54 protein-coding genes (1 of these 54 cut by a window edge) are annotated in these 57,295 nt (G+C 57.9%); 25 read left to right on the forward strand and 29 right to left on the reverse strand.

Features of this window, described 5'->3' with window-relative positions; all coding sequences use genetic code 11:
- Positions 1–101 precede the first annotated feature (101 nt).
- From G9X48_RS01795 to G9X48_RS01805, 3 genes are all read left to right on the forward strand, one after another.
- Positions 102–464, forward strand: a complete 363-nt coding sequence (locus G9X48_RS01795; protein ID WP_243760746.1) for a hypothetical protein — start codon at positions 102–104, stop codon at positions 462–464.
- A gap of 91 nt (positions 465–555) precedes the next feature.
- On the forward strand, positions 556–777 hold the full coding sequence (locus G9X48_RS01800) for a DUF2188 domain-containing protein (RefSeq protein ID WP_097640733.1): 222 nt from the start codon (positions 556–558) through the stop codon (positions 775–777).
- A 325-nt stretch (positions 778–1,102) separates the two neighbouring features.
- Positions 1,103–2,215, forward strand: coding sequence for a PQQ-dependent sugar dehydrogenase (locus tag G9X48_RS01805; RefSeq protein ID WP_097640734.1), 1,113 nt, complete (start codon positions 1,103–1,105; stop codon positions 2,213–2,215).
- On the opposite strand, the gene G9X48_RS01810 is transcribed toward G9X48_RS01805, so the two are convergent.
- Positions 2,216–2,842, reverse strand: a complete 627-nt coding sequence (locus tag G9X48_RS01810) for a glutathione S-transferase family protein (RefSeq protein ID WP_097640735.1) — start codon at positions 2,840–2,842, stop codon at positions 2,216–2,218.
- Positions 2,843–3,088: 246 nt separating this feature from the next.
- Between G9X48_RS01810 and dacC the strand changes: the two genes are divergently transcribed.
- Positions 3,089–4,300, forward strand: a complete 1,212-nt coding sequence (gene dacC, locus G9X48_RS01815) for a serine-type D-Ala-D-Ala carboxypeptidase (protein ID WP_004388116.1) — start codon at positions 3,089–3,091, stop codon at positions 4,298–4,300.
- A gap of 27 nt (positions 4,301–4,327) precedes the next feature.
- On the opposite strand, the gene deoR is transcribed toward dacC, so the two are convergent.
- From deoR to G9X48_RS01830, 3 genes are all read right to left on the reverse strand, one after another.
- Positions 4,328–5,092 carry a DNA-binding transcriptional repressor DeoR gene (gene deoR, locus G9X48_RS01820; RefSeq protein WP_038881122.1) on the reverse strand — a complete coding sequence of 255 codons (765 nt, stop codon included), beginning with the start codon at positions 5,090–5,092 and terminating at the stop codon, positions 4,328–4,330.
- Positions 5,093–5,171: 79 nt separating this feature from the next.
- Positions 5,172–5,765, reverse strand: coding sequence for an undecaprenyl-diphosphate phosphatase (ybjG, locus tag G9X48_RS01825; protein ID WP_097640736.1), 594 nt, complete (start codon positions 5,763–5,765; stop codon positions 5,172–5,174).
- Complete coding sequence (locus G9X48_RS01830; protein ID WP_097640737.1) at positions 5,762–6,502, reverse strand: phosphatase PAP2 family protein; 741 nt, start codon at positions 6,500–6,502, stop codon at positions 5,762–5,764. Before G9X48_RS01830 ends, ybjG begins: the two co-directional genes overlap by 4 nt.
- A 166-nt stretch (positions 6,503–6,668) precedes the next feature.
- Between G9X48_RS01830 and G9X48_RS01835 the strand changes: the two genes are divergently transcribed.
- Complete coding sequence (locus G9X48_RS01835) at positions 6,669–7,901, forward strand: MFS transporter (protein ID WP_097640738.1); 1,233 nt, start codon at positions 6,669–6,671, stop codon at positions 7,899–7,901.
- A 33-nt stretch (positions 7,902–7,934) separates the two neighbouring features.
- Here G9X48_RS01835 and G9X48_RS01840 read toward each other — a convergent pair whose 3' ends face one another.
- On the reverse strand, positions 7,935–8,747 hold the full coding sequence (locus G9X48_RS01840) for a Cof-type HAD-IIB family hydrolase (protein ID WP_080320480.1): 813 nt from the start codon (positions 8,745–8,747) through the stop codon (positions 7,935–7,937).
- A 180-nt stretch (positions 8,748–8,927) separates the two neighbouring features.
- Here G9X48_RS01840 and G9X48_RS21580 point away from each other — a divergent pair, with 180 nt between their 5' ends.
- Positions 8,928–10,379, forward strand: coding sequence for a flagellin (locus tag G9X48_RS21580; RefSeq protein WP_054624849.1), 1,452 nt, complete (start codon positions 8,928–8,930; stop codon positions 10,377–10,379).
- Here G9X48_RS21580 and G9X48_RS01850 read toward each other — a convergent pair.
- Entirely contained in the window at positions 10,372–11,598 is a 1,227-nt protein-coding gene (locus G9X48_RS01850) for an MFS transporter (RefSeq protein WP_105629513.1), read from the reverse strand. The two genes, G9X48_RS21580 and G9X48_RS01850, sit on opposite strands and share 8 nt — an antisense overlap.
- Positions 11,599–11,701: 103 nt before the next feature.
- Between G9X48_RS01850 and G9X48_RS01855 the strand changes: the two genes are divergently transcribed.
- Entirely contained in the window at positions 11,702–12,247 is a 546-nt protein-coding gene (locus tag G9X48_RS01855) for a TetR family transcriptional regulator (RefSeq protein WP_004385784.1), read from the forward strand.
- Positions 12,248–12,363: 116 nt separating this feature from the next.
- On the opposite strand, the gene G9X48_RS01860 is transcribed toward G9X48_RS01855, so the two are convergent.
- Both G9X48_RS01860 and G9X48_RS01870 read right to left on the reverse strand, forming a co-directional pair.
- Positions 12,364–13,092 (reverse strand): DUF6216 family protein, encoded by a 729-nt coding sequence (locus tag G9X48_RS01860; protein ID WP_097640739.1) that lies wholly within the window; start codon positions 13,090–13,092, stop codon positions 12,364–12,366.
- Positions 13,093–13,742: 650 nt separating this feature from the next.
- The gene (locus G9X48_RS01870; protein ID WP_004385782.1) at positions 13,743–15,425 is read right to left on the reverse strand and encodes an aspartate:alanine antiporter; all 1,683 of its coding nucleotides are present in this window, start codon (positions 15,423–15,425) and stop codon (positions 13,743–13,745) included.
- 292 nt (positions 15,426–15,717) lie between these two features.
- On the opposite strand from G9X48_RS01870, the gene ybjM reads away from it, so the two are divergent.
- The 10 genes from ybjM to rlmC all read left to right on the forward strand — a co-directional run bounded on the left by ybjM (position 15,718) and on the right by rlmC (position 24,794).
- Positions 15,718–16,095 carry an inner membrane protein YbjM gene (gene ybjM / locus G9X48_RS01875; protein WP_029464064.1) on the forward strand — a complete coding sequence of 126 codons (378 nt, stop codon included), beginning with the start codon at positions 15,718–15,720 and terminating at the stop codon, positions 16,093–16,095.
- A gap of 129 nt (positions 16,096–16,224) precedes the next feature.
- Positions 16,225–16,947: an oxygen-insensitive NADPH nitroreductase gene (gene nfsA / locus G9X48_RS01880; RefSeq protein WP_007848889.1), complete on the forward strand. Its 723-nt coding sequence runs from the start codon at positions 16,225–16,227 to the stop codon at positions 16,945–16,947.
- A gap of 77 nt (positions 16,948–17,024) precedes the next feature.
- On the forward strand, positions 17,025–17,927 hold the full coding sequence (rimK, locus tag G9X48_RS01885) for a 30S ribosomal protein S6--L-glutamate ligase (protein ID WP_007901351.1): 903 nt from the start codon (positions 17,025–17,027) through the stop codon (positions 17,925–17,927).
- Between the two features lie 80 nt (positions 17,928–18,007).
- On the forward strand, positions 18,008–18,487 hold the full coding sequence (locus G9X48_RS01890) for a YbjN domain-containing protein (RefSeq protein WP_004385778.1): 480 nt from the start codon (positions 18,008–18,010) through the stop codon (positions 18,485–18,487).
- Positions 18,488–18,845: 358 nt separating this feature from the next.
- A complete protein-coding gene (potF, locus tag G9X48_RS01895) occupies positions 18,846–19,958 on the forward strand; it encodes a spermidine/putrescine ABC transporter substrate-binding protein PotF (RefSeq protein WP_007707336.1) in 1,113 nt (370 codons plus the stop codon).
- Positions 19,959–20,097: 139 nt separating this feature from the next.
- On the forward strand, positions 20,098–21,231 hold the full coding sequence (gene potG / locus G9X48_RS01900) for a putrescine ABC transporter ATP-binding subunit PotG (RefSeq protein ID WP_097640740.1): 1,134 nt from the start codon (positions 20,098–20,100) through the stop codon (positions 21,229–21,231).
- A 10-nt stretch (positions 21,232–21,241) separates the two neighbouring features.
- Complete coding sequence (gene potH / locus G9X48_RS01905; RefSeq protein WP_012125240.1) at positions 21,242–22,201, forward strand: putrescine ABC transporter permease PotH; 960 nt, start codon at positions 21,242–21,244, stop codon at positions 22,199–22,201.
- Positions 22,198–23,043 (forward strand): putrescine ABC transporter permease PotI, encoded by an 846-nt coding sequence (gene potI / locus G9X48_RS01910; protein ID WP_014729236.1) that lies wholly within the window; start codon positions 22,198–22,200, stop codon positions 23,041–23,043. Before potH ends, potI begins: the two co-directional genes overlap by 4 nt.
- 136 nt (positions 23,044–23,179) lie before the next feature.
- Positions 23,180–23,614: a YbjO family protein gene (locus tag G9X48_RS01915; protein WP_023899071.1), complete on the forward strand. Its 435-nt coding sequence runs from the start codon at positions 23,180–23,182 to the stop codon at positions 23,612–23,614.
- A 52-nt stretch (positions 23,615–23,666) separates the two neighbouring features.
- A complete protein-coding gene (rlmC, locus tag G9X48_RS01920) occupies positions 23,667–24,794 on the forward strand; it encodes a 23S rRNA (uracil(747)-C(5))-methyltransferase RlmC (protein WP_097640741.1) in 1,128 nt (375 codons plus the stop codon).
- Positions 24,795–24,878: 84 nt separating this feature from the next.
- Here the strand turns inward: rlmC and G9X48_RS01925 are convergent, their stop codons facing one another.
- The 3 genes from G9X48_RS01925 to G9X48_RS01935 are packed head-to-tail and all read right to left on the reverse strand — an operon-like array spanning position 24,879 to position 29,204.
- A complete protein-coding gene (locus G9X48_RS01925) occupies positions 24,879–26,066 on the reverse strand; it encodes a glycoside hydrolase family 88 protein (RefSeq protein ID WP_097640742.1) in 1,188 nt (395 codons plus the stop codon).
- 16 nt (positions 26,067–26,082) lie between these two features.
- Positions 26,083–27,342 carry an oligosaccharide MFS transporter gene (locus G9X48_RS01930; RefSeq protein WP_007848905.1) on the reverse strand — a complete coding sequence of 420 codons (1,260 nt, stop codon included), beginning with the start codon at positions 27,340–27,342 and terminating at the stop codon, positions 26,083–26,085.
- Between the two features lie 17 nt (positions 27,343–27,359).
- Positions 27,360–29,204: a DUF2264 domain-containing protein gene (locus G9X48_RS01935; RefSeq protein WP_097640743.1), complete on the reverse strand. Its 1,845-nt coding sequence runs from the start codon at positions 29,202–29,204 to the stop codon at positions 27,360–27,362.
- A 191-nt stretch (positions 29,205–29,395) separates the two neighbouring features.
- Between G9X48_RS01935 and G9X48_RS01940 the strand changes: the two genes are divergently transcribed.
- Positions 29,396–30,268, forward strand: coding sequence for a helix-turn-helix domain-containing protein (locus tag G9X48_RS01940; RefSeq protein WP_097640744.1), 873 nt, complete (start codon positions 29,396–29,398; stop codon positions 30,266–30,268).
- 16 nt (positions 30,269–30,284) lie between these two features.
- On the opposite strand, the gene artJ is transcribed toward G9X48_RS01940, so the two are convergent.
- From artJ to G9X48_RS01970, 6 genes are all read right to left on the reverse strand, one after another.
- On the reverse strand, positions 30,285–31,016 hold the full coding sequence (artJ, locus tag G9X48_RS01945) for an arginine ABC transporter substrate-binding protein ArtJ (RefSeq protein ID WP_012125236.1): 732 nt from the start codon (positions 31,014–31,016) through the stop codon (positions 30,285–30,287).
- 311 nt (positions 31,017–31,327) lie between these two features.
- On the reverse strand, positions 31,328–31,996 hold the full coding sequence (gene artM, locus G9X48_RS01950) for an arginine ABC transporter permease ArtM (RefSeq protein WP_097581994.1): 669 nt from the start codon (positions 31,994–31,996) through the stop codon (positions 31,328–31,330).
- Positions 31,996–32,712, reverse strand: coding sequence for an arginine ABC transporter permease ArtQ (gene artQ, locus G9X48_RS01955; RefSeq protein ID WP_097640745.1), 717 nt, complete (start codon positions 32,710–32,712; stop codon positions 31,996–31,998). The genes artM and artQ overlap by 1 nt, the downstream gene beginning before the upstream one ends.
- 8 nt (positions 32,713–32,720) lie before the next feature.
- Positions 32,721–33,452 carry an arginine ABC transporter substrate-binding protein ArtI gene (artI, locus tag G9X48_RS01960; RefSeq protein ID WP_004388043.1) on the reverse strand — a complete coding sequence of 244 codons (732 nt, stop codon included), beginning with the start codon at positions 33,450–33,452 and terminating at the stop codon, positions 32,721–32,723.
- 20 nt (positions 33,453–33,472) lie between these two features.
- The gene (artP, locus tag G9X48_RS01965) at positions 33,473–34,201 is read right to left on the reverse strand and encodes an arginine ABC transporter ATP-binding protein ArtP (protein WP_004388042.1); all 729 of its coding nucleotides are present in this window, start codon (positions 34,199–34,201) and stop codon (positions 33,473–33,475) included.
- Positions 34,202–34,403: 202 nt separating this feature from the next.
- Complete coding sequence (locus G9X48_RS01970) at positions 34,404–34,931, reverse strand: lipoprotein (protein WP_007848919.1); 528 nt, start codon at positions 34,929–34,931, stop codon at positions 34,404–34,406.
- Positions 34,932–35,059: 128 nt separating this feature from the next.
- Here G9X48_RS01970 and G9X48_RS01975 point away from each other — a divergent pair, with 128 nt between their 5' ends.
- Complete coding sequence (locus tag G9X48_RS01975; RefSeq protein WP_004386731.1) at positions 35,060–35,383, forward strand: heavy metal-binding domain-containing protein; 324 nt, start codon at positions 35,060–35,062, stop codon at positions 35,381–35,383.
- Positions 35,380–36,210 (forward strand): N-acetylmuramoyl-L-alanine amidase, encoded by an 831-nt coding sequence (locus tag G9X48_RS01980; RefSeq protein ID WP_063264844.1) that lies wholly within the window; start codon positions 35,380–35,382, stop codon positions 36,208–36,210. The genes G9X48_RS01975 and G9X48_RS01980 overlap by 4 nt, the downstream gene beginning before the upstream one ends.
- 61 nt (positions 36,211–36,271) lie before the next feature.
- Here G9X48_RS01980 and G9X48_RS01985 read toward each other — a convergent pair whose 3' ends face one another.
- The 6 genes from G9X48_RS01985 to G9X48_RS02010 form a co-directional block, all read right to left on the reverse strand.
- Positions 36,272–37,288, reverse strand: coding sequence for an NAD(P)-dependent oxidoreductase (locus G9X48_RS01985; protein ID WP_007782450.1), 1,017 nt, complete (start codon positions 37,286–37,288; stop codon positions 36,272–36,274).
- Between the two features lie 129 nt (positions 37,289–37,417).
- Complete coding sequence (gene ltaE, locus G9X48_RS01990; RefSeq protein WP_038881092.1) at positions 37,418–38,425, reverse strand: low-specificity L-threonine aldolase; 1,008 nt, start codon at positions 38,423–38,425, stop codon at positions 37,418–37,420.
- A gap of 34 nt (positions 38,426–38,459) precedes the next feature.
- Positions 38,460–40,178, reverse strand: coding sequence for a ubiquinone-dependent pyruvate dehydrogenase (gene poxB / locus G9X48_RS01995; RefSeq protein ID WP_097640746.1), 1,719 nt, complete (start codon positions 40,176–40,178; stop codon positions 38,460–38,462).
- 350 nt (positions 40,179–40,528) lie between these two features.
- Complete coding sequence (gene hcr, locus G9X48_RS02000; protein ID WP_014729227.1) at positions 40,529–41,497, reverse strand: NADH oxidoreductase; 969 nt, start codon at positions 41,495–41,497, stop codon at positions 40,529–40,531.
- 10 nt (positions 41,498–41,507) lie between these two features.
- Positions 41,508–43,160: a hydroxylamine reductase gene (gene hcp, locus G9X48_RS02005; protein ID WP_097640747.1), complete on the reverse strand. Its 1,653-nt coding sequence runs from the start codon at positions 43,158–43,160 to the stop codon at positions 41,508–41,510.
- 140 nt (positions 43,161–43,300) lie between these two features.
- Positions 43,301–44,200, reverse strand: a complete 900-nt coding sequence (locus G9X48_RS02010) for a lysine exporter LysO family protein (protein WP_004387940.1) — start codon at positions 44,198–44,200, stop codon at positions 43,301–43,303.
- Between the two features lie 273 nt (positions 44,201–44,473).
- Here G9X48_RS02010 and G9X48_RS02015 point away from each other — a divergent pair, with 273 nt between their 5' ends.
- Positions 44,474–46,132 (forward strand): ATP-dependent endonuclease, encoded by a 1,659-nt coding sequence (locus G9X48_RS02015; protein WP_063264841.1) that lies wholly within the window; start codon positions 44,474–44,476, stop codon positions 46,130–46,132.
- Positions 46,133–46,291: 159 nt separating this feature from the next.
- Here G9X48_RS02015 and G9X48_RS02020 read toward each other — a convergent pair whose 3' ends face one another.
- A complete protein-coding gene (locus G9X48_RS02020) occupies positions 46,292–47,245 on the reverse strand; it encodes a VirK/YbjX family protein (RefSeq protein ID WP_029038922.1) in 954 nt (317 codons plus the stop codon).
- A gap of 160 nt (positions 47,246–47,405) precedes the next feature.
- On the opposite strand from G9X48_RS02020, the gene macA reads away from it, so the two are divergent.
- Positions 47,406–48,518, forward strand: coding sequence for a macrolide transporter subunit MacA (macA, locus tag G9X48_RS02025; protein ID WP_166499912.1), 1,113 nt, complete (start codon positions 47,406–47,408; stop codon positions 48,516–48,518).
- On the forward strand, positions 48,515–50,458 hold the full coding sequence (gene macB, locus G9X48_RS02030; protein ID WP_097640749.1) for a macrolide ABC transporter ATP-binding protein/permease MacB: 1,944 nt from the start codon (positions 48,515–48,517) through the stop codon (positions 50,456–50,458). Before macA ends, macB begins: the two co-directional genes overlap by 4 nt.
- Before the next feature lie 64 nt (positions 50,459–50,522).
- Here macB and cspD read toward each other — a convergent pair whose 3' ends face one another.
- Entirely contained in the window at positions 50,523–50,753 is a 231-nt protein-coding gene (gene cspD / locus G9X48_RS02035; protein WP_004387937.1) for a cold shock-like protein CspD, read from the reverse strand.
- 325 nt (positions 50,754–51,078) lie between these two features.
- On the opposite strand from cspD, the gene clpS reads away from it, so the two are divergent.
- Both clpS and clpA read left to right on the forward strand, forming a co-directional pair.
- Positions 51,079–51,399 carry an ATP-dependent Clp protease adapter ClpS gene (clpS, locus tag G9X48_RS02040; RefSeq protein ID WP_004387936.1) on the forward strand — a complete coding sequence of 107 codons (321 nt, stop codon included), beginning with the start codon at positions 51,079–51,081 and terminating at the stop codon, positions 51,397–51,399.
- 28 nt (positions 51,400–51,427) lie between these two features.
- Positions 51,428–53,701 (forward strand): ATP-dependent Clp protease ATP-binding subunit ClpA, encoded by a 2,274-nt coding sequence (gene clpA, locus G9X48_RS02045; RefSeq protein WP_004387935.1) that lies wholly within the window; start codon positions 51,428–51,430, stop codon positions 53,699–53,701.
- Positions 53,702–53,868: 167 nt separating this feature from the next.
- Here the strand turns inward: clpA and infA are convergent, their stop codons facing one another.
- The 4 genes from infA to cydD form a co-directional block, all read right to left on the reverse strand.
- Positions 53,869–54,087 carry a translation initiation factor IF-1 gene (infA, locus tag G9X48_RS02050; RefSeq protein WP_001040187.1) on the reverse strand — a complete coding sequence of 73 codons (219 nt, stop codon included), beginning with the start codon at positions 54,085–54,087 and terminating at the stop codon, positions 53,869–53,871.
- Between the two features lie 275 nt (positions 54,088–54,362).
- Complete coding sequence (aat, locus tag G9X48_RS02055; protein WP_004387934.1) at positions 54,363–55,067, reverse strand: leucyl/phenylalanyl-tRNA--protein transferase; 705 nt, start codon at positions 55,065–55,067, stop codon at positions 54,363–54,365.
- 37 nt (positions 55,068–55,104) lie between these two features.
- Positions 55,105–56,838, reverse strand: a complete 1,734-nt coding sequence (gene cydC / locus G9X48_RS02060) for a cysteine/glutathione ABC transporter ATP-binding protein/permease CydC (RefSeq protein WP_097640750.1) — start codon at positions 56,836–56,838, stop codon at positions 55,105–55,107.
- A protein-coding gene (gene cydD / locus G9X48_RS02065) for a cysteine/glutathione ABC transporter permease/ATP-binding protein CydD (RefSeq protein WP_097640751.1) crosses the window boundary here: on the reverse strand, positions 56,839–57,295 show its 3' end. 1,310 nt of this gene lie beyond the right edge of the window; only the last 457 of its 1,767 coding nucleotides appear in the window; its start codon lies off the right edge, out of view; it ends in the stop codon at positions 56,839–56,841.

Raw genomic sequence — 57,295 nt, forward strand, 5'->3', positions numbered from 1 at the left:
CGCGATCAACAACCTGTTTGACCGCTTCAGTTTTAAACTCTTCGGGATAACGCTTACCGCTCATGGGCACCTCTCTTTAAGCCATCTTAAATGACTCTGAGGTGTCTGTTAAACCCGTGGCGATTCATTATGACGTTGCCTATGGTAATCCACCATTTGGGAAGATCAACACATCAGAAGCATACACAGGCCGTTATAAGGGTAGTGAGTTTGAATACAAAGTGATTGAACATGCAAGTACCTTATCTTCATATGGCGTATGGATAGTACCGCAGGGTTCAGCAGGGTTTAAGTACTCTGGACATAGGTACTATGACGCTTCAGTACAAACAGCTAAGTACCAGAAGTTTGTTAATGATACGGGGTACTCATTTCAACCTGGGGTAGGGATTGATACCAGTATCTACAAAGATGAATGGAATGGCACGAATGTGATTTGCGAGGTGGTGACGGTTGATTATTAAAAATGTGATTTTAAGCAAGCGTAACGCAACATATAGTGCCTATACTTGCTTATTGCACCACATGGTGTATTTCACGCAGCAGGTAACTTGTATGGGTAAGAACCAACACGTAGTAACGCATTCTGATGGATGGGCTGTAAAAGGTGAAGGTAATGAACGAGCAACTTCTGTACATTCAACGCAAGCTGAAGCTATAGAAGCTGCTCGTGAGATTGCTCGACATCAACAAAGTGAATTGTTAATTCATGGACGTGATGGGCAGATTCGTTCTCGTGACTCATATGGCAACGATCCATATCCGCCTAAGGGATAAATTTTAGGAAAACAAAAGAGGCCAATGGCCTCTTTTTTTTGTCTTTTCAATAGATAACGTTGAATGAATATTTATCAGGCAGATCTTATTTCTTGATTCTTAGGGCAGCCCAGCGAAACGAAGCCGATCTTTGGCTGCTGCATTACATTGCTCATAGGTCAAAAATTCATCATTTATGGAGTTATCAGGGCGGGGATTTTACAGAGGTTGGTGGGAAATTTGTACTGGTATCTTGCGCCCGCGCGATGTTAAAGATTTTGTAAAAGTCCGCCGGGCCGTTCTGCGGCTGGCTACCCTTAATCGGGACTGCCATAAGGAGAACGCCATGCCGCTACGCTCGCCCCGTTTACTCGCTCTGCTGCTCGTTGTGAGCGCCTCCGCCGCCGCGCTGCCTGCAAAGGTGGATGTGCTTGCCGATAATCTCGAAAACCCGTGGTCGCTGGCGTTTCTGCCGGATAACCAGGGCATGCTGATAACGCTTCGCGGCGGCGAGCTGAAACGCTGGCAGTCGGGCAAAGGGCTTTCCGCCGCCATTACCGGCGTGCCGACGGTCTGGCATCAGGGGCAGGGCGGCCTGCTGGATGTAGTGCTGGCGCCCGATTTTAACGAGAGCCGCCGCGTCTGGCTGAGTTACGCCGAAGGCGGCAGCGACGGTAAAGCGGGCACCGCGGTGGGCTATGGGCGGCTTAGCGACGATATGCAGCGGCTGGAGAATTTTAAGGTGGTGTTCCGCCAGCAGCCGAAGCTCTCGGTCGGCAACCATTTTGGCGGGCGTATGGCGTTTGACGGCAAAGGCCATCTGTTCATCGCGCTTGGTGAGAACAACCAGCGCCCGACGGCGCAGGATCTCGATAAGCTTCAGGGCAAAGTGGTGCGTCTTACGGAAAATGGCGACGTGCCGAAAGATAACCCGTTTGTCGGCAAACAGGGCGTGCGCCCGGAGATCTGGTCTTACGGCATTCGCAACCCGCAGGGGCTGGCGCTCAACCCGTGGAGCCAGACGATATGGCTTAACGAGCACGGCCCGAAAGGCGGTGATGAAATTAATATTCCCGAAGCGGGCAAAAATTACGGCTGGCCGCTTGCCACCTGGGGCATCAATTACAGCGGCGAGCCTATTCCGGAGGCCAAAGGCGGCGAAGCGCCGGGCACCGAACAGCCGCTGTTCTACTGGAAAGTCTCGCCCGCGGTGAGCGGCATGGCGTTTTATAACGCCGACAAATTTCCGCAATGGAAAAATAAGCTGTTTATCGGCGCGCTCAAGGAGCAGAACCTGATCCAGCTATCGGTGAACGGCAATAAGGTGACAGAAGATGGCCGACTGCTGGAGAAAGAGAATAAGCGTATTCGCGACGTGCGCGTCGGGCCGGACGGCTTTCTGTATGTGCTGACCGACGAAACCGACGGCCAGCTGCTGAAAGTCAGCCCGGCGTCGTGATCAGCTCACCGGGATCATGACGATATTGCGAAACGCAGGGCGCTCGGTGAGCTGCTGATACCAGCGCTCCAGGTGCGGGCGCGGCGTCCACTCGATGCCGACGTTAAAGAGGTTATAGATGTGCGGCGCAGGGGCCATATCGGCGATGCCGAACGCGTCGCCGGAGAGCCACGGGGTTTTCGCCAGTTCGGCGTCAAGAATCCCAAACAGCGCGTCGCACTGCTTTTTGCTCTCTTCAATCAGCGCCGGGTCGCGCTGTTCGGGCGGCGTGCGCACCAGGCTGAAGACGACGCCGCGGTGCGGGGCAGGCAGCGTGCTGATGGCCCAGTCCATCCACTTTTCGCCGCGGGCGCGCTCAACGGGGCTTTCCAGCCACAGACGGCCCTGGCCATACTGCGCTGCCAGATAACGCACAATGGCGTTCGATTCCCACAGCACCAGACCGGTTTCATCGTCGCGCAGGCACGGCACCAGCCCGTTCGGGTTCATCTCCAGATAATCCGCGTCGTGGTTAACGCCATATTTGCCGCCCGCCGGAATGCGGTTATACGGCAGCTCCAGCTCTTCCAGACACCACAGCACCTTCTTCACGTTAGTGGAATTTTCTCGACCCCATACGGTAATCATATCTTGCTCCTTTGCAGATGAACGATGCCGCGGCGACGGCGCGCCACGAAGATATTCCATGGTGGAATAATCCCCACGCTTTCGCAACTCCCTGAAAATGCCGTGTCACTTTGTGACCGGAAAGTGAAACTTTAAAAACTTTACCCCCGCGCTGTTTCATTGATGGCGTTTGTGCGTTATTACTCATCTTTTCACCGATACGGTTGATTTGTAGTAGTTTCTGGAATGGATATTCAGGTGGCTCTTATGACCTCATTCTCACGCTCCGGCGCTCGTCGCGTGCTGGCTCTCTCAGGCGCGTTTCTATTGATTTCTCTCTCCACCGCCCACGCGGCCGACCCGATTGCGCCCGCCGCGCCAGAGGTCGACGCCCGCGCCTGGATCCTGATGGACTATCACAGCGGCAAAGTGCTGGCAGAAGGCAACGCGGATGAAAAACTCGATCCGGCAAGCCTCACCAAACTGATGACCAGCTATGTGGTCGGCCAGGCGCTCAAGGCGGGGAAAATTCATCTCGATGATAAAGTGACCGTCGGCAAAGACGCCTGGGCGACCGGCAACCCGGCGCTGCGCGGCTCGTCGCTGATGTTCTTAAAACCCGGCGATCAGGTGTCGGTGGCCGATCTCAACAAAGGCGTGATTATTCAGTCCGGCAATGACGCCAGTATTGCCATCGCCGATTATGTGGCGGGCAGCCAGGACGCGTTTGTCAGCCTGATGAACGGCTACGCCAAACGCCTGGGGCTGACTAACACGACCTTTAAAACGGTCCACGGTCTTGATGCGCCGGGGCAGTTCAGCACCGCGCGCGATATGGCGCTGCTCGGCAAGGCGCTGATCCACGACGTGCCGGATGAATACGCCATCCATAAAGAGAAAGAGTTTACGTTCAACAAAATTCGCCAGCCGAACCGCAACCGCCTGTTGTGGAGCAGCAGCATGAACGTCGACGGGATGAAAACCGGCACCACGGCGGGCGCGGGCTATAACCTGGTCGCCTCGGCGACGCAGGGCGATATGCGCCTGATCTCGGTTGTTCTGGGCGCGAAAACCGACGGCATTCGCTTTCGTGAATCGGAAAAACTGCTGACCTGGGGCTTCCGCTTCTTTGAAACCGTCACGCCGATTAAGCCGGATGCCGCGTTCGTTAACCAGCGCGTCTGGTTTGGCGACAGCAGCGAAGTGAAACTCGGCGCGGGCGAGGCGGGTTCAGTGACGATCCCCAAAGGCCAGCTGAAAAACCTCAAAGCCACCTATACGCTCAATTCGCCGCAGCTTACCGCGCCGCTGAAACAGGGCCAGGTGGTGGGCACTATCGATTTTCAGCTTAACGGCAAGAGCATCGAGCAGCGCCCGCTGGTGGTCATGGAAGCGGTAAATGAAGGCGGCTTCTTCAGCCGGATGTGGGATTTCGTGCTGATGAAATTCCATCAGTGGTTCGGGAGCTGGTTCTCGTAACAATGCGCTCCCGGCTTACGGGAGCGTTTACCACATCACGCTGACGTTTGCCGCCTGCGCCCAGGCGATAAACGCGTCGTCGGGCATCCGGTCGGTCGTGATGGTATCAAACGCCTCAAGCGGCCCCATACAGGCGGGCCGCACCTGTCCAAATTTGCTGTGGTCCGCCACGATCACGTGACGCTGGGCCATCTCCAGCGCCCAGTGTTTCACCGGCAGTTCGTCGAGATTAAAACAGGTCGCGCCATACTGGGGATGCACGCCCGCTGCCGAAAAAAACGCGATATCGGGGCAGAGATTGCGCAGCGTCTCCTGGAAATTGAGCGGCTTGAAAATCGCGTTGCTGGCGTGGAATTCGCCGCCGCAGAGAATAACGCGGCAGTGCGGTTTCTCCTGGAGCGCCAGAAAGGTGTTGAGGGAATAGCAGATGCCGGTAAAAGGCAGGGCGTCATCCAGCGCGTCGATGACCCACGGCGTGGTGGTGCCGCAGTCGAAAAAGAGCGTCTGGTGCGGGCGGGCAAGCGACGCCGCGAGCGCGGCCGCGTGACGTTTCTCCTCCACCAGCCGGGTCTGTTCATCGCTTAACAGGTAGCGGCTTACCGCCACGCCGCGCGGCTCCAGCACAATGTAGCCGCCAAGCAGCGTGACCGGCGCGTCATTACCCTGCAGGTCGCGGCGAATCGTCATCTCCGAGACGCCAAGCAGCGCCGCCGCCTCTTTGAGATGCATTTTATCCTGTCGCTTTAGTGCCTGTAGCAGTTGCGCCAGTCGCTCATCACGCCGCGTTTCCATAGTTCCTCTTGCTCAACCCGGCACCACGCCCGTCGCGCGGTGCCTGAAAAGTCGTGCAATCTTACCTGTGGACCTGCGGTTAGTCACGCACCCAGCCTTTACGGATGGGCAGCGCGAAGCAGAGACGATAGAGCTGGCGCAGCGTGCGGTAGAGCGGTTCGCCAAGCGGTGCCCAGAGGATCTGCGCGCTCAGGCAGGCGAGCATCGCCACCAGCAGACCGCCCGCCATATCGAGCGGCCAGTGGACGCCGAGATAGACGCGCGACCAGGCAATCGCGAAGGCGACGGCCATTAACAGCGCGCCAGACCAGACGCGGTGCCAGAAGAGAAACGCCAGCGCGAAGGTGAAAATCACGGTGCCGTGATCGCTGGGATAGGAGTCGTCAGGCGCGTGCGGCAGGAACTGATGACCCAGGCCGACCACAAACGGGCGCGGATGCGGAAACAAATGACCCGCAAGCCAGGAGACGGCGAGGCTGATGAGCAGCGCCAGCGCGAACTTCACCACCAGCCTGCGCTCGGTCGGACGCCAGAGCCACAGTACCACCGGCAGCAGCGGCACAATCGAGATGAGATCGCGCGCGATAAAGGTCGCCAGCGCGATAAGCCAGCCCGGCGACGCGGGCGTCGCGTTAATTTGCAAAAACAGAAATTGATTCAACGCTTCCATCATAGGGTTGCGGGTTCCTTATTCATCAATGTGGTGGTCACGCCCCACGTCACCACCTGCGTGAGCCACACCCACCAGCCTGCCCACAGGTTATGGGTGAAGAAATGCGCGCCACGCATCACCTGGCCGAAGCCCATCGCGAACCCGAGCGCAATGCCCGCCGCCAGCGCCAGCCGGGCGTATCCCGGATGCTCACGCTTAAGGCCGAACCAGAGGCCCATCACCATAAAGCCGCTGGAGGCGTGCCCGCCAGGGAAACACCGACCAGGGCCGCTGCCGTCCGGTACCGCGCCAAAAAGCGGATAGGAGAGCGCCTTTCCGCCATACTCAACAAGATCCCACGGACAGCTGTGATGGCTGGTGGCCTTCAGGATGCCGACGACGGCAGCGCCAAGACCCATCAGCACCGCGACCATCATCCAGCGCGGATGGCGACGAATCACGCCATACAGCAGGCTCCCGACGGCGACCGCGATGGCGCAATATTTGGCGAGCCGGTGGTTGAGCAGATCAAGCCAGTGGTTGTCCTGCCAGGGAAAATTCCCTGCCGCGGCGTCAAACCACATCTGCGTCAGCCAGCGGTCCAGCGTTTCGGTGCGTGAAAGCCAGGTGAACAGCACGCCCAGCGCCGTTAACAGCGCAAGCTGACCAACATAAAAGCGCACGGGCAGGGAATAAAGGGAGATTGTCTTATTTATCCGGGGCCTGGCGGGCCAGAAAAGCGGAGATAAAGTACGCATCGCGGCGTTATCCGGAAGCTGAAAAGGGCCAGCATAAAGCGGCTAACTTAAGAAAACCTTAAACAACCGGGCGAAAGGCGCGCCACGCCCGGTTGTCGCACATAATTCACTATCGCGCGGCGCGGCAATTCATTACACTTTGCGCGATTTTATTGATGGATGACTCATGCAAACTCACGCAAACCGAACCGGACGTCTCGGACGCCAGGCGCTGCTGTTCCCGCTCTGCCTGGTGCTCTACGAATTCTCGACTTATATCGGCAACGACATGATCCAGCCGGGCATGCTCGCGGTCGTCGAACAGTATCAGGCGGGCGTCGAATGGGTGCCCACTTCCATGACCGCCTATCTCGCGGGCGGCATGTTTTTACAGTGGCTGCTCGGCCCGCTCTCTGACCGTATCGGCAGACGCCCGGTGATGCTGGCGGGCGTGGCGTGGTTTATCGTCACCTGCCTCGCCACGCTGCTCGCTCAGAACATTGAACAGTTCACCGTGCTGCGCTTTTTGCAGGGGATCAGCCTGTGCTTTATCGGCGCGGTGGGCTATGCCGCGATTCAGGAGTCGTTTGAAGAGGCGGTGTGTATCAAAATCACCGCGTTAATGGCGAACGTCGCGCTTATCGCGCCGCTGCTGGGGCCACTCGTCGGGGCCGCATGGGTACACGCCGCGCCCTGGGAGATGATGTTTGTACTCTTCGCCGCGCTGGCGGCCATCTCGTTCTTTGGCCTGTGGCGCGCCATGCCGGAAACGGCCACGCGGCTTGGCGAGAAGCTGTCGCTGCGTGAACTGGGCCGCGACTATAAAGCGGTGCTGAAAAACCTGCGTTTTGTGTCCGGGGCGCTGGCGATAGGTTTTGTCAGCCTGCCGCTGCTGGCGTGGATTGCGCAGTCGCCGGTCATTATCATCAGCGGCGAGCAGATGAGCACCTATGAATATGGCCTGTTGCAGGTGCCGATTTTCGGCGCGCTGATCATCGGCAATCTGGTGCTGGCGAAGCTCACCGCGCGGCGTTCCGTGCGCTCGCTGATTGTGATGGGCGGCTGGCCGATGATGTTCGGGCTGGCGCTGGCGGCGCTCGCCACGGTGATTTCATCGCACGCGTACCTCTGGATGACGGCGGGGCTCAGCATCTACGCTTTCGGCATCGGCATTGCTAACGCGGGCCTGGTGCGCCTGACGCTCTTTGCCAGCGACATCAGCAAAGGCACCGTCTCGGCGGCGATGGGCATGTTGCAGATGACCATTTTCACGGTGGGTATCGAAATCAGTAAACACGCCTGGCTTGGCGGCGGCAACGCGCTGTTTAACCTGTTTAACTTCGCAAGCGGCCTGCTGTGGCTGGGCCTGATGGTGATTTTCCTGAAGGACAAAACCGTCGGCACCCGCCCGGAAGCGTAACGCAAAACGCGACGGCCCGCCTGGGCCGTCGTCTCAGGCGAACGGCGCTTCGCCGTTCAGCACCTTGTCGATAACATCCAGTACACCATCCTGATTATTGGCTGGCGCACGATAGCGCGCGACCTTGTGAATCGCCTCCGGCGCGTTGTCCATCGCGAACCCAAACCCCGCGTGGCGCAGCATCTCGACGTCATTGCCGCCGTCGCCAAACGCCACGACCTCGCTATCCGCAATGCCCCAGCGCTGTTGCAGCATCTGAATGCCGTTGGCTTTGTGAAGCCCCGGAATGATGAGATCGATAGAGCCGTGGCCGCTGGAGACCGGCACCACGATGCCTTCAAACGCCTCGGTCAGTTCGTCCATTCTTTTTAGCAACTGGATATCCGGCAGGTTGAGCGCGAATTTAAAGAAAATGTCCCGCGCGTCGTGCAGGTCGTCGACAAAATCCAGGCGGTGATAGTAGCGCGCCGCCATGTTTTTGAAGCGCTCATCGTAGCGCTTAAGCGTGTAGCCGCTGTTTTTTCCGCAGGCGATAATCTCTAAATCGTCGAGCGTCATCAGGTGGTCAATGACGTGACGATACTCGTCATCGCTCAACTCGCCGTTAAAGACATCTTCGCCTTCGCATACCACCCACGCGCCGTTTTCCGCCACGAAGGCGATGTCGTCGGCGATGTCCGGAAAAAACGACGTCAGTTGATAGTATTGGTTGCCGCTCGCCACCACAAAACGGATGCCGCGCGCTTTCATTTCGGCGTACTGCTTAAGAAAACGCTCGCGGTGATAGGTTTTGTCGTCGCGTAAAAACGTGCCGTCCATATCCACGGCGATTAACTTAACTGTCATAAACGCTCCTTAAGGATTTACCAGGCCGGACGCGGTAAAAGTGCGGATAATGGCCTGTTAACATAAGCTGTGGTTATTAAAAGGATTTTCACTTAATTCAAATTTACACCTAAAGCTAAACTGCCTGGGGGCCGATAGTAGCCTTGTTAACGACTCTCCGATGTGCGAAACGGCAACCCTATGGCGACTATCTTCAACAACCTGATGTCCGGCAATGTCCTGACGCAGCAGAAAAAAACGGCCGCTAGCTTAAGCCAGTCCATCGAGCGGCTCTCATCCGGCATGCGCATTAACAGCGCGAAGGATGACGCCGCCGGGCAGGCTATTGCCAACCGTATGTCTGCCACGCTCAGGGCGAATGACGTGGCCTCGCGCAGCATGAACGACGGGATAAGCCTCTCGCAGACGGCCGAGGGCGCGCTTTCTGAAGTCACCGATCTGCTGACGCGCGCAAAATCGCTGGCGGTGCAGTCCGCCACCGGCACGCTGGATGCAAGCGATCGCGCGGCGATCTCCGCTGAATTCAGCGAGATCAAAGCGCAGATAGACGCCATTTCCACAGGGACAACGATTTTCGGCAAATATCCGCTGGCGCCCGCGGCATCCCCGCCACCACCCGCGTCGCAGCTCGGTAATATTCCGTCTATCAACCAGCGCTTTCCGGTGCCGGGCCAGCAATACACCTTTACTTCCGGGCTGGTGCCGCTGGCCTATATTCCCGCTGGCGCAACTGACATTACGCTGACGATTAACTCGGGCTGGATGGATGACGATATCCAGCTGTTCAGCCGTGATGGCAGCCATCTCGTCGGTACGCCGGTGAATGGCCCCACGCGCGACTTCACCTGGACGAATAACGGCGTGAACAGCACCGCGACGGCGAATACCAAAATCATCTCCACCGATAACGGTTTTTTGCCGGGTGCCAGCTACAGCGACGCGAACCTGACGCAGGGGCCGCCCACTTACAACGTGAACGGCGGCGCGGTGAAGCAGTACAATGGCATGACCATCACCTACAGTGGTGACGGCGACCGCTACGAGACGCCCGCGACAGGATGGGCCAACAACGGCACGGTGTCGCCGGGTGATTATCTGGAGCGGTTGTCCATTGATAAGGTGACGGAAGATGTGATCATCATGGTGGTGGGCAACGGCTCGTTTTACGGCCAGATGACCTGGACCAAACTGCCGAAACCAACCGATCCGCCGGATAACGGGCCGGTCAGCACCGATACGGATATCGTGATGAGCGCCGACTACGGCGAGGCGGTGCAGTATAAAACCATTCCCGGCACGCCTTCGGACACCAAAACGCTCGGCCTTGATACCGCGCGGCTTGATAATCAGCAGAGCGCGTCGCAGGCGATAGACGCCATCGATCATGCGATCGATACCGTAAGCGCGTATCGCGGCACTTACGGGAGTCTGGTGAATACGTTCGATTCGGCGAAGGCCGGGCTGGCGCAGGATACCGCCGCCACGACCGCCGCGCGCAGCCGCATCGAAGACGCGGATTTCGCGCAGGAGGCGAGCAACCTCAGCCGGACGCAGATCCTGCAACAGGCCGGGGACGCCGTGCTGGCGCAGGCGAACCAGCAGGCGCAGAACGTGCTCTCGCTTCTTAAATAACGTCACGCGCCTGCCCGGAGGCTGACTCATCCGGTGTCGCAGGTTTCGCCACCGCACGCGCCACCACCGCCGCCAGCGCCACCAGCGTTAATACCACCAGCATCGCGCTGCGTAATCCGTAATGTTCCCCCAGGAAGCCGAGTAACGGCGGGCCCACCAGGAAGGCGACATAGCCTGCCGTTGCCACCACGCTCACGCGCACCGGCGCATCCGGCCCGGTATCGCTCGCCGCCGAAATGGTCAGCGGGAAGCCGAGCGACGCGCCCAGACCCCACAGCAGCACCGACACGCTCGCGATAATCGGGTTATCAACAAAGATAATCAGCCCGATGCCGAGTGCGCCCATCATGGCGCTGGCGCGCACCACATTCACGCGACTGTAGCGGTCGATAAACCAGCCGCCAAAGAAGCGCCCAAGCGTCATGCCGAGCGTGAAACCGGCGTAGATCAGCGAGCCGGAAGTGGGGCTAAAACCGTGACCATCCACCATCAATAACGGCAGCCAGTCGTTGGCGGAGCCTTCGGCAAACGCCATCGCCAGGACAATCAAGCCAATCAGCAGCAACTGGGTATCTTTCCAGAACGGGATATGACCGGCAGGGCGCTGCTGGCGCGCCTCTTTCGCCTCTTTACCGACGCCGTAGGGAATAGCCTGCAGCCCGATAATAATCGGGATAATGGTGACCAGCGTGGCGATGGTCAAATGCAGATCGGCGCGAAAATGGAACGCCGTCAGGCTCAGGCCGATGCCTGCGCCAATCAGCGTGCCGAGGCTGTAAAAGCCGTGCATCATCGGCAGCACGGTTTTGTTCTGTAGCTGCTCGACCGTCGCGCCTTCCACATTGAGCGCCACTTCGGCGGAGCCCATCCCCGCGCCCAGCACCGCCAGCCCGCAGGCAAACAGCAGCGGCGAGGCGAGCCACAGCGCGAGCGCCATCAGCAACATGCCGATAACCCCAAGCGCCATGCCGTTGCGGATAACCGTATGCGTGCCGAGGCGCTTCACCAGCCAGCCGGAGCAGAGAATGCCGCTCATGGAGCCAACCGAAAGCCCGAACAGCACAATGCCCATCCCGGCGGTGGAGACCGCCAGCACGTCACGAATGGACGGCGTGCGGGTCGCCCAGGAGGCCATCAGCAATCCTGGCAGAAAGAAAAACAGAAACAGCGCCCACGTCCGGTGACGCAGCGCGGAAGAGTGATTCACGTCGGATGACATAGCCCATTCGCCTGGAGTGAAAAAGAAACCTTTAAAACGTAGCAAGGTTGTGTACATTTGTACACATACAGAAAATGCTTTTCCGGTTGAGAATTCGACACCCATGGCGACACGACAAAACGACCCGCAGCGCCGCGAGCGCATTCTGGAAGCGACGCTCGCCTGCATCGCCACGCACGGCTTTCATCATATTACGCACCGCAAAATCGCCCTTGAGGCAGGCGTGCCGCTGGGCTCCGTCACCTACTATTTCACTTCGCTGGAGGCATTGCTGGCCGAGGCGTTTACGCGTTTCGCCGAGAGCATGTCGCGCCAGTACCAGGCACTGATGGCACAGGCGCAGAGCCGCGAGGAAGCCTGCGAGGCATTAACGGCGCTGATTTGTGGCGCGCAGGTGACGACGCCTGAAAATATGGAGCTGATGTACCAGCTCTACGCCTACGCGAGCCGCCAGCCGCAACTTAAAATCATCATGCAGGACTGGATGCGCCGCAGCCAGCAGACGCTCGAAACCTGGTTCGACCCAGCGACCGCCCGCGCGCTTGATGCGTTTGTCGAAGGGATGACGCTGCACTACGTCGTTGACCGCGAGCCGCTGAAGGAGGCGGAGATCCGGGTAATAGTGTTGAGACTCGCCGGAGTCGATTAAATCCGCTTCAAAAATTAAGTGACTCAAAAGGGAAGGTTTTATGTGCCTTTACATAATAACATTTTGGTTAACAAACAGACGAAAATAGAAATGGGACGTTATTGATCGGCTTGTCACTATACATAGCTCAGCGCTTTATCATGCTCGCCGACAATATATTTTCTTAACTTTTTTGTGAAGTGGACATGTAGTATGGTGCCTAAGGTTATCCATAGCAAAATAAGCTCAGTGAGAGGCAGCATGACATATACAAATGTTTTTTCCTTCGGATAAACTTTTATCGAATTAGTCAGGTAACGCTGGCCTTCTTGCGTAAGAAAGAGATCGCAAATCCCTTTCTTTACTTCTGGTGATGGTAAGATACTTTGAGTGGCAACTCGGGTAATGTTCGAGGTACATTCGGCTTTACGCATATTCCACTTGCTTCTGGCAATAATGTTTGCCTGCCAGGCTGAATCGCGAGAAATATAAAAATATTCTCCGGTAGGCTTCCAGATAAGAAGGGCGTGCTCACCGGGAGTCTTAGCAGTGCGGATAACTACCGGAGCAGAAAAGCAAAAGGAACCGATAAAGAATAAAGCAAAGACACAAGGTAGGAACTTATCAAGTCTTTTGGTTTCAGGTATCTTTTTTGTCGAAAGTGGGATCATAAAAAAACGTAATAAGGAAGAAGGTATACCTGCATTTTCGAAAGTTTTAGCTTCTCCTTCACGCGGTTTTACAAGCTTGCTTTTTATATTAATTAGGAGTTTAAATACTGTCCCGATGGCTGTTACCAGCGTGATAATTGTCGCAACCGGCGCATTGGTAAACTCTGTGCTTATCATCGCTGTAATCGAATGCATTTTTCTGAATCCTGTGCGTGCTTGCTGTTTTTTATTATCTTATTTTGAACAGATATGACATGATTTGCAATAGTTGTGAAGAGTACATTGGCGTTATTATTTGTATGTTGGGCTATAACTTGATGAGATTATGATATATGTGAAATTATACCAGAAAACGAGTGCATGCCTTTGTGGCATAATGATGAAGCGATGTCTTTTCTTCGTCATCGAATTAATACAGAGTGAAAGAAGAGAAAATAAAATCTGCTAATTATGTGCCTGCCCACTTAAAAAGTAGGAATGAATTAATATCGCTAAAGGAGTTGATGTCGGGGCAAGCTGCAGCTGGTCAGCAACCGCTTTGGTAACCTTTGGTCTCAGGATAGGGAGAATGGGATGCATGACAAGGTTGTCGGCATGTGTGCTGCCTTACATCCAGTTAGCCCGTTGATAGAACCAAAGTGTGGCTGGAGTCTGGGATGGGGCTTCGTAAAACTCAAATACCGCGCTGTCAGGAATTTCACCCAACAAAAAACCCATCAACCTTGAACCAAGATGGCGGGGTTGATGGGCTCCACAAAATGGGGACATCAAAGAAAAGCAGTGGCACTAATTGAGACTGATGCTTTTTCGAAAAGTTCGCGCCATCTGCAAAATTTCTCGTTTTTTTATGTGCCGGGCCAGATGATGACGATAAGCGTACCGGCAAGCGTCAGCAGCACGTTGGCTATCGCATAGGTGCCCGCGTAGCCGAGCGCCGGGATATTGCTGCGCGCGGTATCGCTGATGATCTCCATCGCAGGTGCGCAGGTGCGTGCGCCCATCATCGCGCCAAACAGCAGCGCGCGGTTCATGCGCAGCACATACGCGCCGAACAGGAAGCAAATCACCACCGGCAGCAGGCTCACTATCAAACCCGCAAACAGCATCTGGCCGCCCACAGCGCCGAGGCCGTGGCCGATGCCGCTGCCCGCGCTCAGGCCCACGCCCGCCATAAACACCATCAGGCCAAACTCTTTCACCATCATCAGCGCGCCCTGCGGGATATAGCCGAACGTCGGGTGGTTGGCGCGCAGGAAGCCGAGCATGATCCCGGCGAACAGCAGACCGGCGGCGTTACCGATACCGAAGCTGAACGAGCTGAACTGGAAAGTGATCATCCCGATCATCAGGCCGACAATAAAGAAGGCGCAGAAGGCGAGAAGGTCCGTTACCTGGCTGTGGATGGAGATAAACCCGATACGGTCGGCGATGGTTTTCACGCGTCGTGCGTCGCCGCTCACCTGTAAGACGTCGCCTTTGTTAAGGACGATGTTGTCGTCAATCGGCATCTCAATCTGGCTGCGGATGACGCGGTTTAAGAAGCAGCCGTGGTCGGTGAGCTTGAGCTGGCCGAGACGGCGGCCCACCACGTTGTGGTTTTTGACCACGATTTCTTCAGTGACGATGCGCATGTCGAGCAGATCGCGGTCGAACACCTCTTTACCGTTGCGAAAGCTCGGGTCGAGGCGCGCGTGGGCATCCGGGTAGCCTACCAGCGCAATCTCATCGCCCATCTGCAAGACCGCGTCGCCGTCCGGGCTCGCGAGAATGCCGTTGCGGCGAATACGCTCGATGTAACAGCCGGTCTGACGGTAAATGCCGAGTTCACGCAAATTTTTGCCATCGGCCCAGGCGACCAGCTCCGGCCCCACGCGATAGGCGCGGATAACCGGCAGATAGACTTTGCGGTTGGCGTCGGTGTCGAGACCGCGCTCGCGCGCAATCTGCTGGGCGCTGGTTTGCAGATCCTGGTGCTGGAGTTTCGGCAGGTAGCGCGCCCCGAAAATCAGGCTTACCAGCCCGATAAGGTACGTCAGCGCATAGCCGAGGCTCAGGTGATCCAGCGCCTGGGCAAGCTGTGCGCCTTCCATACCAGCGTGGCGTAATGTGTCGCCCGCGCCCACCAGCACGGGGGTGGAGGTCATTGAACCCGCCAGCATCCCGGCGGTCAGGCCGATATCCCAGCCGAACGCGCGGCCAAGCCCGAGCGCAATGAGCAGAGCGCTGCCGACCATGACCAGCGCCAGCATCAGATAATTCTTACCGTCGCGAAAGAAAATAGAAAAAAAGTTAGGGCCGGCTTCGACACCGACGCAAAAAATAAACAGCATAAAGCCGAGGTTAAGCGCGTCGGTGTTAATCGAAAAATGCTGCTGGCCTAATAATAATGAAACGACTAAAACGCCAATGGAATTACCCAGTTGCACAGAACCCAGGCGTAATTTACCAAGACACAGGCCGAGCGCCAGCACCACAAATAATAACAGGATGTAATTCCCGTTTAACAAATCTGCGACGTTTATATTCACGGAGGCTAACTTCTTGTTTACCAGTAAGTTGTTGAAAAGGAGAGGCTTCTGGGCTAGGATTTTGCTTATGTTTTACCGGAAGTGCGCTTTTTCCGGAGCCATTATTTCGTCTGCATAAGCTTTTAGCCGCCGCTAGTTTAATCGTTATGAATAGTATCGGCCAGCAAGAATATTCTATTACCCGCAGTTAATTATGAGGCACGGACTGCCGCCATGCTTTATCTGACTAAACATCCGCACCGGCGGAGAGGAGATCAGGTTGATACAGGCACTATCAGGGGGATATTTGTTGATGCGACGTCATAGCCGGGCTGCGACCGCCTGCTGTTTTATTCTGTTTCTGGCGTTATTCATGGCACAAAAAATGGTACCGGGTACGTTCGCGCCAGGTGCCGGATCGATGGATCTGGGGATTTTATCTTTTATGCTGCCTGGCGCTGTGGCGGGTGTTTGCGCCAGACGGGGCCGTGAACTTAAGCCGCTGGCAGGCGCGCTTATCGCCGCGCCGCTCTGCCTGGTGCTTTTGCATCTGTGGGGCGGGGAAGCGCGCTCCTTCTGGCAGGAGCTGGCGTGGATTTTCAGCGCGCTGTTCTGGTGCTCTATCGGCTCGCTCTGCTGGTTGTTCCTGCTTACGCTGCGCCATCGCGGGGATAGCAGACGCCGGCTGTAACGGCCGGTTTCATTTTCGTTTCTTAACGCAACGTTCCGTTAACCGCCATCTGGCGCATTACGATTATACTGATGTGTTTTGGGCAAGCTTTCGCTTGCTTTTCAACACACCAGGAATAAGGAAAACGTGATGACGCCAACGATTGAGCTGCTTTGCTCGCACCGTTCCATTCGCCATTATACCGATGAGCCCATCAGCGACGCCCAGCGTGAAGCGATTATCCACGCGGCGCAGTCCGCCTCAAGCTCCAGTTTCCTGCAGTGCAGCTCCATTATTCGTGTAACCGACCGCGCGATGCGTGAGCAACTGGTGACGCTGACCGGCGGCCAGCCGCACGTCGCGAAAGCCGCCGAGTTCTGGGTTTTCTGCGCCGATTTCAACCGTCATCTGCAAATCTGCCCGGATGCGCAACTGGGGCTGGCTGAACAGCTTTTGCTCGGCGTGGTAGATACCGCGATGCTTGGACAAAACGCGCTGGTCGCGGCGGAATCGCTTGGTCTCGGCGGGGTTTACATCGGCGGTATTCGTAACAGCATTGAAGCGGTCACAGAACTGTTAGGCCTGCCGAAACATGTGCTGCCGCTGTTTGGCCTGTGCCTCGGCTGGCCGGCGGACAATCCGCAGGTGAAACCGCGTATGCCTGCGGGCCTGATGGTGCACGAAAACCGCTACCAGCCGGTCGACCGTGAACTGCTTGCTGAATATGACGAAGAGATAGCCGACTACTATCTGCATCGCGACAGCAACGCCCGCCGCGACACCTGGAGCGATCAGATCCGCCGCACCATCATTAAAGAGAACCGTCCGTTTATTCTCGACTATCTGCACAAGCAGGGCTGGGCGACACGCTAAGCCTTTTTACACTCCCCCGCCCGCGCGGGGGCGTGTATGATAGGCCGGTTTTCACGACGTGTTCAGAGAGGTGCAGGGTGAAAATCGCCATTTTGTCCCGGGACGGTACGCTCTATTCTTGTAAACGCCTGCGCGAAGCCGCCACGCGGCGCGGCCATCAGGTGGAAATTCTCGATCCGCTTTCCTGTTATATGACCATCAACCCTGCGGCGTCCTGCGTGCATTATAAAGGCCGTCAGCTGCCGCATTTCGATGCGGTGATCCCGCGCATTGGCTCTGCCATCACCTTTTACGGCACCGCCGCGCTGCGCCAGTTCGAAATGCTTGGCAGTTATCCGCTGAATGAATCGGTCGCCATTACCCGCGCGCGCGATAAGCTGCGCTCGCTGCAGCTGCTGGCGCGTCAGGGCATCGATTTGCCCATCACCGGCATTGCCCATTCGCCGGACGACACCAGCGATCTTATCGATATGGTGGGCGGCGCGCCGCTGGTGGTGAAACTGGTGGAAGGCACGCAAGGCATCGGCGTGGTGCTGGCCGAAACCCGCCAGGCGGCCGAAAGCGTGATTGACGCCTTTCGCGGGCTCAACGCCCATATCCTCGTGCAGGAATATATTAAAGAGGCCAGAGGGCGCGATATCCGTTGTCTGGTGGTGGGTGACCGCGTGGTTGCCGCCATTGAGCGCCAGGCGAAAGAGGGCGATTTCCGCTCGAATCTGCACCGCGGCGGCGTGGCACGTATTGCGGAGATTAGCGAGCGCGAGCGCGACATCGCGATTAAAGCCGCCGCCACGCTCGGGCTTGATGTCGCAGGCGTCGATATTCTGCGCGCCGACCGCGGCCCGCTGGTGATGGAAGTCAACGCCTCGCCGGGCCTGGAAGGCATTGAGAAAACCACCGGTATGGATATCGCCGGGCAGATGATCAACTGGATCGAGCGTCACGCGCGCCCAGACTACTGCCTCAAAACCGGTGGTTAAGCCGGCATCATGGTATAACGCCCGTTTTTTGCGTAAGCTATCCGATTGACATGTTTGTTGACTAAGAGGCTACAGGTTTTATGGATTCACTCGTCGTCCCGACGCTGGACACCCTGCGCCGCTGGCTCGATAACCTCGGCGTGAGCTTTTTCGAGTGTGATACCTGCCAGGCGCTCCATCTTCCCCATATGCAGAATTTCGAAGGCGTATTCGACGCCAAGATAGATCTGGTGGACAACGTGGTGATGTTTTCCGCGATGGCGGAAATCAAGCCCTCGGCGCTGCTGACGGTCGCCGCCGATCTCTCAGCCATTAATGCCGGTTCGTTGACCTTAAAGGCTTTTCTCGATATTCAGGATGATAACCTGCCGAAGCTGGTCGTCTGTCAGACGCTGCTCGTGGAAATGGGCGTGACGGTGGCACAGTTTGAAGCGTTTTACCGTCAGAGCGAACAGCAGACCTCGATGGTGCTTATGGAAGCGCGCGCGCATCACCTGATTTATACCCCCGAAGAGGATGAAAAAGGGGAACCCGAAGTGAATAACCATTTTCTTCACTGATCCCGCCTGCTTTTAGCGCAGTCGCCACCAGGGCGGCTGCGTATTTCCCGTTTTTATCCTGTAAATAAACTGTTGCGATAGCATAAATCACCGCTCACATCGCTATTTTGGCTTATCAGATAGACCAAATCTGGCTAAAAAATTGTTAAATGGCGTTTTTTATTCCGGGCTATAGCCTCGGGGTCAGGCTACAGTTATCCTTGCGAAGCTGCATACAGCGTGCAATGTCTGCCGGAGAGCCGCGCTCTTTTTTCTGTGCAGAATGACCATCTATGCATGAATCTTGCATATGTTTAATTGCGTAAATTTAGTTCGCGCCGACGCGAACTTTTACCCTTTATTCAGAAGGAAAACAGATATGTCCACCCAGAGTAAAAAATGGTTATCGGGTGTGGTTGCCGGTGCGTTGATGGCCGTTTCTGCGACGACCCTGGCGGCTGAACAGAAAACGCTGCATGTGTATAACTGGTCAGACTATATTGCCCCGGACACGATCGCGAATTTCACTAAAGAGACCGGCATTAAAGTCGTCTATGACGTGTTCGATTCCAACGAAGTGCTGGAAGGCAAACTGATGGCGGGCAGCACCGGTTTTGACCTCGTCGTGCCGTCCGCAAGCTTCCTTGAGCGCCAGCTCACCGCCGGCGTGTTCCAGCCGCTTGATAAGAGCAAACTGCCGAACTGGAAAAATCTCGATCCGGAAATCCTCAAGCTGGTGGCGAAGCACGACCCTGATAACAAATACGCGATGCCTTACCTGTGGGCGACCACCGGCATCGGCTATAACGTGGACAAAGTGAAAGCCGCGCTCGGCACCGATGCCCCGCTGAACAGCTGGGATCTGGTGCTGAAACCGGAAAACCTTGAAAAACTGAAAAGCTGCGGCGTCTCCTTCCTGGATGCCCCGGAAGAAATTTTCGCGACCGTGCTGAATTACCTCGGAAAAGATCCGAACAGCAGCAAAGCGGATGACTACAGCGGTGCGGCGACCGATCTGCTGCTGAAGCTGCGTCCGAATATCCGTTACTTCCACTCCTCCCAGTACATCAACGATCTGGCGAACGGCGACATCTGTGTGGCGATCGGCTGGGCGGGCGATGTGTGGCAGGCGGCGAACCGCGCGAAAGAGGCGAAGAACGGCGTCAATATCTCTTACACCATCCCGAAAGAAGGCGCGCTGGCGTTCTTTGACGTCTTCGCGATGCCGGCGGACGCCAAAAACAAAGACGAAGCGTACCAGTTCCTCAACTACCTGATGCGCCCGGACGTCATGGCACACATCAGCGACCACGTCTACTACGCGAGCGGCAACAAAGCTTCCACGCCGCTGGTGAGCAAAGAGGTGCGCGACAATCCGGGCATCTACCCGCCGCCGGACGTGATGGCCAAACTCTTCACGCTCAAAGTGCAGGAGCCGAAGCTGGATCGCGTCAGAACCCGCGCCTGGACCAAAGTGAAAAGCGGTAAATAAGGCCGTTTTACCGTAAACGGTGTGCATCGGGGCGGTGCAACTGCCCCATAACAGAACAGAGGACACGCGCCTCTGTTCTGCCATTTGTGCGGCAACCGGGCCGCACAGGTACTTTTGCTTTTTGCCGGAGAGCAATGTAGTGAACGACGCTATTCCCCGCCCACAGGCGAAACCCCGCAAGGCGCTGACCCCGCTGCTGGAAATCCGTAACCTGACCAAATCGTTCGACGGCCAGCACGCCGTCGATGACGTCAGCCTGACCATCTATAAAGGCGAAATTTTCGCGCTGCTCGGTGCCTCCGGGTGCGGAAAATCAACGCTTCTGCGCATGCTCGCGGGCTTTGAAATTCCCACCGCCGGGCAGATTGTGCTGGACGGCGTGGATCTCTCCCACGTGCCGCCGTACCAGCGCCCCATCAATATGATGTTCCAGTCCTACGCGCTCTTTCCGCATATGACGGTTGAGCAGAATATCGCTTTCGGCCTGAAACAGGACAAACTGCCGAAGGCGGAGATAGCAGGCCGCGTCGAAGAGATGCTGGGCCTGGTGCATATGCAGGAATTCGCGAAGCGTAAGCCGCACCAGCTTTCCGGCGGCCAGCGGCAGCGCGTGGCGCTGGCCCGAAGCCTCGCCAAACGCCCGAAACTGCTGCTGCTCGACGAGCCGATGGGCGCGCTCGATAAAAAGCTGCGCGACCGTATGCAGCTTGAAGTCGTCGATATTCTTGAGCGCGTCGGCGTGACCTGCGTGATGGTGACGCACGATCAGGAAGAGGCGATGACGATGGCAGGCCGCATCGCCATCATGAACCGCGGCAAGTTTGTGCAAATCGGTGAGCCGGAAGAGATTTACGAGCATCCCTCCACCCGCTACAGCGCGGAGTTTATCGGCTCGGTGAACGTCTTCGACGGGCTGCTGCGCGAGCGTCGCGACGACGGATTAATCATCGACGCGCCGGGGCTGGTGCATCCGCTGAAAGTGGATCCGGACGCCTCAGTGGTGGACGGCGTACCGGTTCACGTCGCGCTGCGCCCGGAGAAAGTGATGCTCTGCGACGAGCCGCCCGCCGATGGCTTTAACTTTGGCGTGGGTGAAGTGGTGCATATCGCCTATCTCGGCGATCTCTCTATCTACCACGTGCGCCTGCACAGCGGGCAGATGATCAGCGCGCAGTTGCAGAACGCGCACCGCTACCGCAAAGGCGCGCCCACCTGGGGTGATGAAGTCCGCCTGTGCTGGGACGCGGACAGCTGCGTTGTGCTGACGGTGTAAGGAGCGACAGATGAGCACTATTGAACGTCAAAGCGAGCCGCCGTCCGCCGCGCCCGGCGGTTTCCGGCTCTGGCTCGCGCGCCTGCAAATGGCGCATGGCCGTAAGCTTGTGGTCGCGCTGCCTTATCTGTGGCTGATCCTGCTGTTTATGCTGCCGTTTTTGATCGTCTTCAAGATTAGCCTTGCAGAGATGGCGCGGGCGATCCCGCCGTACACCGATCTGGTGAGCTGGGCGGACGATCAATTATCGGTGACGCTGAATATCGGCAACTTCCTGCAACTGACCGACGATCCGCTCTATTTCGAGGCGTATTTGCAGTCGTTACAGGTGGCGGCTGTCTCCACGCTGTTCTGTCTGCTGCTCGGCTATCCGCTCGCCTGGGCGGTGGCGCACAGCAAGCCGTCGACGCGTAATATCCTGCTGCTGCTGGTGATCCTGCCATCGTGGACGTCGTTTCTTATCCGCGTTTACGCCTGGATGGGCATCCTTAAAGAGAACGGCGTGCTGAATAACGTGCTGTTGTGGCTCGGGGTTATCGATCAGCCGCTCACCATCCTGCATACCAATCTCGCGGTTTACATCGGGATTGTGTACGCGTATCTGCCGTTTATGGTGCTGCCAATCTACACCGCGCTAACCCGCATCGACTACTCGCTGGTCGAGGCGTCGCTCGATCTGGGCGCGCGTCCGCTGAAAACCTTCTTTAGCATCATCGTGCCGCTGACCAAAGGCGGGATCATCGCGGGCTCGATGCTGGTGTTTATCCCGGCGGTAGGGGAGTTCGTTATCCCGGAACTGCTCGGCGGGCCGGACAGCATCATGATAGGCCGCGTGCTCTGGCAAGAGTTCTTTAATAACCGCGACTGGCCGGTGGCCTCGGCGGTGGCGATCACCATGCTGGTGGTGCTGATTGTGCCCATCATGTGGTTCCACAAATATCAGAACAAAACGATGGGAGACCATGCATGAATAATCTGCCTGTGGTGCGCTCCCCGTGGCGCATTCTGATTTTGATTCTCGGTTTTACGTTTCTCTACGCGCCGATGCTGATGCTGGTGGTCTATTCGTTTAACAGTTCGAAACTGGTGACGGTGTGGGCGGGCTGGTCGACCCGCTGGTACGGCGAGCTGTTTCACGATTCGGCGATGATTAACGCCGTGGGGCTGAGCCTGACGATTGCCGCCTGTGCAGCGACAATGGCGGTGGTGCTGGGCACCATCGCGGCGGTGGTGATGGTGCGTTTCGGGCGCTTTCGCGGCTCCAATGGGTTCGCGTTCATGCTGACCGCGCCGCTGGTCATGCCGGATGTGATAACCGGCCTGTCGCTGCTGCTGCTCTTTGTGGCGCTCGGCCATGCGATCGGCTGGCCGTCCGATCGCGGGATGCTCACCATCTGGCTGGCGCACGTCACGTTCTGTACCGCGTATGTGTCGGTGGTGATAAGCTCGCGGCTGCGTGAACTGGACCGCTCGATAGAAGAGGCGGCGATGGATCTCGGGGCAACGCCACTGAAAGTGTTTTTTGTCATAACGCTGCCGATGATCATGCCAGCCGTGATTTCCGGCTGGCTGCTCGCCTTTACGCTCTCGCTTGATGACCTTGTTATCGCAAGCTTTGTGTCGGGCCCGGGGGCCACGACGCTGCCGATGCTGGTCTTCTCCAGCGTTCGTATGGGCGTCAACCCGGAGATCAACGCGCTGGCGTCGATTATCCTTGGCGTGGTTGGTGTTATCGGTCTGATCGCCTGGTTTTTTATGGCGCGGGCAGAAAAGCAGCGACTGCGCGATGTCCAGCGTGCAAGGCGTAGCTGAACCGCCTAAAATCTGCAATCATGTGCACCCGGCGCCGCGCACGACGCGGCGCTGTTTCCGCGCACGACGCGGCGCTGTTTCACAGGGAAGGCGAGATTTGGACATTTTCAGCAAAGCGCGACAATCACACGCCCGAATGAACGCTCCTACGCTGGTACAGGTGGCGGCGATAGGCATTATTTCTACGCGCTGTCTGGATCTGCTGATGATTTTCAATCTGCTGGGCGTGCGCGGCGTGATGGATTTTATCCACCGCAGCGTGCAGACCTGGAGCCTGACGCTGATTTTCTTCGCAAGCCTCGTTTTACTCTGTATCGAATTCCGCTGCGCGTTTGTGATCCTCAAGGGCCGCGCCTGGGGCCGCTGGGTCTTTCTGCTTACCCAGATTATCGCGACCGGCTATCTGTGGGCGGCCTCGCTCGGCTGGGGATACCCGGAGCTGTTCAGTATCGCAGGCGGCTCGCGGCGCGAAATTTTCCATTCGCTGGTGATGCAAAAGCTGCCGGATCTGCTGGTGCTGGCGCTGCTGTTTATTCCCGCCCGCAGCCGACGCTTTTTCCGGCTACAGTAACCCTGCGGCGTGATAGAATCGCCGGTCCGCGTTTTTCTTAAGGTTTTTAGCTATGCACTGCGCACTCTATGACGCCGGGCGCTGCCGCTCCTGTCAGTGGATTGAACAGCCCCTCGACACCCAACTTGCCGCCAAAATGACCGACCTGCGAACGCTGCTGGCAGCGCTGCCCGTGGGGGAGTGGGGCGCGCCGGTAAGCGGGCCGGAGCTGGCGTTTCGCAATAAAGCGAAAATGGTAGTGAGCGGGAGCGTGGAAAAACCGCTGCTCGGCATGCTGCATCGCGACGGCACGCCGGTGGATTTGACCGAATGCCCGCTCTATCCGGCGTCGTTTTACGCTGTGTTTGCGGCGCTGAAGCCGTTTATCGCCCGCGCGGGGCTGACGCCGTACAACGTCGCCCGCAAACGCGGCGAGCTGAAATATCTGCTGCTGACGCAAAGTACGCTCGACGGCGGGCTGATGCTGCGTTTTGTGCTGCGCTCGAAGGAGAAACTTGAGCAACTGCGCGCCGCGCTGCCTGGGCTGCTGGCGGAATTGCCGCAGCTTAAGGTCGTGACCGCCAATATTCAGCCGGTGCATATGGCGATTATGGAAGGCGACGAGGAGATTTGGCTGACGCAACAGCAGGCGCTCGCGGAAAGCTTCAACGGCGTGCCGCTGTGGATCCGTCCGCAGAGCTTTTTCCAGACCAACCCGACGGTCGCGAGCGCCCTGTACGCCACGGCGCGCGACTGGGTGCGCGCGCTGCCGGTGAATCATATGTGGGATCTGTTTTGCGGCGTCGGGGGCTTCGGGCTGCACTGCGCCACGCCGGAGATGACGCTGACCGGCATCGAAATCGCGCCGGAAGCGATTGCGAGCGCTCGCGCGTCGGCGCAGGCACTGGGGCTTCGCAACGTGCATTTTCAGGCGCTGGATTCGACCGATTTCGCGACCGGCCAGCAGGCGGTGCCTGACCTCGTTCTCGTGAACCCGCCGCGGCGCGGTATCGGGAAGGCGTTGTGTGAGTATCTGAGCCGTATGGCGCCGCGTTATATTGTTTATTCAAGCTGTAACGCGCAGACGATGGCGAAAGACATCGGCGAGTTGCCGGGCTATCGCATCGCGCGCGTGCAGCTGTTTGATATGTTTCCGCATACGGCGCATTACGAGGTGTTGACGCTGCTGGTGCGGGAGTAAACACCGTTTTTTTGAGTGGTGGGTGCGCTGAGCAGGCCCATTCGAAGTTGTAGGGCGGGTAAGCGAAGCGCACCCGCCACGCGCTTACCAGTAAAGCTTCCAGCTTTGCGACAGCCGCGTCAGCGCTTCCATATAAAAATAATCGCCCCAGCTGCAACACTCATCCACACCTTTGTTGCTCGCCAGATGATAAACGGAATGCTTCAACAGACCGTTGCAGGCGTCTTCCGGTTTGGCCAGATAATCACGCGTTAGCGACGTAAAAATATGCAGCGCCCATGCCTCGCAGATGACACGATCCGGGTCTGTCACGGGTAAATGTTTGATAAGCTCCAGCAGCCCGCACACGGTAATCGCGGCGGCGGACGAATCGCGCAGCGCGTCGGTGCCCTGAAGCGCCAGATCCCAGTGGCACACGCCATCTTCCGGCAGACGGTTCACGAAATAGCTCGCAAGCTTCTTCGACAACCCGACCATCCGCGTATCGCCCGTATAACGGTAGCTCAACAGAAATCCGTAAATGCCCCACGCCTGCCCGCGAGACCAGCACGAATCATCGGCATACCCCTGCTGCGTATTGCCAAAGCGCGGTTCGCCGGTCACCGGATTCATATAATAGGTATGCCAGGTGGAAGCGTCCGAGCGCACCAGATAGCGCGCCGCCTGGTTCACATGCGCCTGCGCCGCCGCCGCGAAACGCCCGTCGCCGGTCTGCTCGCTCGCCCACCACAGCAGCGGCAGGTTCATATTGCAGTCGATAATCATCCGCCCGGCCTGCGCCGGATCGTCCAGATCGCCCCACGCCTGAATTATCTGCGCCTTCGGGTGATAGCGCTCAAGCAGCGCCTCGGCGGCCAGCAGCGCGAAACCACGCGCCTCCCGGCAGGCGTTCAGCCGCCAGTCCGCTACGCAGGAGAGCGTATACAGAAAACCAAGATCGTGCGTGTTGGTATCGCGACGTCCGGCGATACGCTCGCCGAACGAGCGCACCTGGCGCTGCGCAGTGACGCGGAAAGTTTCATCGCCGGAAAGCTCCCACGCGAGCCACAGCTGCCCGGTCCAGAAACTGGTGGTCCACTCGACATTGTCGGTCAGCGGATAGTAGCCCTTCACACAGGTTTCGGCAGGGAAACGATCGCCGAAAGCGGACAGATTCTGGCGCAGGCGCGCCAGTACGGCTTCACGCGTCTGCCCCAGCGTCTCGCGAAGCGACGCCAGCGAGGGCGTAGCGGGCGGATGGTTAAACGGTTCACGGGCAACGGATTGCAGCATAACGACTCCTGTAATGTTAATTTTTTACCGCCGCCGCGGCGTGTGCGGCACCGTCACGTTTGCTCTGACAGGCGGAAAGGGTAAAGGCGGAAATCAGCGTAAAGGTGAGGGCGATAGCGCCCATCAGGATGTAGGTCTGCTCAAAGCCGATGCGGTCGTAGAGATAGCCGGCGGGTGACGAGACCACCACGTTGCCGACATACAGCATCGCCTGGTAGCCCAGCAGATACATGGTGGCGTTGACGCGTTTATCGAAATGCTCGGCGATATACTTGAACACCGACACCAGCAGCAGGCAGATCTCCAGCCCGTACAACGGCTTCAGCACGGAAATCAGCAGGTGGGAATCGCACAGCCCCGAGATAATCAGGCGTGCGCCGACGACGAGGCCGACAATCAGCAGCCCTTTTTTGGCACCCATATAGTTCACGAATACCGGAATGACCATATACATCACAAATTCCATGCCGGACTGCACGGTGCCGAGATAACCAAAGACCGCGTTTCCCTCCTGCACGTCGTCAAAGAAGGTGACGAAGTAGCGCGAGAACTGCTGCTCAGCGATAAACATCATCCACGCCACGCCCGCCACATACAGGCAGAACGCCCAGAATTTACGGCTGCGCAGCAGTTCATAAACATCGCTCATGGCGATTTTCTGCTTCGAGAGCACTTCACTGGCGCGTGTGGTCGCAGTGTTGACCTTCAGGCTCAGCAGCACGCCCAGCATGACCAGCGACGCCGCGCTGCCGAGGATAAAGTTATACGCCGGGGAGAGGTTAAACAGCAGGCCGGAGAATGACGAGGCGACCGCCCAGCCGAGCGAGCCCCACATGCGTATCTGCCCGAATTCCATGCCGTTCAGGCGGCTGTAGCGATCGGTGTAGGATTCACAAGCCGCGACGCCGGCATACCACGCGAAGCTTAAATAAATCGCTCCGACGATAATTCCGGCCAGCGTGTTCGAGACCAGCAGCGGCTGATAGACATAGATAAAAAATGGTGCCATCAGCGCCGACATACCCACCACGAAATAGAGCAGGTATTTGCTCATGCCGATTTTATCGAGGATGTAGCCGTAAACGGGTTTGAGGATCACCGAGAAAATGCCGTTCACGGCAAACACCGTTCCGATCACCGAACCGCTCAGGTGCGTTTTCTGCCCGAGCCAGATAGCCAGCAGACCGATACTGGCAGACCAGGTAAAAAAGTAGAGAAAGATAAAACTACTGATTTTCACATATTCCGCTTTATTGGCAGCAGTGATGTTCTTCATGGCGTCCTCTCAGGGGTTTATTTATTGTTGTAGAGCGGGAAGCGGCGCGTCGTGCCGTCCGACGCGCGCAGGAGCAGGGCATCGGTTTCAAGGGTGATTTCGGGGGCCAGTGGCAGCGTGTCCAGCGCGCCGATAACCCCGGCCACCGCGCTGCACATCCAGCTTTCGCCTGCCGCAACGGCGCCCGTAAGGCAAGGGATGGCGGCGCACTCAGCGAACATCACGCTGCTGTTGGGCGGCGTAATCACATGCTCTGCCTGGCGCGTGTGTGCTGGCGCGAGATCGACGATGACGCTGGTGCCATAGGTCGCTTCAATCGCGCAGCGGTGTGCAGAGGCGATAACACGCGTCGTCTGCGCTTGCCAGAGGGTGGCGAATCCGCCTTCAATGCTGTGCAGGTCACGACCGCTCTGGATTTGGTGGATGCGAAGGTGCCACGGGCCGTAAGGGATAAGCCAGGTAGCGATATGAACGTCGCGCCACGGCGACCACCGCGAGAAAATATGGTCCGGCGCGGTGACGACCTCGTCGCACTCCCGTCGGCCCCGGTAGTAGCCGTCGTTTTCGCACAGCAGCAGCATGGAATCGCAGGCGGCGTGTTTGATGCCATAGCGACCACGCTCAATGGTGAAACCGAAATGGCTGGAGTAAGCGAATTTGGTGTATTTGGCTTCAGTATTCACATAGTTATTCAGCTCCACCTGGCCTGCGGTGAGCAGCCAGGTGTGGCGTGAATGTTCGCTATGAGCAAGTATCTGTGAGGCTTCGGGAATGGCGCGAATCTCATCGTGGAGCGGCAGCGGCGCTTCCTGCGCCTGCCAGAAAGGGCTTTCTTGCGCCATCGCCAGCACCAGAAACACTTTCAACGCCCAGTAGGGTGAGCCGGGCGAGTTATAGTCTTCGCACATCGCGAGATTCGGGCAGGCGTAACCGAGGGTGAGAATATCGTCGCGATCGAGGACTGGCTTATCCATCCACCAGCGCAGGTGGCGCAGCACAATGCCTTTCACCACGCCTGGCGTAAACACATCGAGCCCGGAGAACGCCACCGCGCTCCAGAACGCCACCATCGCAAAACGGTAAGTGAGGCTGCGGCCAAACGGAATGGACGCGCCGTCGGCGGCGGAAAACCAGATGAAATCGCCAGCAAACCGGCGTGCGCGCTCGCGAAGCGTCGCGGCGCGTTCGGCGTCGTCCTCTGCCATCAGCGTGGCGTAGACCAGCCCGTAAAAGTGGAACGCCATGGAGATATAGTAATCTTTCGGACGGCCCGGGCCATCGGCGTACCAGCCGTTGCCGAGGTAATACGCCTCCATGCGCGCGAAACGCGCCTCCAGCACCTCACGCCGCCACGGTAGTCCCGCGCGTTTAAAGCCCAGTTCCACGAGTATCGCGAAATAGTTCCAGTTACTGTCGGGCATGGAGGCGTCGCCAGCCTGGCGCAGCCACTGGTAAAGGTTATTCAGCTCGCGCTCGCTAAAGCATGCGGTGAGTTTCTCCTGCAGCAGCGCGAGTCCCAGACCGTAAGCGGCCATCTCCACCAGCCGCTGATCGTAAGGACCGGTTTCGCCCCAGTAGCCGGAGTGCTGCGGATCGGTGCCGTGGCGAATGGCCGTCAGGTATTTTTCCGCTTCCGGCGGCGTGTCACCGCCCGCCATTAACGGGAAGAGTCCCCACAGCGCGCGCGATAATCCCTCCATCCGCGCGATGTCCGGGCCGTAGTGTGCGCAGGTTTCGCCAAGGGTGATGCCGGTATCGCCTGCGGCGAACTGCTTATCCAGCCCGCGCAGCAGACGCATCAGGAGCGCGGCCACATCGCTGCGTGAGGATAGCGGGTTTTTTGGCGTTTTTTCGGCTGACATGATTCACCTCATAAATGCTTCTGCACAGCGCTGGGTGGCTGCGTAATGGGTGCAAGCATAAGTAAGCCAGGAGAGGGGGATATGTTAGCTACGTCACAGGGCGGATTATTGGTTAAGACGCTGTTTGAGAAAATTTAAAACTATGGTTTATAACTGCGTGCAACCGGTCAAAAATTGAAATTGGTTGCCCTGTGGATACTGCCTGCGAAAAATCATTGCTGGAGCTTATCTCGTTGAATGACGACATCGTGTCGTTCAGCCGTCTCTACGCGAACTCGATTCGTTACCATCACTGGCATCAGTGTCTGGAACTGCTTTATGTGGAGGAAGGATATGGCGTGGTGATGGTGGACAATCAGCAGTACACGATGCGCCCCGGCAGGCTTTTTATCTTTCCACCGATGACGCTGCATAAAGTGATGGTGGAAGAGCGTGAACGCGAGCGTTACCGGCGCACCGTGATTCACCTTGATAACCATGCCGCGCTGCGGCTGCTGGTGCCTTTCGCGCAGCGTTATGCGCGGTTTGCAACGTTAAGCCAGCGCGGCGCGCGTGCCACGGTGGTGGATTTCGCTGATATTCACACGCATCTCGATCATTTTTTTACACTCTATGCGCCGAGACTTGCCAAAGGGCGCAGTGAACATGAAGAGGTGGCGAGCTTTCTGATTCATCTGCTGAGTCTGCTGCCGGAAACGCCTGCGCCGCCGCCGCGCGCCAGCAATGCGCTATCGACACAGGTCATGTTGTGGGTGGAAGAAAATTACGCGCAGAAATTTAGCCTGAGCGCGCTGGCGCAGACCCTTAACCGCTCCCGCAGTTATCTCTCGCGCCGCTTCCAGCAGGAAACCGGCGAGGCGATTCACGACTACCTGACAACGTTCCGGCTGCGTAAGGCGTGTGAACTGCTGCGCCATCATTCGTACAGCGTGGCGGATATCGCGCAAATGACCGGCTTTTCCGATACCACCTATTTCATCAGCAGCTTTCGTAAGCGGCTGGGAGAAACGCCGTTGCAGTATCGTAAATCCAGAAAAAATAAAGGCCCGCGTGGCGGGCCTTGAAAGGGCAAAACGATGTTTACTGCGGGAACCACTGGTCGCTGATTTTCTGATAAGTGCCATCGGCTTTAATGGCCGCCAGCGCGTCGTTAAGTTTTTTCAGCAGCGCGACGTTATCCGGGCGTACCGCAATGCCAAGGCCGGTGCCGAAGTATTGCGGATCGGTGACTTTTTCTGACGCGGTGCCAAGCTGCGGATTGTTCTTCAGCCATTCGTTTACCACGGCGGTATCGCCGAAGACACCATCAATACGGCCATTTTTCAGGTCGATAATCGCGTTCTGGTAGCTGTCATACGCCACGGTTTTCACTTCCGGATGTTTATCCTGGAGATATTTCTGGTGCGTGGTGCCGTTTTCCATGCCGATACGTTTGCCTTTCAGATCATCGAAAGATTGATATGCGCCTTTTTTAGCGATCACGATGGCAGAGTTGGCGTAATACGGCGCGGTAAAGGCGACCTGTTTCTGACGCTCCGGCGTGATATCCATACCGGAGATAACAGCGTCATATTTTTTAAATTTCAGCGCCGGGATCAGGCTGTCGAAAGCATGGTTAGTGAAGGTGCATTCCGCCTGCATTTGTTTGCATAACGCTTTGGCGAGATCGATGTCGAAACCGACGATCTGGTTGCTGGCGTCGAGCGACTCAAAAGGTGGGTAGGTTGCCGAAGAACCGAAGCTGATTTTGTCTGCTGCCGCGGCGTGGAATGCGACGCCAGCGAGCATGGCGGCCAGAATGATTTTTTTCATGCGTGAAGCTCCCGTCTGTCAATCTTGTTTTATGTCACCGTTTACCCGGCGTGTTAACACCATGCCATTATGTGAATTTATATGCAATAAAAACGTATAAGTATTTTATTTGGTTTGTGTAGGTGGGGGAGATGGCGGGTGCGCTGCGCTTACCCGCCCTACAAAGGAAGATTGCGGTTTCGGGCGAGGTGGGTGCGCTCCGCTTACCCACCCAACAAAAGAAGATTCATATTTGCGTAGGGCGGGTAAGCGCAGCGCACCCGCCATAAAACAGAAACACCCTCTCCCAAAAAAGGAGAGGGCAGAGAGAACTAACTGCGGCGCTCAAACGCCAGCGCGCGGCGCTCGATCAAACGCATCAGGAGCGTCAGCAGGCCGTTGACGATAAGATAAATCACGCCCGCCGCGCCAAACACCATCACATCATAGGTGCGGCCATACAGCAGTTGCCCGTAGCCCATCACTTCCATCAGCGTAATGGTGTAGGCAAGCGACGTACTCTTGAACACCAGCACCACTTCGTTGGAATAGGACGACAGCGCGCGCTTAAACGCATACGGCAGCAGAATGGCCAGCGTATCTTTACGGCTCATGCCCAGCGCCCCGCAGGACTGCCACTGGCCCTCCGGGATCGCCCGGATAGCCCCGTAAAAGAGCTGCGTGGTATACGCCGCCGAGTTCAGCGACAGCGCCACCAGCGCACACAGCCACGGCTCGGAGAGCACATGCCACAGCCACGGAGAGTTCTGTAGTGACGGGAACTGCCCCGGCCCATAGTAAATCAGGAAGATCTGCACCAGCAGCGGCGTACCGGTAAAGAGCGTAATGTAGCCGCGCACGATCCAGACCAGCACCGGCGTTTTCAGCGTCAGGATAATCGTGAAGATCACCGACAGCACCAGTGCTACGGCGATCGACGCCGCGGTGAGCGTCAGGCTGGTGTGCAGCCCTTTTAACAGCTCTGGTAAGTAATCCAGCATCAGCCCGGCCTCCGCTCAAAGCGCGTGGCGCGCAGGTCGATACGCTTAAGGATGTACTGGCTTATCAGGGTGATCACCAGATAAATCGCCGCCGCGATAATGTACCAGGTAAACGGCTCCTGGGTACGGGTGGCGATGCTTTTGGTTTGCAGCATCAAATCGTTCACGCTAATCAGCGACACCAGCGCGGTGTCTTTCAGCAACACCAGCCACTGGTTGCCCAGCCCCGGCAGCGCGTGGCGCCACATCTGCGGCATCACGAGACGAAAGAAAATCGCCGATTTCGACAGGCCCAGCGCCTGGCCCGATTCCCACTGGCCGTGGGGCACCGCTTTCAGCGCGCCGCGCAGCGTCTGCGACGCATACGCCGAATAGAGCAGGGCGAGGGCAATCACGCCGCACAGGAACGGGCTGACGTCGAAATTATCGATCTGCATTTGCACCGGAATGGACGTGAAACCAAGCGGGATCGTAAAGCCGTCCGAGAGGGTGAGCAGCAGTTGCGAGGAGCCGAAATAGATAAACAGCACCACCAGGATTTCCGGCAGGCCGCGCAGAAGGGTAAACAGCGCCGTGGCAAGCCAGCCGACCGGCCGCCACTTCGCCGATTCCAGTACGGCGAACAGCATCGCCAGCACCAGCCCCAGGCCAAGCGCGCAAACGGCAAGGCCGACGGTCATCCCGGCGGCGCTTGCTAAAGGTAACATATCGTTCATTCAGGCGATTACTTCTGGAACCATTTGTCGTAGATGGCCTTGTAAGTGCCGTCTTTCTTCACTTTCTCCAGCGCAGTGTTGAATTTCTGCTGAAGCTCGGTGTTGCCCTGACGAACCGCGATGCCAAGGCCGGTGCCGAAGTAGTCTTTGTCCGTCACTTTATCGCCGACGGCGGCCAGTTTCGGGTTGGTTTTCAGCCACTCGGTCACAACGGCAGTGTCGCCGAACACGGCGTCGATACGGCCGTTTTGCAGATCCAGACGCGCGGTCTGGTAGCTGTCATACGGCACCGTGGTGATTTCCGGGTGTTTGTCGGTAATGTATTTCTGGTGAGTGGTGCCGTTCTGCACGCCCACGCGCTTGCCTTTCAGCTGCTCAATGCTGCTGTTTTTACCCTGCAAGCCTACGAACAGCGCGGAGTTGTCGTAGTACGGCGTAGTAAACAGCACCTGTTTTTCGCGCTCAGGCGTGATATCCATGCCAGCCATGACAGCATCCACACGCTTGAATTTCAGCGCCGGGATCAGGCTGTCGAACGCCTGGTTAGTGAAGGTGCAGGTCGCATCGATCTCTTTACAGAGCGCATTGGCCAGATCGACGTCGAAACCGACGATTTTGTTGCCTGCATCCATGGACTCAAACGGAGGGTAAGAGGCTTCGGTTGCGAAACGAATAGTTTGTGCTGCGGCGGCGGAAAGGCTAACGCTTGCAAGAAGCGCGGCAATCAATACGTTTTTCATTGTCATTATTCCGGTCATCTTCAGTGGGAAAGATAGTTTTTAAACGCCTCGGTCGCAGGGGCGCTAAAGCAGCTCGCGTCGCCCTGCTCGATAATGTGTCCATTTTCCATATAGACTACCCGGCTGGCGGTTTTACGCGCCACTTCCACTTCATGCGTCACAATCACCTGCGTGATCCCGGTCTGGGAGAGCTCGCGGATAATGCTGACTATCTGCGCGGTGATTTCCGGGTCCAGCGCGGCCGTCGGTTCGTCGAACAGCAGCACCTGCGGCTCCATCATCAGCGCGCGCGCAATCGCCACACGCTGCTGCTGACCCCCGGAAAGATGCAGCGGATAACGATCGACATACGGCGTCAGGCGCAGGCGCTCCAGCAGTTTATCGGCACGCTTACGTGCGGCCTCTTTGCTGAGCCCGAGCACCCGGCACGGCGCCTCGATAAGATTATCCAGCACCGTCAGGTGCGGCCACAGATTGTACTGCTGGAACACCATGCCGACGTTACGGCGCAGTTCGCGAATCGCTTTGTCGCCCGGCGCCTTCGCGAAATCAAACTGGTTGCCCGCAATGCTGAGCTGCCCGGAACGCGGCATCTCAAGCAAATTGAGTACCCGCAGCAGCGAGCTTTTACCCGCGCCGCTTGGGCCAAGCAACACCAGCGTTTCGCCCTCGGGGCAGCTGAGCGTGATGTCAAACAGCGCCTGATGCGCGCCGTAGAAGCAGTTTATGCCGTTTAGTTGAATACTCATGCGTAGCAGTTGAATAGCAATTGAGACCGCGAATAGTACCGTTGGCAGAATAGTTATGCAATATTAGTGCGTTAAAACTTAATATTCTCCACATTTACGGTACAAAACCAGCACGAAATAGCGGGGTGGGGGTGGGGCAAGAATAAATGTCGGCCAGATGGCGCTAAGCCAGACGGTTTATCGCACGCCACCCCCAGCGCGCTTAGCGACGCTCCAGCGACTGGCGCAGCGTGCCCGCTGGCGCATGTACGGTGCCGCCCAGATAGCGCACATCGTCCACCGTCCAGCACTGGCCTTCGCGCACCATCAGCACTTCATCAAGCCATTTTGTCTCGCCGCGCTGCTGCTCCACGCGCAGCGGAATATTGCGCGCGTCGGTGTTCGGGATACGCGAGGCGCTGGCGACGCGCACGCGCTCAGGCGTTTCGGTGCGGCTGGAGAACGGGTCGGTGCGCAAGAAGCCGTTACCGGCGTGGTTCTCGCGGTTCGATTTATCCAGCAGCTGATAGAGCGAATCGCTTAAATAGGGACGCAGAGACGTCAGGTTCGTCAGCCCCTGGCTGCGCTGTTCGATGCGATGCTGGTAGAACTGTTCCGCCACGGTATCAGGGCCGCCTTCCACACACGGACCGCTGCGCGAGCCGATATCCTTAAAGGCGGGCGTCACGGTCGTACAGGCGCTCAGCAGCAGGGCGCACGGAAGAACCAGAGTCAGAACTGAATGGCGCATGTTTTATTTCCTTATTCCGGTAAGCAGGACTACGTTTCTTGTCACAGGACTTTTTTAGCATAGCGTATCGCGACCGAATTGCGTCTGGTATCGTCAGCTAACGCATTGATAGCCAAAAGGAGAGAACCATGCAGTTTTCCACCACCCCAACCCTGGAAGGACAAGTCATTGTTGAGTATTGCGGCGTCGTCACCGGCGAGGCGATCCTCGGCGCGAATATCTTTCGCGACTTCTTCGCGGGTATCCGCGACATCGTCGGCGGCCGCTCCGGCGCGTATGAAAAAGAGCTGCGCAAGGCGCGTGAAATCGCGTTTCGCGAGCTGGGCGACCAGGCGGCGTCGCTGGGAGCCGATGCCGTCGTCGGGATCGATATCGATTATGAAACCGTCGGCAAAGACGGCAGCATGCTGATGGTGAGCGTTTCCGGTACGGCGGTGAAAACCCGTCGATGAAGCTGCGTGGCTGGCCGCTGTTACTGGCGGCACTGCTCGCGGGCTGCGCGGGCGAAAAAGGGATTGTCGATCGCGGCGATTATAAAGTGGATACGCGCCGCGCGGCGCAGGCGGCGTATCCGCGCATCAAAGTGCTGGTTATTCACTACACCGCCGATGATTTTGACACCTCGCTTGCCACGCTGACCGACCGGCACGTCAGCTCGCACTATCTGATCCCGGCGAACCCGCCGCAAAAGGGCGGCAAACCGGTTATCTGGCAGCTGGTGCCGGAGCGCGAGCTGGCGTGGCATGCGGGCATCAGTTTCTGGCGTGGAGCCACGCGCCTGAACGACACCTCCGTGGGCATTGAGCTGGAAAACTACGGCTACCGGAAAATCGGCGGTCAGAAGCAGTACTTCCCGTTCAGCCCGCCGCAGATAGCCGTGCTGAGCAAGCTTGCGCGCGACATCATTCAGCGCTACCAGATAGCCCCGCAAAACGTCGTGGCGCATGCGGATATCGCGCCGCAGCGCAAAGACGATCCGGGGCCGCTGTTCCCGTGGCAGGCGCTGGCGGCACAAGGGATCGGGGCATGGCCGGATGAATCGCGCGTGGCGTTTTATCTCGCCGGGCGTAACCCTTATTCGCCGGTGGATGAAGCAACGCTGCTGGATCTGCTCGCGCGCTATGGCTATGAAGTGACGCCGCAGATGAGCGAGGCGCAGCGCAAGCGCGTGATTCAGGCGTTCCAGATGCACTTTCGCCCCGCACGCTACGACGGCCTGCCGGACGCGCAAAGCGAAGCCATCGCCGAGGCGCTGCTGGAGAAATATGGCCAGGGGTAAGCTTTCAGCGCCAGAAATAAAAAACGCCGCACACAGCGGCGTTTTTTATCGGTGATGCGCGTTATCCGCGGTGCAGCGTGCCGTGATCGCGCAGCCAGTACGCGGTGCGCTCGATGCCTTCATCCAGCGACACCACCGGCTTATAGCCGAGCTCATTTTCAGCGCGGCTGATATCCAGCGTGAAATCGAAGTTCAGCTTGGAGACGCCGTAATGGGTCAGCGCTGGCTCTTTATGGGAATGCTTGCCAAGCCGCTCCAGGCTTCTCGCCATCATATCCAGCATCGGGTAGGGCACCGAGCGGATACGGCACGACATCCCTAGTTCATCAATCAGCTTCTGCACGATGCTTTTCAGCGGGCGCGCTTCGCCGTTGGTGATGTTATAAGCGCGGCCTGACGGCAGGGCGTCGCAGGCGCTGCTGCTTGCAAGCCACATCGCGTGCACCGCGTTTTCGTGATAGGTCATATCGACCATCGCCTCGCCGCCGCGCGGCAGCAGCACGCTGCCATAGTGGCGCATCATCTGCACCAGGCGCGGGAAAAAGACTTTATCGTGCGGCCCGAACAGGCTTTGCGGACGCAGAATGGTAAAGCGCGTCTGCGGGTTGGCCTGCGCCAGCAGCTGAATGACCTCTTCGCTGGCGGCTTTGCTGCGCGCAAAAGCGTTAGCCAGCCGGTGCGGGCGGAAATCTTCGCGGATATCGCGATGGTGGTGGTAATCGAAATAGAGCGCGGGCGAGGAGATATGCACGAAATTGCGCACGCCCCAGGCGACGGCCCATTCGCCGAGGCGGCGGGTGGCGCGCACGTTCGCGAGATCGAACGCCTCCTGCGGACCCCAGGGAGAGGTAAAGCTGGAACAGTGCCAGAGCGTATCGATACCGGCCAGCATCGCTTTCGCCTGCGACGAGACCAGCTCGGTTAAATCGGCCTGGATAAACTCCGCGCCCATTTTCTCAAGCAGTCTGCCCATCGCTTCGTTGCGCCCGGTGGCTCTGACCTGGACGCCCTGATGACGTAAATATTCGACCGCGTTTCGGCCTAAACCGCTGGTGGCGCCCGTGACCAGTACCTTCATATCGATCCACTGTGCTGTAACGTTTAGCCGCGCATTCTTCCGTGAAATCAGCGCTGATGCAATGGGAACAACGTAACAATGCGCTTTAGCGCAGCTGAATATTCCCCTCGCCGCAGCGCTGTAAACGCGTTATGCCGTTTGCTGTAAAAATTCCCGCCAGTACGCCACGACGGTTTCAAGCTGCTCGCGGTTGACATCAAGGTGCGTCACCAGACGCGTCACCGGCGCGGCGCTAATCAGTACATTGCGCGATTTCATAAACGCGCCCAGCGCGGCGACCTGCGCCTGCGGCACGCTGACAAACAGCATATTGGTGTCGTGACGGCGCACTTCTGCACCCGCGTCGCGCAGCGCCGCGGCAAGCCAGGCCGCGTTGTCGTGGTCCTCTTTCAGACGCGCGACATTATGCTCCAGCGCATACAGGCCGGCTGCGGCGAGAATACCTGCCTGACGCATACCGCCGCCGGTCATTTTCCGCCAGCGTTTCGCGCGCTTAATATAGTCCTGACTGCCGACCAGCAGCGAGCCCACCGGCGCGCCAAGCCCTTTCGAGAGGCAGATCGTGAAGGTGTCGCAATACTGCGCGATCTCTTTCAGCTCGCAGCCATACGCCACCACCGCGTTGAAAATGCGCGCGCCATCTACGTGCAGCGCCAGACCGCGCTCGCGGGTGAAGTCCCACGCCTGCTGGAGATAGTCACGCGGCAGCACTTTGCCGTTATGGGTATTTTCCAGGCTCAGCAGTCGGGTGCGGGCGAAATGAATGTCGTCGGGTTTGATTTTGGCCGCCACTTTGTCCAGCGGCAGCGTACCGTCACCGTCGGCCTCAATCGGCTGCGGCTGAATGCTGCCGAGCACCGCCGCGCCGCCTGCTTCATACAGATAATTATGCGCGAGCTGGCCGACGATATACTCCTCGCCGCGCTCGCAGTGGCTCAGCAGCGCCACCAGGTTGGCCTGGGTGCCTGTTGGCAGAAACAGCGCCGCCTCTTTACCGCTTAAACGCGCGGCATAGTCCTGAAGCGCGTTGACGGTTGGGTCGTCGCCATAAACATCATCCCCGGTGGGGGCTGCCATCATGCGCTCCAGCATCGCTTTGCCGGGGCGCGTGACGGTATCGCTGCGTAAATCGATCACGGCATATCCTTTTCAGGGAACAGAAAAGACTCTTTTACCGGAACCAGTTGGTTTTCGCCAGATCGATAACCTCATCCCCGCGGCCGTTAATGATGGCGCGCAGCATATAGAGGCTGAAGCCTTTGGCCTGCTCCATTTTGATTTGCGGCGGCATCGCCAGCTCTTCTTTGGCGACGGTGACATCCACCACCACCGGGCCGTCGGTGCTGAAGGCGCGCGAAAGGGCGTCGTCCAGCTCGCTGGCTTTCTCAACGCGAATGCCCGGAATGCCGCAGGCTTCGGCGATGCGTGCATAGTTGGTGGCGTGCAGGTCGGTGCCGTCGGTCAGATAGCCGCCCGCTTTCATCTCCATCGCCACAAAGCCCAGCACGCTGTTATTAAAGACGATGACTTTCACCGGCAGCTTGAGCTGCACCAGCGAGAGCAGATCGCCCATGAGCATACTGAAACCGCCGTCGCCGCACATCGCCACCACCTGACGCCCCGGCGCGCTCGCCTGAGCGCCTATCGCCTGCGGCATCGCGTTCGCCATCGAACCGTGGTTAAACGAACCGAGCAGGCGGCGTTGGCCGTTCATCTCCAGATAACGCGCGGCCCATACCGTCGGCGTGCCGACATCGCAGGTGAAAATGGCGTCCGGCGCGGCGAAATGGCTTATCTGGCGGGCCAGATATTGCGGATGCAGCGCTTTCTCGCTCGGCTGCGCCAGGTCATCCAGCCCCTTGCGCGCGTCGCGGTAATCTTCCAGCGCTTTATCCAGGAAGTGCCGGTCGGTTTTCTCTTCCAGCAGCGGCAGAAGGGCGGCGAGCGTCGCTTTCACATCGCCCACCAGCGCCATGTCCACTTTGCTGTGCGCGCCGATGCTGCCGGGGTTGATATCAATCTGAATGATTTTGGCGTGGGTGGGGTAGAACGCGCGGTAGGGGAAGCGGGTGCCGAGGAGGATCAGCGTGTCGGCGTTCATCATAGTGTGATAGCCGGACGAGAAGCCGATAAGCCCGGTCATGCCCACATCATACGGGTTGTCGTACTCGACATGCTCTTTGCCGCGCAGGGCGTGGACGATGGGCGCTTTGAGTGTGCGGGCGAATTCCAGCAGCTCCTGATGCGCGCCCGCGCAACCGCTGCCGCACATCAGCGCGATGTTATCGGAATAGCGCAGCAACTGGGCGAGCTTTTTGAGTTCGTCATGCGGCGGCACGATGACCGGCTGCGGCGCGTGATACCAGCCGGGGCTAACCTCTTCCGGCGCAGGTTTCAGCGCCACGTCGCCAGGCAGAACAATCACCGAGACGCCGCGCTCCAGCACCGCTTTACGCAGCCCGATAGCCAGCACCTGCGGGATCTGCTCCGGGCTTGAGACCAGCTCGCAATAGTGGCTGCATTCGCGAAACAGTTCCTGCGGGTGCGTCTCCTGGAAATAGCCGCTGCCGATTTCGCTGGAGGGAATATGCGCGGCGATGGCCAGTACCGGCACGTTGTTGCGGTGGCAGTCAAACAGGCCGTTGATGAGGTGCAGGTTGCCAGGCCCGCAGGAGCCCGCGCAGACCGCCAGCTCGCCGGTCAGTTGCGCTTCGGCACCTGCCGCGAACGCCGCGACCTCTTCATGGCGGGTGGACATCCACTCGATAGTGCCCATGCGGTTTAAGCTGTCGCTGAGGCCATTGAGCGAATCACCCGTTACGCCCCAGATGCGTTTCACGCCCGCCTGCTCCAGGGTTTTGGCGATATATGACGCGACGGTCTGTTTCATGCTCCCTCCTTAGTGAAAAGTAGTGATAACGGTTACAAGCGTAGTTCAAAATTGCAGGCAGGAAGGGACGTGGCCGTGAGTTGGGTGGGTTTTATGGACATGGTGGGTTGGTGTTATGGGAGTGGTGGGTGCGCTTCGCTTACCCACCCTACAGGGGGGCGTTGGGGTGATTTTACGGGAATGGTGGGTGCGCTTCGCTTACCCACCCTACGGGGGTGTTGGGGGGATTTTACGGTAATGGTGGGTGCGCTTCGCCTACCCACCCTACGCGGGGCGTTGGGGTGATTTTACGTAGGGCGGGTAAGCAACGCGCACCCGCCGCCACACAAACCCGCCACGCAAAAATCACATCACGCCAGAACCAGATCGCCTGCCGGATGACACGAACACGCCAGCACGTAGCCGTCGGCAATCTCCTGCTCCGTCAACGTCATGGTGCTCGTCACGCTGTACTCACCGGAAAGCACCCGCGTTTTACAGCATCCGCACACGCCCGCGCGGCATGCGGCATTCACCGGCACGTGATTGCTCTCAAGCGCCGCCAGCAGCGTGGTGCCGACCGCGCCATAAAACTCGCGGGCGGGCGTAAGCGTGGTGAACTTAATCCCGCTGGTCGCGGCCTCGGCCACCGGCGTGAAAAACTGCTCTTTATAAAAACGCGCCACGCCAAGCGCTTTCACTTCCTGCTCTACAAAATCCATATACGGCGCGGGGCCGCACACCATTACGGTACGGCGGGTAAGATCCGGCACCGCCATCAGCATCTCGCGGGTCAGTCGCCCGTGAACAAAACCCGGCGCATCGCCGTTTTCCGCCACCAGCGTCACCGGGTAATCGCGCCACTCGTCGGCGAAAATCACATCCTGCGGCGTGCGCACGTTATAAATCACCTGAACATCCGCCTGCGGGCGATATGCCGCAAGCCAGCGGCGCATCGACATGATCGGCGTTACGCCGCAGCCGCCCGCCAGCAGCAGGAAGCGATCTTCGGTTTTGTCGGCGCAGGTAAAATCGCCCTGCGCGTCAGACAGCCACAGATAATCGCCGCGTTTAACCTCGCGCGTCAGCCAGCCGGAGCCCTCGCCATTGTCGATGCGGCGCACCGTCAGCGTAATCAACGGGCTCACGCCGGGCGTTGAAGAAATCGTATACGCGCGCAGGGTATCGGCGCTGTTGCGAATGCTTACCAGCGCATACTGCCCGGCCTGATACGGGTAGAAATCGTGGCACAGCAGCGAGAGTGTCCAGACATCCGGCGTCTCCTGCCGGATATGGTGGACCTGCATCCGCCACGGACATTGTGGGGTCGGCATTGTCATTCTTTCCTCCTTACGCGCCTAACAGCGCGCGCATATCCTGCTCAACGGTAGTCACCTGGCGCAGACCAAATTTCTCATTCAGCACCGCCAGCAGATCCGGCGTCAGGAACCCTGGCGCGGTCGGGCCGGTGACGATATTGGTCACGCCGAGCGACAGCAGCGTCAGCAGGATCACAATCGCTTTTTGTTCGAACCACGACAGCACCAGCGACAGCGGCAGATCATTGACGCCGCAGCCCAGTTTTTCAGCCAGCGTCACGGCGAGAATAATAGCGGAATAGGCATCGTTACACTGGCCTGCGTCCACCAGACGCGGCAGGCCTTCGATCGCGCCGAAATCGAGTTTGTTAAAGCGGTACTTACCGCAGGCGAGCGTCAGGATCAGGCAATCGCTCGGCACCTGGGTGGCGAAATCGGTGAAATAACTGCGCTCACCGCGCGCGCCATCGCAGCCGCCGACCAGGAAGATGTGGCGCAGTTTTTCGCGGCTCACCAGATCGATCAGTGTGTCGGCGGCAGCAAGCAGCGTCTGACGCCCGAAGCCGACGGTGATGAGGTGTTCGATTTCGCTATACGGGAAGCCCGACATCTGCTGCGCCTGGGCGATCACCGGCCCGAAGTCGTCGCCTTCAAGATGGCTGACGCCCGGCCAGCCGACGATGCTGCGGGTCCAGATGCGATCGTCGTAACTGCCGACGGTCGGGTCGATAATGCAGTTGGAGGTCATCACAATCGGGCCGGGGAAGCGGGCGAATTCAACCTGCTGGTTCTGCCAGCCGCTGCCGTAGTTGCCGACCAGATGCTTAAATTTACGCAGTTCCGGGTAGCCGTGCGCAGGCAGCATTTCGCCGTGGGTGTAAACATTCACGCCGGTGCCTTCCGTCTGTTCCAGCAGGTTATAGAGATCGTTCAGATCGTGGCCGGAAATCAGAATGCATTTGCCCGCCACCGCTTTGACGTTAACCTGCGTCGGCGTCGGGTGGCCATATTTGCTGGTTTCACCGGCGTCCAGAATACGCATGACGTTAAAGTTCATCTGGCCGATTTCCATCGCGCACTCCAGCAGCGCGTTCATGTCCGCGGGCCAGGTGCCGAGCCACGCCATCATCTTGTGATATTGACCATAAATGGCGTTGTCATACTGCCCGAGCACATGCGCGTGCTCCATATAGGCCGCCGCGCCTTTCAGGCCGTAGAGGCAAAGCAGGCGCAGACCGAGAATATTCTCGCCAATCACGGCCTTATCGATATTTGGCGCGAACGCGGCGGCCTGACGCTGTAAATCGCCCAGATCGTCGCTTGAAAGCGTCAGCGAGGCCATCGGGTTATCCACCTGCGCGCTTTTATCAACGGCCTGGCATTGGGTTTTCAGCGCCTCGCGCAGGGCGAAAGCCTCACGGGCGTAATCCACGATGCGCGGCGAGTCGAAATTGACGTTAGTAAGGGTTGAGAAAAACGCGCGGGGCGCGAAGCTATCTACCTGATGATCGATGATGCCAAGCTCGCGTGCTTTCACCGCCCAGGCGGAAAGCCCCTGCAAAGCCGCAATCAGCAGATCCTGAAGGTCGGAGGTTTCAGCGGTTTTCCCGCACATCCCTTGCGCATACGCGCAGCCGTTACCTGCCGGAGTACGAATCGTTTGTTCACATTGCACGCAAAACATGATGACACCTTAAAGTTATATTTAATATGCATGTTTAAGGTTAGGCTTCGGCGCGCAGGGTGAAAAGGGATTTTTCAGGAACCTGAAGAGAGATTGATTTAACGCAATTTTGGCGGCAGAGGACTACCGCCAAAGGAGTATCAGGCAGCGAAAAACGCCATCAGTAACGGCACTAACAGGCTCAGAATAAACCCGTGGACGATAGCGGCAGGCACCAGCTCCAGGCCACCGCTGCGTTGCAGCACCGGCAGCGTGAAATCCATCGACGTCGCCCCGCAGATGCCAAGCGCGGCAGAGCGGCTGCGGCGCACCAGCGCCGGGATCAGCATAATCGCGATGAGCTCACGGCCCAGATCGTTAAAAAACGCGGCGCTGCCAATCACCGGGCCGAAGGATTCCGTCATCAGAATGCCGGAGAGCGAATACCAGCCAAAACCGGACGCCATTGCAAATCCCGTGCGAAGCGGTAAATCGAGCAGCAGCGCATTCACGGCACCTGCAATAAGCGAGCTACCCAGCACCACAATGGCGACCATCATGCCGCGGCGGTTCAGCACAATCTGTTTTAGCGTCATGCCGTTGTTGCGAAGCTGAATACCAATCAGGAATAACAGAAAAATTAAGGTGTATTCGCTGGCTTCAGTGGCGTGCTTAAGAAACGCAAGGCCGGTCAGCCCCAGCAGGAAACCAAGCACAACCACGCCGCACAGTTTCAGAGATTCCAGCGCCATCGCGAGGCGCGACGGCAGCTTTTCCTGGCGGTGTTGATGACGCCACGGAATGGCCCGCTCCAGCCACAGGAGGGCTGCGATATTACACAGCATGATGACGGTAATGCTGACGGCAGAATAATGCAGGATCGCCAGCAGATTCGCCGACAAATTATCGAGAAAGGCCAGGCTGATACCCATAAAGAAAAGAATAATGTACACAAGCCAGCTTAACAGCTGATTGATAAGCCGCAGCGCGCCTGCTTTACGCAGGGGAATAAGGTAGCCGAGAATCAGCGGCACTAAGATAATTAACAGTCCTGACAACATGAGGTGAGCGGTCCCTGAGATAACGTAAGTGCGGGAATAAGCGTGCCGCCACACCCTACAGAATTCATCCAGGCGAGTAAAGCGGCGGTTATTAGCCGTATTTCATTGCGTTAGCGCATGATGAAAGCTATTTATTACCGGCTTGATTATCACGCATTTATTATTTCGAGACGCCTCGCAATGCGGCGTTTACGCCCCGTCTTTCTCTGTTAAGGCACTGATTGAATAGCTATACTGCCGACACGCAGCCATGCAGATGCAGCCGGAGGAGAGATGTTTCTTGAACGCGTGGAAATCGCCGGGTTTCGTGGAATTAACCGCTTATCGTTAACGCTTGAACATAATAATGTGCTGATTGGCGAAAACGCGTGGGGGAAATCAAGCCTGCTGGATGCGCTGACGCTGCTGCTGAATCCCGGTGAAACGCTCTACTCCTTTACGCGCAATGACTTCTGGTTTCCACCGGGAGATATTCACGGACGCGAGCGGCATCTGCATGTCATTCTTATTTTTCGCGAAACCGAGCCGGGGGATTTTCAGCGCCGCCGTTTTCGCGGTTTACGCCCATTAATGACGCCGGGCGGCGATGGCTTTGAGCGGATTTTCTACCGGCTGGAAGGCGAGCTTAACGACGATAACAGCGTGCTCACGCTGCGTAGCTTTCTTAACGCCGAGGGTGAACCGCTCGCGCTGGACGATATCGATGCGCTGGCGCGGCAGCTTATCCGTCTGAATCCGGTACTGCGGTTGCGTGACGCCCGTTTTATGCGTCGTCTGCACGACAGCACCATTGCCCATACGCCCCTGGTGGAAGTGACGGCGCGCGAGCTTGAGTTTCTCACACGCGAGCTGGTCTCCCGCCCGCAAAACCTCACGGATGAACAGATTCGCCAGGGGCTGTCGGCGATGGTGCAACTGCTGGAGCACTACTTTTCCGAGCAGGGCACCGCAGGCCCGCGCTATCGCCTGATGCGTCGTCATTCACACGACGAACAGCGCAGTTGGCGTTATCTCGACATCATCAACCGCATGATTGATAAACCTGGCGGGCGGGCTTACCGGGTTATCCTGCTGGGGCTGTTCGCCACGTTGTTGCAGGCCAAAGGCAACGTTCGGCTCGATAAATACGCCCGGCCGCTGCTGCTGGTGGAAGACCCCGAAACGCGGTTGCACCCCATTATGCTCTCCGTGGCCTGGCAGTTGCTGAACCTGTTGCCGCTGCAAAAGCTGACCACCACCAACTCCGGCGAGCTGCTGTCGATGACCCCGGTTGAACATGTCTGCCGGCTGGTGCGTGCGTCGGGCAAGGTGGCGGCGTGGCGGCTGGGGCCTGGCGGCATGAATGCCGAAGATAGCCGCCGCATCGCGTTTCATATCCGCTTTAACCGGCCATCAGCGCTGTTCGCGCGCTGCTGGCTGCTGGTGGAAGGGGAAACGGAAGTCTGGATGATGAACGAGCTGGCGCGCCAGTGCGGTTACCACTTCGAGGCCGAAGGCATCAAAGTTATTGAGTTCGCCCAGTCGGGCTTAAAACCGCTGATTAAATTTGCCCGCCGTATGGGCATTGAGTGGCATGTACTGGTGGATGGCGACGATGCCGGGCGCAAATATTCTGCGACGGTAAAAAGCATCGTGAATAACGACGGCGAACAGGTGCGTCAGCATCTGACCGAGCTTCCCGCGCCGGATATGGAACATTTTATGTATCGCGAAGGGTTTGACGCCGTGTTTTACCGCGTCGCGCAGGTGCCGGAAACGGTGCATATGAATATGCGGAGGGTGATTGTTAAAGCCATTCACCGCTCGTCGAAACCCGATCTGGCGATTGAAGTGGCGATGGAAGCCGCCCGCCGCGGTATGGACGCGGTGCCACCGCTGCTGCGCAAAATGTTCTCGCGCGTGCTGTGGCTCGCACGCGGACGGGCAGATTAGCTTTTTGGCAATGAGTATATCTGGTAGGGCGGGCAAGCGACGCGTACCCGCCAGTTGGAATAGTCAATAAAGTCGTAGGGCGGGTAAGCGAAGCGCACCCGCCGCGTGAGGTGACGAATAACATTGTAGGGCAGGTAAACGCGCGCACCCGCCCGCCGATTACCGCTCGTTAAACCGCGCGGCGATTTGCGCCGTCATACTCTCCAGCAACTCATAACGACGCCGGTATTCCGCGCGTTTTTTGCTGGCTATCTCCTCAAGCGATTTACGGGTTATCTGCAACGGCATGTGGTAAAGCCCCCGGGCGTCCTTTTCACCGCCGAGCGATTCCCAGAAGCTGTCATAATCGGCGTGCAGTTTATCCTTTTTCTTCTTCGCATAGCGCCAGCTACGGTAGATATGTGTCTCGTTACTGACCGCGAGTATCTGGCTTACACCAAAGTGCTGCGCCAGCAGGCAGACCGCTTCCAGCAGCAGGCGTTTAGGAAACAGACCGTGGCAGGCTTTGGTCGCCAGCTGGATCTGATCGTGTTCAACCCAGGCTTTGGCACCCTGTAAGCCGCCAATAAACAGTGCAGATTGGCCGTCGACTTCGCAAAGCGTAAAGGTCATTTCGGCAAGTACGACGCCGTTAGCGTCACGGAAAATCACCGTCGTTTCGCCTTCTTTGTCGAGGTCGGCGATGGCGGCAAGGTCGAGACGATACTGCGCGTCGTTTTTTCCGCTAAGCGTGGCAAGCGTGCTGCCCTGTCGCGTCAGGTGCCCTTGCATCAGCGTGTCGGGCAAAAGACGCTCGATATGCTGGTAATGATATTCCAGCGCGGCCAGCGCCGCTTTTCGCGACACATTGACCGACAGCCAGGGCCTGTGCAGACGGCACGGCAGGCCCGGCTGGGCATGCAGCAAGGCGTCAAGCATCGGCTGACGGGCGAGCACTGAAAGCCAGCGTCGGGTGGCGAAGGGCGTTGCCAGCGAGCGCAGCATGAATTTCCGCCGATAGGCGGGGTTTTCCCATGCGAGCCCCGGCGTTTTCTGGCCTGTCGCAAGCAGGCGAAAGAGTTGCCAGGCGCTATGGGCTGGCGGCTGTATGGAAATTTCGGCAAGTGCGGACATAACCTGGTCTCGTAATGAAGTCTGAGGTTATGGAAACAAATCATCACTCAACGCAATATCAACGCCGTGGTTTATTTACGAGCTGCATAGGGTTTGGTTGAGATTGCGTTTAGAATGGGAGAGCACACTCTGTTTATTCGTCCGAAACGTCAGGAAAGATATGAAGCTTAAGGGAAGGATTAAGAAGCGCTACGTGGTGCTGGCTCTGGTTATCATCATCGGCGCGGTATGGCTGTGGAAGACACTGAACGCGCCGCTGCCCCGTTATCAGACCATGCTGGTGCGTAAAGGGGATCTGCAGCAGAGCGTACTTGCGACCGGTAAGCTCGATGCGCTGCGTAAAGTCGATGTCGGCGCGCAGGTGAGTGGCCAGCTGAAAACGCTGTCGGTCAATATCGGCGATAAAGTGAAAAAAGATCAGCTGCTTGGTGTTATCGATCCTGAGCAGGCTGAAAACCAGATCAAAGAAGTGGAAGCGACGCTGATGGAGCTGCGCGCCCAGCGCCGGCAGGCCGAGGCGGAGATGAAACTCGCCCGCGTTACGCTCTCCCGCCAGCAGCAGCTTGCCCGCACGCAGGCTGTGTCGCGTCAGGATCTCGATACGGCCGCCACCGAGCTTGCCGTCAAAGAGGCGCAGCTTGGTATGATCGACGCGCAAATTAAGCGTAATCAGGCCTCGCTCAGCACGGCCAAAACCAACCTGGATTACACCCGTATTACCGCGCCGATTGCCGGTGAGGTGACGCAGATAACCACGCTGCAGGGCCAGACGGTCATCGCCGCGCAGCAGGCACCGAATATTCTCACGCTTGCCGATCTCAGCACGATGCTGGTGAAAGCGCAGGTCTCTGAAGCCGACGTGATTCATCTCAAACCGGGGCTAAAAGCCTGGTTTACGGTGCTTGGCGACCCGCTGACCCGCTACGAAGGGCGGCTTAAAGATATTCTTCCCACACCCGAGAAAATCAACGACGCCATTTTTTACTACGCGCGTTTTGAAGTGCCGAACCCGCGAGGCGTGCTGCGCCTCGATATGACCGCGCAGGTGCATATTCAGCTCGGCGGCGTCGACGATGTACTCACCATTCCGCTGGCGGCGCTGGGTGAGCCGGTCGGTGATAATCGCTATAACGTCACGCTGCTGCGTAACGGTGAGACCCGCGAGCGCGAAGTGACCATCGGCGCCCGTAACGATACGCAGGTGGAAGTGGTCAAAGGGCTCGAAGAGGGGGATGAAGTGGTGATTGGCCGCGCGAGCGGGAGCGAACAATGACGGCGCTGCTTGAGCTGCGTGATATTCGCCGCAGCTATCCGTCGGGTGAAACGGATGTCGAGGTGCTAAAAGGCGTCACGCTAACCATTAACGCCGGTGAAATGGTGGCGATTGTTGGCGCGTCCGGCTCCGGTAAATCGACGCTGATGAATATTCTCGGCTGTCTCGATAAGCCCAGCAGCGGCAGCTATAAAGTCGCAGGTGTGGATGTGGCAACGCTTAATGACGACGCGCTTGCCCGCCTGCGGCGCGAGCATTTCGGCTTTATTTTCCAGCGCTACCATCTGCTTTCACACCTGACCGCCGCGCAGAATGTCGAAGTTCCCGCCATTTATGCCGGCACCGGGCGCGCCGCGCGTCAGGCGCGAGCGCGCGAATTACTGGCGCGGCTGGGCCTTGAAGCGCGCGTCGGGTATCAGCCCTCGCAGCTTTCCGGCGGTCAACAGCAGCGCGTGAGTATCGCCCGCGCGCTGATGAACGGCGGGCAGGTGATCCTGGCCGACGAACCGACCGGCGCGCTCGACAGCCACTCCGGCGAAGAGGTGATAGCGACCTTAAAACAGCTTCGCGATCGCGGGCATACGGTAATTATCGTGACCCACGATCCTGACGTCGCCGCACAGGCTGAGCGCATTATTGAAATTCGCGACGGGGAGATAATCAGCAACCCGCCGCCGGTCGGGAAACGCGATGCAGCCCAGCTGCCTGCGCAACCGCAGGACGCGCCAGCGCTCGGGCAGTTTATTAACAGCTTCCGTGAGGCGCTGACAATGGCCTGGCTTGCGATGGCTGCCAACAAGATGCGCACGCTGCTGACGATGCTCGGGATTATCATCGGCATCGCGTCGGTGGTCTCTATTGTGGTAGTGGGCGACGCCGCCAAACAGATGGTGCTGGAGGATATCCGTTCCATCGGAACGAACACGATTGATGTTTACCCTGGTAAGGATTTTGGCGATGACGATCCGCAATACCAGCAGGCGTTGCAGTATGACGACCTGCAGGCGATACAGCGTCAGCCGTGGGTGAGTTCCGCCACGCCGACGGTGTCGCAAAACCTGCGCCTGCGCTATGGCAATGTGGATGTCGCCGCCAGCGCTAACGGCGTGAGCGGGCAATATTTCAACGTCTACGGCATGACCTTCAGCGAGGGCAACACCTTTAACGACGAACAACTGCGCGGCCGCGCGCAGGTGGTGGTGATCGACAGTAACGCGCGCCGCCAGCTTTTCCCGAATAAGGCAAACGTAGTAGGCGAAGTGGTGCTGGTCGGCAATATGCCCGCGACCGTCATTGGCGTGGCGGAAGAGAAGCAGTCGATGTTCGGCAGCAGCAAAATTCTGCGGGTATGGATGCCTTACAGCACGATGTCCGGGCGGATTATGGGCCAGTCGTGGCTGAACTCTATTACCGTGCGGGTGAAAGAGGGCTACGACAGCGGCGAGGCGGAGCAGCAGCTCACGCGCCTGCTAACGCTGCGTCACGGTAAAAAAGACTTTTTCACGTGGAATATGGATGGCGTATTGAAAACCGCCGAAAAGACCACACGTACTCTTCAACTGTTTCTGACATTGGTAGCGGTGATTTCGCTGGTGGTGGGCGGCATCGGGGTGATGAATATCATGCTGGTGTCAGTGACCGAGCGCACCCGGGAAATCGGCATTCGTATGGCGGTCGGCGCGCGCAAAAGCGATGTGCTACAGCAGTTTTTGATTGAGGCGGTGCTGGTCTGTCTGGTGGGCGGCGCGCTTGGGATTGGCCTTTCACTGCTGATCGCGTTTGCGCTACAGCTCATTTTACCAGGCTGGGAGATTGGTTTTTCGCCCGTGGCGCTGCTGACCGCATTTTTGTGCTCCAGCGCGACGGGGGTGTTGTTTGGCTGGCTGCCCGCCCGCAACGCGGCCAGACTCAATCCTGTGGATGCACTTGCCCGTGAATAAATAAAAATGCCAGTCCACGGGACTGGCATTTCAGGAGCAGGATGTACACAATGAAACAGAAGAGTTACGCAACTGCGGATGCAGCTTCTGCTTCAAGAGGGACAATGACGCTGGCATGGTTGCCTTTGGGACCCTGATGCACATCGAACCTCACGACTTGTCCGGCTTTCAGCGTTCTGTAGCCGTCCATCTGGATTGTAGAGTAGTGCGCAAAGATATCTTCGCCGCCGCCTTCAGGGCAGATGAACCCAAACCCTTTGGCGTTATTGAACCATTTAACAGTACCCGTCTCCATGCTTCGACATCCTTCATAAGTCTTATTGAGTAAGATGGATTGAACCGGTGGGTGAGGGGGGCTGTTCAAAACCTCGCCAACTCACGCTTGTACAATTTAGAGAAATCGCACTGTGCGTCAAGCGTTCACCGGGGTCTGGCAGGTGGGATTGAGTCAAAATTTTGAAGCAGTTAACGCTATTTTCATTAATGTGACAGAGCTCGCGAATACCAGTGATAGCTGGTTGCTTGCTGAACATTAGGGTAGATTCAGGATGCGTATTACACTCAACCAGAGCGCCGGAAAACACGCTGGCTGTACTGTTTAACCATGATGACGACTGGCAATGAGTAAAGACAAAAGTTGGCTGGATTTTGACCATTTGGCGGAAGATGACCTGCGCGAAGCGCTAAAGCCGCCATCTATGTATAAAGTTATATTAATGAACGACGATTACACGCCAATGGAATTTGTTATTGACGTGCTACAAAAGTTCTTTTCTTATGATGTAGAACGTGCAACGCAACTGATGCTCACGGTTCACTATCAGGGGAAAGCCATCTGTGGCGTTTTCACCGCGGAAGTGGCGGAAACCAAAGTGGCGCTGGTGAACAAATATGCGAGGGAGAACGACCATCCGTTGTTGTGTACGCTGGAAAAAGCCTGATTAAGGCAAACTATTGAGGGGGTGCCCTATGCTCAACCAGGAACTGGAACTCAGTTTAAACATGGCTTTCGCCAGAGCGCGCGAGCACCGACATGAGTTTATGACCGTCGAGCATCTGTTACTGGCTCTGCTCAGTAACCCATCGGCACGGGAGGCGCTTGAAGCCTGCTCCGTGGATCTGGTGGCGCTGCGTCAGGAACTCGAAGCCTTCATTGAACAAACCACACCCGTACTGCCCGCGAGCGAAGAGGAGCGCGACACTCAGCCGACGCTCAGCTTCCAGCGCGTGTTGCAGCGCGCCGTGTTCCACGTCCAGTCCTCCGGCCGTAGCGAAGTGACTGGTGCCAATGTCTTAGTGGCTATCTTCAGCGAACAGGAGTCTCAGGCGGCTTATCTGTTGCGTAAACATGAAGTCAGTCGCCTTGATGTGGTGAATTTCATCTCCCACGGTACCCGTAAAGACGAGCCAGGCCAGGCGCCGGGCAATGACAATCCGGTCAACGAAGAGCAGGCAGGCGGGGAGGAGCGTATGGAAAACTTCACCACCAATCTCAATCAGCTTGCCCGCGTTGGCGGCATCGATCCGCTGATTGGCCGCGACAAAGAGCTGGAGCGCGCCATTCAGGTGCTCTGCCGTCGCCGGAAAAACAACCCGCTGCTGGTGGGCGAGTCGGGCGTCGGGAAAACCGCCATCGCAGAAGGGCTCGCCTGGCGTATCGTGCAGGGCGACGTTCCTGAAGTGATGGCCGACTGCACTATCTATGCGCTGGATATCGGCTCGCTGCTGGCGGGCACTAAATACCGCGGCGATTTTGAAAAACGCTTCAAGGCGCTGCTTAAACAACTTGAGCAGGATAACAATAGCATCCTGTTTATCGACGAAATCCATACCATCATCGGCGCGGGCGCGGCCTCCGGCGGCCAGGTCGATGCGGCAAACCTGATTAAACCGCTGCTCTCCAGCGGCAAAATCCGGGTGATGGGCTCCACGACGTATCAGGAGTTCAGCAACATTTTCGAAAAAGACCGTGCGCTGGCGCGTCGCTTCCAGAAAATCGACATCACCGAGCCGAGCGTCGAGGAAACCGTACAGATCATTAACGGCCTGAAGCCGAAATATGAAGCGCACCACGACGTCCGTTACACCGCGAAAGCGGTACGCGCGGCGGTGGAGCTGGCGGTTAAATATATCAATGACCGCCACCTGCCGGATAAGGCCATCGACGTTATCGACGAAGCGGGCGCGCGTGCGCGTCTGATGCCAGTCAGCAAGCGTAAGAAAACCGTCAATGTGGCGGATATCGAAACCGTGGTGGCCCGCATCGCGCGTATCCCGGAGAAGAGCGTGTCGCAAAGCGATCGCGATACGCTCAAAAACCTGGGCGATCGCCTGAAAATGCTGGTGTTTGGTCAGGATAAAGCCATTGAGGCCTTAACCGAAGCCATCAAAATGAGCCGTGCGGGGCTGGGGCATGACCGTAAACCGGTAGGTTCTTTCCTCTTTGCAGGCCCGACCGGCGTCGGGAAAACCGAGGTGACGGTGCAGCTGTCCAAAGCGCTGGGTATTGAACTGCTGCGCTTTGATATGTCCGAGTATATGGAACGTCATACCGTCAGCCGCCTGATTGGCGCGCCGCCGGGCTACGTTGGGTTTGATCAGGGCGGTCTGCTGACCGACGCGGTCATTAAGCATCCGCATGCGGTTCTGCTGCTCGATGAAATCGAAAAAGCGCATCCGGACGTCTTTAACCTGCTGCTGCAGGTAATGGACAACGGCACGCTGACCGATAACAACGGGCGTAAAGCGGATTTCCGCAACGTGATTCTGGTGATGACCACCAACGCCGGCGTGCGTGAAACCGAGCGCAAATCGATTGGGCTTATCCGTCAGGACAACAGCACCGACGCGATGGAGGAGATCAAAAAGATCTTTACGCCGGAGTTCCGTAACCGTCTCGACAACATTATCTGGTTCAACCATCTCTCTACCGAGGTGATTCATCAGGTGGTCGACAAGTTCATCGTTGAACTGCAGGCGCAGCTTGACCAGAAAGGCGTCTCCCTGGAAGTTAGCCAGGAAGCGCGTGACTGGCTGGCGGAGAAAGGCTACGACCGTGCGATGGGCGCACGCCCGATGACCCGCGTGATTCAGGACAACCTGAAAAAACCGCTGGCCAACGAGCTGCTCTTTGGTTCGCTGGTGGATGGCGGCCAGGTCTCCGTCGCGCTGGATAAAGAAGGCGATAAACTGACGTACAGCTTCCAGAGCGCGCAGAAGCATAAGCCTGAAGCCGCACACTAACGCCATGCGTATATAAGACACAACGCCGGATAGCGATATCCGGCGTTTTTTTATCGCTTTTTCAGGCAAGACACGCATAAAAAAAGCGCCGCAAAAGGGCGCTTTTTTTCAGGCTGGCGCGGCAAACGGCGGCGCGGCCTGGCTTCGCTTAAGAAGCCTGTACAAACTTAGCGACTACGGAAGACAATGCGGCCTTTGCTCAGGTCGTACGGGGTCAGCTCAACAGTCACTTTGTCGCCCGTCAGAATGCGGATGTAGTTTTTGCGCATTTTACCGGAGATATGGGCAGTTACCACGTGACCGTTTTCCAGTTCTACGCGGAACATAGTGTTAGGTAACGTTTCAAGAACGGTACCCTGCATTTCAATATTGTCTTCTTTGGCCATCTAATCCTCTGGGGTATCACTACCATAGTTTGAACCGGCAAGATAATGCCCAAGTTCACCCATTAAGTAAAGTTTTGCGGGCGAAATGCCCGTTGTACCGCTGCGCCTTCCCGCTCCCACGACAAAACCGCGCGGGCAGCGCAAGCGTAACGGGGAGCGTGAGATCCAAAGCGTTGCGTTAACGGAGGGTCCCAAAACGGCGGCAGGGTAATGGCAGTCATTTTCTGCGTGCGTAAGTATAACACCCTGACAAAAAATGTGCCGAAAACATTCTGCTATCCTGCGGGCGTAAAAAGGGTTTGCGGCACCCAGCAACGTTTTTCGAGCGGCAACGGGCGAAGCTCAGCCAGTTGTTGTAAATAATCACGGCGCGGGATCTCGACTGCGCCCAGCGACGCGGTGTGCGGGTTGAGCACCTGACAATCAATCAGCCTGCCGCCCTGCGCGACAAAGTAGTCGCAAAACACCACCAACGCGGTTTTCGAGGCGTTCTCACGGCGGCTAAACATCGATTCGCCGCAAAACAGCGCGCCCTGCGCCACACCATACATGCCGCCCACGAGCGTATCGTCCTGCCAGACTTCAACAGAGTGCGCATGGCCCAGTTCATGCAGGCGCTGCCAGGCGATCACCACATCGTTGGTTATCCATGTGCCGTCGTCACGGTCGCTGGCGCAGCCCTGGATAACAGCGTTAAACGCATGATTCAGCGTTACGCGATAGGGCGAACGGCGGTGAAAGCGCTTCATGCTGCGGCTGATGTGTAACCGCTCAGGCCAAATCACCGCGCGGGGATCCGGGGACCACCATAAGATCGGGTCTCCCGGCGAGAACCACGGAAAAATGCCCTGCTGATAGGCCATCATCAGACGAGCGGGGCTGAGATCCCCGCCTAATGCCAGTAAGCCGTTAGGTTCACGTAACGCCCCCTCAGGCGAGGGAAAAGCAATCGAATGACGAGAAAGCTGCACCAGACGCATCACAACGGCGCTCCATGACAACAGTGTCAAATATCAATCAATGATAGTGTACTGAACGCGCACGAAACTGATAATAACGTCCCTGCTGCGCCAGTAATTCCTTGTGACTACCTTGCTCAGTAATCTGCCCGTTGTCCATGACAATGATGCGATCGAACGCCGTCAGCCCCTGCAGGCGATGAGTCACCATCAGCAGCGTTTTTTGTGCGGCGACTTCTTTTACCAGAGCGAGTATCTGACGCTCGGTTTCGGCATCCAGCCCTTCCGTCGGTTCATCCAGTAAGAGCATTGGCGCGTCGTGCAGCAGCGCGCGGGCGATGCCGAGACGGCGCAGCTCGCCACCGGAGAGCTGGCGTCCGCCTTCGCCAAGCCAGGCGTTCAGTCCTTCATCGTCCAGCAGTTTTTCAAGCCCCACGCGGGCGAGTACTGCGCCGAGTGCGGCGTCATTAGCCTGCGGCGCGGCGAGGAGGAGGTTGTCGCGAAGCGTGGCGCTAAAGAGATGCACGCGCTGCGGTACGACGCTCATGGTGGCGCGCAGCGCGGCTTCGCGGTAACCGGTGATGGGGACGCCATCAAGCATCACGTCGCCGGAAGTCGGGTCCCAGGCGCGGGTGATAAGCTGCAACAGCGTCGATTTACCACAGCCGGTGCGCCCGAGAATCGCGATATGCTCGCCCGGTGCGACGTCTAGCATAATATCGCGCAGCGCAGGCTGCGGCTGGCCCGGGTAACTGAAGCTCACGTTACGCAGCAACAGCGAGGCCTCGCGCGGCGCATCTTTGCCCGACTCTGCAAAGGTGATGTCAGCAGACTGATCAATGACGTCGCTCACGCGACGCGCGGAGGCGATAACCTGACCAAGATGCTGGAACGCGCCGCCGACTGGCGCGAGCGCTTCAAAGGCGGCCAGCGCGCAGAAGACAAACAGCGCGATAAGCGAACCCGGCGTGCTGTTGCCACCAACGCCGCCTGCGGCCATCCAGAGGATCAGTACGACCGTCATGCCGCTAATCAGCGTCATCATCGCCTGCGAAAGCGCTGTCAGCCCGGCCTGGCGGCGCTGCGCCTCGTGCCAGACTTGTTCGGTTGTATCCAGCTGTTCGCGATAACGCCCGGCCGCGCCGAAAATCGACAGTTCCGCCTGACCCTGCAACCAGCCGGTCAGCTGCTGGCGATAGCTGGCGCGAAGCATCGTCAGCGCTTCGCCCACCGGTCGACCGGCACGATAGAAGAGGGGAGGGAGCAGCAGCAGCGTCGCCAGCATGATCCCGCCGAGCGTCAGCGCCAGCGTCACATCCAGCAGGCTTAAGCCAAGCGTCACGACCGCGATAACCGCAAGCGCGCCGATGAGCGGTGAAATCACGCGCAAATAGAGGTGATCCAGCGTATCGACATCCGCCACCAGGCGGTTCAACAGTTCGCCCTGACGAAAACGCGCGAGTCCGGACGGAGAAAGCGGCAGCAGGCGGCTGAAGGTATAGACGCGTAAGTGCTCCAGCACGCGGAACGTGCCTTCGTGGCTCACCAGACGCTCGAAATAACGCCCGGCGGTGCGGATAATCGCCGCTCCGCGCACGCCAGCGGCAGGCAGCATATAGTTAAAACTGTACAGGCCAGCCATGCCTACGACCGCAGAGGCGGAGAGGAACCAGCCGGAGAGTGTCAGCAGGCCGATGCTGGCGAGCAGCGTCACGATAGCCAGCACGACGCCGAGCGACAGCAGCCATTTATGGCGTTTGTAGAGCGCCAGATAGGGAAGTAACGCGCGCATTTAAATCTCCTCCTGACGGTGCGCCAGCAGCGCCGCGAAATAACCATCGGCCTCGCTGAGCGTGGCGACGTCGCCGCGCTCCACGATGCGCCCGTCGCGCATTACCCAGACTTCATCCCAGGCGGCGATATCATCAATCTGGTGTGTGACCATAAGCGTGGTCTGCGCCAGCGACGCGGTCTCCAGCGCCTGCATCACGCGGCGCTCGCTACCGGCATCAAGGCTTGCGGAAGGCTCATCCAGCAGCAGCAAACGACACGGCGTTAACAGCGCACGGGCAACCGCCACGCGCTGCGCCTGGCCCACAGAGAGGCCGGAGGCCTGATCGCCAATCGGCGTGTTAACGCCCTGCGCCAGTAGCGGTAAGAATTCGCTCACCCAGGCTTTATCCAGCGCCGCATGGAGCTGCGCGTCGCTTGCCTCGGGATCGGCCAGTAAAACATTTTCTTTAAGTGTT

The organism is Cronobacter sp. HA18006 (genome assembly GCF_011605445.1).
Classification (GTDB): Bacteria; Pseudomonadota; Gammaproteobacteria; order Enterobacterales; family Enterobacteriaceae; genus Cronobacter; species Cronobacter sakazakii.

Coding starts and splice junctions, on each gene's coding strand:
- G9X48_RS01800 (WP_097640733.1), top strand. CDS start 556: ATGGGTAAGAACCAACACGTAGTAACGCATTCTGATGGATGGGCTGTA.
- G9X48_RS01805 (WP_097640734.1), top strand. CDS start 1,103: ATGCCGCTACGCTCGCCCCGTTTACTCGCTCTGCTGCTCGTTGTGAGC.
- G9X48_RS01810 (WP_097640735.1), bottom strand. CDS start 2,842: ATGATTACCGTATGGGGTCGAGAAAATTCCACTAACGTGAAGAAGGTG.
- dacC (WP_004388116.1), top strand. CDS start 3,089: ATGACCTCATTCTCACGCTCCGGCGCTCGTCGCGTGCTGGCTCTCTCA.
- deoR (WP_038881122.1), bottom strand. CDS start 5,092: ATGGAAACGCGGCGTGATGAGCGACTGGCGCAACTGCTACAGGCACTA.
- ybjG (WP_097640736.1), bottom strand. CDS start 5,765: ATGATGGAAGCGTTGAATCAATTTCTGTTTTTGCAAATTAACGCGACG.
- G9X48_RS01830 (WP_097640737.1), bottom strand. CDS start 6,502: ATGCGTACTTTATCTCCGCTTTTCTGGCCCGCCAGGCCCCGGATAAAT.
- G9X48_RS01835 (WP_097640738.1), top strand. CDS start 6,669: ATGCAAACTCACGCAAACCGAACCGGACGTCTCGGACGCCAGGCGCTG.
- G9X48_RS01840 (WP_080320480.1), bottom strand. CDS start 8,747: ATGACAGTTAAGTTAATCGCCGTGGATATGGACGGCACGTTTTTACGC.
- G9X48_RS21580 (WP_054624849.1), top strand. CDS start 8,928: ATGGCGACTATCTTCAACAACCTGATGTCCGGCAATGTCCTGACGCAG.
- G9X48_RS01850 (WP_105629513.1), bottom strand. CDS start 11,598: ATGTCATCCGACGTGAATCACTCTTCCGCGCTGCGTCACCGGACGTGG.
- G9X48_RS01855 (WP_004385784.1), top strand. CDS start 11,702: ATGGCGACACGACAAAACGACCCGCAGCGCCGCGAGCGCATTCTGGAA.
- G9X48_RS01860 (WP_097640739.1), bottom strand. CDS start 13,092: ATGCATTCGATTACAGCGATGATAAGCACAGAGTTTACCAATGCGCCG.
- ybjM (WP_029464064.1), top strand. CDS start 15,718: ATGCGACGTCATAGCCGGGCTGCGACCGCCTGCTGTTTTATTCTGTTT.
- nfsA (WP_007848889.1), top strand. CDS start 16,225: ATGACGCCAACGATTGAGCTGCTTTGCTCGCACCGTTCCATTCGCCAT.
- G9X48_RS01890 (WP_004385778.1), top strand. CDS start 18,008: ATGGATTCACTCGTCGTCCCGACGCTGGACACCCTGCGCCGCTGGCTC.
- potF (WP_007707336.1), top strand. CDS start 18,846: ATGTCCACCCAGAGTAAAAAATGGTTATCGGGTGTGGTTGCCGGTGCG.
- potH (WP_012125240.1), top strand. CDS start 21,242: ATGAGCACTATTGAACGTCAAAGCGAGCCGCCGTCCGCCGCGCCCGGC.
- potI (WP_014729236.1), top strand. CDS start 22,198: ATGAATAATCTGCCTGTGGTGCGCTCCCCGTGGCGCATTCTGATTTTG.
- G9X48_RS01915 (WP_023899071.1), top strand. CDS start 23,180: ATGAACGCTCCTACGCTGGTACAGGTGGCGGCGATAGGCATTATTTCT.
- rlmC (WP_097640741.1), top strand. CDS start 23,667: ATGCACTGCGCACTCTATGACGCCGGGCGCTGCCGCTCCTGTCAGTGG.
- G9X48_RS01925 (WP_097640742.1), bottom strand. CDS start 26,066: ATGCTGCAATCCGTTGCCCGTGAACCGTTTAACCATCCGCCCGCTACG.
- G9X48_RS01930 (WP_007848905.1), bottom strand. CDS start 27,342: ATGAAGAACATCACTGCTGCCAATAAAGCGGAATATGTGAAAATCAGT.
- G9X48_RS01935 (WP_097640743.1), bottom strand. CDS start 29,204: ATGTCAGCCGAAAAAACGCCAAAAAACCCGCTATCCTCACGCAGCGAT.
- artJ (WP_012125236.1), bottom strand. CDS start 31,016: ATGAAAAAAATCATTCTGGCCGCCATGCTCGCTGGCGTCGCATTCCAC.
- artM (WP_097581994.1), bottom strand. CDS start 31,996: ATGCTGGATTACTTACCAGAGCTGTTAAAAGGGCTGCACACCAGCCTG.
- artQ (WP_097640745.1), bottom strand. CDS start 32,712: ATGAACGATATGTTACCTTTAGCAAGCGCCGCCGGGATGACCGTCGGC.
- artI (WP_004388043.1), bottom strand. CDS start 33,452: ATGAAAAACGTATTGATTGCCGCGCTTCTTGCAAGCGTTAGCCTTTCC.
- artP (WP_004388042.1), bottom strand. CDS start 34,201: ATGAGTATTCAACTAAACGGCATAAACTGCTTCTACGGCGCGCATCAG.
- G9X48_RS01970 (WP_007848919.1), bottom strand. CDS start 34,931: ATGCGCCATTCAGTTCTGACTCTGGTTCTTCCGTGCGCCCTGCTGCTG.
- G9X48_RS01975 (WP_004386731.1), top strand. CDS start 35,060: ATGCAGTTTTCCACCACCCCAACCCTGGAAGGACAAGTCATTGTTGAG.
- G9X48_RS01980 (WP_063264844.1), top strand. CDS start 35,380: ATGAAGCTGCGTGGCTGGCCGCTGTTACTGGCGGCACTGCTCGCGGGC.
- G9X48_RS01985 (WP_007782450.1), bottom strand. CDS start 37,288: ATGAAGGTACTGGTCACGGGCGCCACCAGCGGTTTAGGCCGAAACGCG.
- poxB (WP_097640746.1), bottom strand. CDS start 40,178: ATGAAACAGACCGTCGCGTCATATATCGCCAAAACCCTGGAGCAGGCG.
- hcr (WP_014729227.1), bottom strand. CDS start 41,497: ATGACAATGCCGACCCCACAATGTCCGTGGCGGATGCAGGTCCACCAT.
- hcp (WP_097640747.1), bottom strand. CDS start 43,160: ATGTTTTGCGTGCAATGTGAACAAACGATTCGTACTCCGGCAGGTAAC.
- G9X48_RS02010 (WP_004387940.1), bottom strand. CDS start 44,200: ATGTTGTCAGGACTGTTAATTATCTTAGTGCCGCTGATTCTCGGCTAC.
- G9X48_RS02015 (WP_063264841.1), top strand. CDS start 44,474: ATGTTTCTTGAACGCGTGGAAATCGCCGGGTTTCGTGGAATTAACCGC.
- G9X48_RS02020 (WP_029038922.1), bottom strand. CDS start 47,245: ATGTCCGCACTTGCCGAAATTTCCATACAGCCGCCAGCCCATAGCGCC.
- macA (WP_166499912.1), top strand. CDS start 47,406: ATGAAGCTTAAGGGAAGGATTAAGAAGCGCTACGTGGTGCTGGCTCTG.
- macB (WP_097640749.1), top strand. CDS start 48,515: ATGACGGCGCTGCTTGAGCTGCGTGATATTCGCCGCAGCTATCCGTCG.
- cspD (WP_004387937.1), bottom strand. CDS start 50,753: ATGGAGACGGGTACTGTTAAATGGTTCAATAACGCCAAAGGGTTTGGG.
- clpS (WP_004387936.1), top strand. CDS start 51,079: ATGAGTAAAGACAAAAGTTGGCTGGATTTTGACCATTTGGCGGAAGAT.
- clpA (WP_004387935.1), top strand. CDS start 51,428: ATGCTCAACCAGGAACTGGAACTCAGTTTAAACATGGCTTTCGCCAGA.
- infA (WP_001040187.1), bottom strand. CDS start 54,087: ATGGCCAAAGAAGACAATATTGAAATGCAGGGTACCGTTCTTGAAACG.
- aat (WP_004387934.1), bottom strand. CDS start 55,067: ATGCGTCTGGTGCAGCTTTCTCGTCATTCGATTGCTTTTCCCTCGCCT.
- cydC (WP_097640750.1), bottom strand. CDS start 56,838: ATGCGCGCGTTACTTCCCTATCTGGCGCTCTACAAACGCCATAAATGG.